Here is a 46,114-nt window from a genome sequence, read left to right on the forward strand (position 1 = left end):
AGCGCGTACGTCGCCAGTAGCCGAGCGCCGTCATGACCTGATACTCACGGCCCACCGGGTCGTAATAATGCGTATCGGCATAGCCCCACTGCCGAGCACTCACAGTGCATAGCGTTGCACTTCTACCGATCTGAAAAAGCTGTTCCCTATGCGTTGTTTATAGAGCATCAACCCGAGAGTAAAAGCAAAGGTCTGAAATCGTAGCTGGATTGGCCCTGCCAAATCGGACACCAATTCCCGTTAAATTGATGCCTTTACAAGCGCCAAAATTCCGTGGTGAAGGGTATTTCAGCGCACTATTCGGATGCTCCTCGTTGTAGTGATCGAAGGCAATATTGCGGTGGGGGCTGCCTGACTTAAGCAAGTTGACTTAGGCAGACGTACATGGACGCCCTCTATTAGCCAAGCTTTCGTTCAGTAACGGTTTGCAGGTAAAGATTGCACCCGCACATCCGGGCTTTCACCACGAGAGATGCTCGCTGTCCGCGATGGGTTCTGCTGGTCAGTGCTTCAATCGCTTATACGCACTCTAAGTGCCTTGTCCACCGAGGTTGTGCTGACCATGGTCTTACCTGTCTTGCCATCACTAAGTAATTGCCGGTGCAATCGGTGGTGTGATCTACGTCGATGAAATTGGCGACTCGTCTACGCAGTCGTCAATGAATGCCGTAATCAGGTTGGTACTCGCTTTTGTGGGTCCGTAAAGCCCAGACGATCCTGGCCGTCTTGTTGGCTAAAGCCACGGCCGCCACATTGATATTGCGCCGTTTGATTAGCTTGGCCAGCCAGCTATCGGGGGCGTTTTTCTGACTGGCGCGATAGATCACTGAGCGGGAGCCATGAATCATCAAGGTTCGCAGATACGCGTCGCCGCGTTTGCTCATGCCTAGTAACGTTGGCTTCAAGAATCCCTGACGCGCTCGATACAAGGTCAATACAGATTACTGTTTAACATTATTGATCGGCACAACGCGCATCGTTGGACGAGTTACAGTCATCGCAGATGGCCACGGCATCTGCTGCATCATTCTTGTTGCTCTTGGCATAGGGCTTGACGAATTGTGGGGCCATGAGTCGCACGGTATGGTTCAGCGCTTCAAACTTACGGGGCCAGTAGTGAGAACTACTACAAACTTCCATGCCGATCAGGCAGGGCGGTAAGTTGGTAAAAAATACCACAATCTGTTCATGCTTTAGCTGCTTGCGCAATAAGGGCATGCCTCGCTCATCCATGCCATGAATCTGGAACAATTTTTTCGCTAAGTCGATACCAGCGGTTTTGATTTCCATCGCGGATTACCCCTTTTCACAAGTGGAAGGCGATAGCACTCACTTTGGCACAGCGATACGATTACGAGCGGGGGCGTCCATTGCTTACCGCTGAATTCAGGATGGCCGCCTTGAAACGGATGCGCGAAGAGCCGCTTTTCCTACCGCCAAATGGCCGCAACGAACTGGATTCCCGAGAAAAATACCGAGGCCGATCTTACCTTACCCACATCTATCACCCGATGATGAGTCTTGTACTCGGGATGAGTTGAATCAACTTCGGATGGAAAATGACTACTAAAAAAACTGGATGCTTTGGTTTCGAAGAAGCGAGCAGTGCAGCCGACCAGTCAGTCCGGATGGGGGGGGTAAACCGGCGGGCCACCTGACAAGCCCATGCTCCTCGACTATTCGACCAGCGGTGCACAGAAAGTGCCTTCGCGCCTGCTGGACAGTTATCGCGGCTACCAGACGAGCAACGGGAACAAGCTTGCCAGCGATGACCGCAGGATCGGCATAACGTTGCCCGAAGGCGTAAAAAATCCGAGGAAGTCGAAGGTGTTCACAAGGCAGAGGGCGGCGTCTGTTGTTGGCTGTCGAGCCAGCGCAGGACTTCGGCGGTGGTCTGAATCAGATCGGCGGGAATGTACTGGTCGACGTGGCTGTCCTGGTACAGTGCTCGCGCCAGCGGCACGCGTTGCAACACGGGAATATTCTCTTCCTCGGCGATGCGCCGCACTTGCAGGGCGAGTGCCTCTGTGTGTTTCAACGTGACGACCGGCAGCGGCGTCTCACCCTTCACGTAACGAATACCAATGGCGATGTGAGTGGGATTGGCGACAATCACCGAGGAGCGTTTGACGTCGGCGCGCAGGTTGCTCGACTGCAGTTCCTGGTGAAACTGACGCCGTTTGCTTTTGATCTCCGGGCTGCCTTCCATCTCTTTGTACTCGCGTTTGATCTCGTCCTTGCTCATGCGCAATTGCTTGTTGTGCTGGTAACGCTCGAAGGCATAGTCGAGCGCCGAGATCAGCACGAACCCTACGCCGCACACCAGCAGTAACTGCTCAAGCAATAGGCCGATTACCGGCGCGATGCAGCCCATGCCGCAGCCGGGTAACCTGATCAGGGAATCGAGGTTGCCGGCCAAGGTTGCCCACACCAGCAACGACAACAGAGCCACTTTAATGATCGACTTGAGAAAGTCCACCAGGCTGCGGATCGAGAAAATTTTCTTGGCGCCTTCCACCGGGTTGATCTTTTTCAGGTCGGGCTTGATCGACTCGCCGCTGAGCAGGAAACCGTACTGGGCCAGGTGCGCGGCGATGACCACCAGTGCCGCGACGGCCAACAGCGGCAGGCAGAGGTAGACCATCTCCTGGAACAAGTTTTCCACCATCAATTGCAAGGCCAGCCCGAAAGGCAGGTTCAGGTACGTCTCGGGCATCCGCATCAGTTGCCCCAGGTGCTCCATGTAGTATTCGGAAAAACTGATGAGCGTGGCGATCAGCGACAGGATCAGTGCGGTGGACACCACTTCCTTGCTTTTGACCACCTGGCCCTTGGTGCGCGCATCGCGAAGTTTCTTCGGCGTGGGTTGTTCGGTTTTTTCGGCGCTCATGGCGTTTCCAGTACTGGGCGCAGCTGTCTCAGCGGGTCGAGTGCAATCAGCAGGCTGTCATAGGCATATTCCATCAACACGTTCAGGTAAATCACCAACAGCAGGCTGGCGACGATGCTCTTGATTGGCATCGCGAGGATGAACACGTTCAGGGACGGGGCGAAGCGGCTGATCAGGGCCAGGCCGAATTCGGCCAGGAACATGGCGATCAACAGGGGCGCCGCCAGCAGCAGGCACAGGCGCAGCAGTTGCCCGAACTGACCGTAGAAAAAGTCCACCCACTGGCTGCCGATGTAGGGAAAGAAGGCTGCGACCGGCCAACTGACGTAGCTCTGGAATAACGCACCGATCAGCGTCAGAAACGCTCCCCCGGAGAAAAATAGGGTGATCAGGGTTTGCGTCAGCAACAGGCCGGTGGGGCTGGTCTGGCTGCCCAGTGTCGGGTTGAGCGTGGAGGCAATGGATGCGCCGCGTTGGTTGTCAATGATGAAACCGGTCGCCTCGATGGCCCAGAACGGGATCGTTGCGACAAAACCGATCAACAGGCCGAGCAACACCTCTTTGCCGATCAGCATGGCCAGGTCTATGCCGTCGAGCGTCATGGACAGCGTGCCGGCGACTGTCGGGTAGGCAAACAGCGCCAGCGAGCAGGCCACGCCGTTACGAACCAGGCCGCCACCGAGCATTTGTTTGCTCAGGATCGGCATCACCACAAAACAGCTGATGATTCTGGGCAGCAGCAGGGTGTACTCCAGCATGAGCTGTTGCAGGTCCTGAATGCTCATCGCACGAGGGGGATCTTGAGCAGGGTCAGTTCTGCAAAGGCGTAGAGTTCGTTACCCATCCAGCCCGCCGTGGCGAACAGGGTGATGACCACGGCAATCAGCTTGGCGACGAAACCCAGGGTCTGTTCCTGGATCTGGGTCAGCGCCTGCACCAGCGACACCAGGGTGCCGACGGCGGCGGCCATGAGCACGGTGGGCATGGACAGGATCAGCACCAGCCACAGGCTCTGGCTAGTGAAGTGGAGGATCTCGGCGTTGTTCACCCTCAACCTCCGTAACTGATGACAAGGCCGTGGGTCAGCCGCGCCCAGCCGTCGAGCAGGACGAACAGCAGCAGTTTGAACGGCAGGGAAATGGTCATCGGCGAGACCATCATCATCCCCATCGCCAGCAGGATATTGGAGATGATCAGGTCGATAGCGATGAAGGGTAGGTAGATCAGAAAGCCGATTTCGAAGGCGCGGGTCAGCTCACTGACCGTGAAGGCCGGCAGCAGGATCAGCAGGCTGTCGGGATCGAGCCGGTCCGCGTACTCGCTCGGCCAGACCTGTCGGGTGCTGTCGACGAAAAACGCGTGTTCGCGGGCGTGGATCTGTTTCTTCAAAAAGGCCCGATACGGCTCCATGCCCTCGTCGAGAAACTGTTCCACCGACTCGGTCTTGCTCAGGCTGACGTCATGGGTGCGTAGGTAGTCGCGGGTGGCGAAGCCGACGGGCGCCATCACGTACAGGCTCAAGATAATCGCCAGCCCATACATCGCCATGTTCGGCGGAATTTGCTGCACGCCTAAGGCGTTGCGCAGCAGCGAAAACACCACGGTCATCTTGATGAATGAGGTGGCCATGACCGCAATGAACGGCAGCAGCGCCAGCAGCGCCAGCCCGAAGATTAGGCTGAGTTCGTCAGGCAGTTGAATCATGCGGGCAGGTCCTGCAATAGGCGGGTGACGCGCACGCCGAGGCGGTCCTGAATACTCACCAGCTCACCCACGCCCAGGCAGCGCTGGTTGACCAGAATCCGCACCTCGCCTTCGAGCGGGGTGGTCAGGTCGATCAACGACCCCGGTTGTAGGGCGGCGAGAGTGTGCAGGTCGAGAGACTGACGTCCCACTTCGAAGCTGACCTGGACCGGGAGCTGATCAAGACTGGTCAGATCGTGGGTGGTTTCGAGGGGGGCATCGTTGTGCATGGCGAGTAGTTCCAGTTGAGAGTCGTGGTGGCGAAATCGTGCCCAGGGGCGGTCTTCGACCACCCCGAGCAAAGGGCTGGCGGCGTCGTGGTGTGCCGGCAGCAGCAGAAGATCCCCCGTGGCCAGTGAGTGCAGCTGCGTGAGGAGCAGACAGACCGGGCCCCATTGCAGCGAAAGCCGCAGCGCAAGCGCTGTCAGCTCTGCCAAGGGGCGAGCGGGCGTGAAAGCGAGCAGCGCACTCGGGTCACCGACGAACCAGATAACCAGACGTTGCGCGCCGCGTGACAGCGTCAGCGCCAGTGTGGGTGTACCGGCGCCAGGCTCGGGGCGGCACGCTTGAATGCTTTTCCAGATGAGCCCCGGCAACACGGCACTTTCCAGCTCCAGCAAGGCCAGTTGCAGCGGCGCCGGCAGGCTGCTGAACGCCGCTTCTTGCAGGTGGGGCTCAAGCCATCCGGCCAGGGTTGTGCTGTGGCACCGCCAGCGCAGTTCCAGGCCTTGCCAGTGAACAGTCAACAGCACGTCCAGCGCGTCGGGTTGCGGCAGGATTGTCAGCCGGGCTTCACCGTCCGCGAGCGGGTAGCGACTGCGGCAATGGCTGATTTTTTGTTGCAGGGCCAGTTCCGACGCCTCGACGAGGGGCAGCATCAGGTCGCTCATGAGTCTTGCTCCCACTCGTCATACACGTGCCGCCGCTGCCGTGAACCCTGGTCGCTCCCGTGTTGTTGCTGGGTAAAGGTCAATTGAATCGGTTGCCCGGGGTTCAGTCGTTGCAGGCGTTCCATCAGTTCGCCACGGGCGAGTTGCAGTTGCAGCAGGCTGCCGGGGCTGGCCTGGATTTCGATGTGCACGTGGCCGCGTGAATGGACGAGCTGGACATCGATCTGGCCCAATTGCGCCAGATTCACCTGAAGTCGCGTGGTGCTGCCATCGCGGGAAACGCCGGCCTGGATGTGCAGTTGCAGGGTCTGCACCAGCTTGCCGAGGTCCTTGCTGAACGACGGTTGCTCGGTGGTGTTCAACAGGCGTGCGAGCAGCTTGTCACCCGGGGTTTGGCCGGTGCTTGCTGACGGCTTCGGGTCTTCGACCAGTGAATCGAAGGGTGGCTGTTCGTCATGCCCGCCGGAAGAACGGTGTTGGTCCGAGGGCGTTTCGGGGACTAAACTGCTGGCAGGCGCGCCCAGCATGATGGGCAGATTCTGTTCCGAGTTCTTCACGGTTGCCGCGCTGCTGTCACGGTGGCTTGTTCCGGGTTTGGGACGGTCGTTCGACGGCAGTGGCGCCGCGACAATGCCTGTATGAGGGTGGGGCGTGGATGGTCGTTCGGGCGTAGGGCGTGCAACGGGCTCATTGGGTTTGCCGGTCTCGGGCTGTTCGCCGGGCTCGTCGTTTGTGGTCTGCTGATCAGGCGTGGCGGTTTCTGGCGCGGTGCCAGGGAGGCGCGGCCTACGGAGGGGTTCGCGGTCTGTGGCCGTGGAGGGTTCAGCCTGCTCGGCGTCATCGTCCAGTGGGCGCGAAGTGTCCCGAGGCGTTTTGCCCGGCTCACGGGTGTCGAACTTGCGCGAAGCGTCGGTGCGGCGTTTCTCGCCCGCATCAGGGTTGCTGTTCAGTGCACGTTCGAACTCAGCCTGGCTGGTTTTGTCGGCGGCCAGGCATGCCGGGGCCGGTGAGGGTGAGGGTGCAAGGACATCTTGTGTGATGTCCGGTGGAGAAATTCTGCTCATGAAACGGCCTCGACACGACGGAACTCTTCGAGTTCCTGCTCTTCTTTGAACTCAAGCAACATCCGCTCCTCGGCAAGGGCGTGACGGTTCAGCTCGTTGAATTTTTCGACCTGCTGCTGAGCCTCCAACAACTGACGCCGGCTCAGGTGAAGGCGTTCGCGCTCCTGGGTCAGGCTCTGGGCATGTTCGGCAATGGTCTGTTCCAGCGCCGCTTCCTTTTCCCGTAGGCGGGCCACCTGTTGCTGCCATTGCTCAAGCTTTTTACGGTTCATGTGCTCAGCCTTGCAGAGGTCGAACAAACGGCTTTCTTCCACCTGGCGCCACTGCCGGTACGCCTGATGCTCAGCGCTCGCGGATTCATGGGTACGGTGTGCCTCGGCGACCCGCAGCTCCTGGCGTTGCAGCGCCTGTTCGGCGCGCTCCACGCGCAGGCTCTTGATGCGCAGCAAGGTGGGTAGGGTCATCGGGTCAGGCTCGCGAGTTGTTCAAGGCAGCGCGGCAGATCGCTGGGCTCATGCGTGCCCTGGCGCAACCAGGCACGGATCGCGTCCATTTTTTCGATGGCGCGGTCGGCCACGGGGTCTTGGCCTTTTTGGTATTCGCCGATCTTGAGCAGCAACTCGACGTCTTCGTACCGGGCTAGCCACTCGCGTAGCTGGCCGGCGGCGTTGCGGTGTTCAGGGGTCACAATCTGGTTCATCACCCGGCTGACCGAACGCAGCACGTCAATGGCCGGGTAATGGTTGGACGCGGCCAGCTTGCGCGACAGGATGATGTGCCCGTCGAGGATCGAACGGGTTTCATCCGCCACCGGCTCGGTCATGTCGTCGCCTTCGACCAGCACCGTGTACAGCGCGGTGATGGAGCCTTTGTCCGATTGGCCGGCGCGCTCCATCAACCGGGGCAGGGCGGCGAATACGGAGGGCGGATAGCCGCGTCGGGTCGGCGGTTCGCCCGCAGCCAGGCCAATCTCGCGCTGGGCCCTGGCAAACCGCGTAACGGAGTCCATCAGCAGCAGGACGCGTTTGCCCTGGTCGCGAAAGTACTCGGCAATCGTGGTGGCGACAAACCCGGCCTTGGCGCGTTCCATAGCCGGGCGGTCCGAAGTGGCGACCACCAGCACCGAGCGTTTGAGGCCTTGCTCCCCGAGGTCGGACTCGATGAACTCGCGGACTTCACGCCCGCGCTCACCCACCAGCGCCAGCACGATGACGTCGACGTCCGCAGAGCGCATCAAGGTCGCAAGCAACGTACTTTTACCGCCGCCGGCCGCCGCGAAAATCCCCATGCGCTGGCCTTCACCGCAGGTCAGCAGACCGTCGATGGTGCGCACGCCGAGGGAAATCGGCCGCTCGATCAGGTTGCGGCTCATGGGGTCGGGTGCGTCGCGGTACACCGGATACCAGGCCGCGGGTTCACCCAGGCTAATGCCGTTGAGCGGCTGGCCGAGGCCGTTAAGTACTTGGCCCAGCAAATGATCGCCCACGCCGACCTGATGCATGGTGCCGGTCGGACTGACTTCAGTGTTTGAGGAAATGCCGAGCATTTCACCCAGCGGGGTCAAGAGCGCCTGGTGCTGCTGAAAGCCAATGACTTCGGCCATCAGCGACAGTGAATGATCCGGGTTGCGCAGTTGGCACAGTTCACCCACACGCGCTCCTGGCACCACCGCTTTGAGCAGTGTGCCGGTGACCTGGGTGACCCGGCCGCGAATTTGGATCAGCCGACATTTATCGATGGCCTGCTGCATCTGGCCGGTGATGTGTTCGAGTGAGAGGTGCATGGTCGGCTTGGGTATGGGACTGGTGGCCACTATAGATAAAGGCCCGCTTGGGTAATTTCAGTCCCGGTCGCAAGTTTTTAGAAATTGGTTGGCGCTAGGCCTAAAAAAATGCGACCGATTTTGGCAGAGCCCCCGGCGGACGAGTTTCTACAATGGCACCCACACCACCGTTGCCTGCAAATGAGTGCCCCTATGGCCAATATTCAGAGTGTCGTCCCTGCGGCGACGTTGCCGGATCGACAGATCGAACCGACCATTGCGCGCGACAGCCGGCTGACCGGCAGTTTCCAGGGTGTACGTGTGCAGTACATTTCCACCAGCCAGTCCATGGCGGACTCCGCTGAGGAACTGACCTTCGTGTTCTCCGAGCGGGTCGAGAAGTCGCTGACCAAGCGCAGTGTCAGCGACGGCCAAACGCGACTGAATGAAATCCTCGAGATGCTGGAGGAGCACCTCAAGAAAGTCCCGGACCTGGAGTCCCAGCAAAAACTCGAAGCCCTGGTTGCGCACCTCGGCAGTGGGCAATTGAACAACCTGGCGCAGCTCAAGGCGTACCTCAAAGGGTTCTCCCGCGAGATCAGCCACCAGTTTGTTGCTCTTTCGCATGCGCGCCAGGAACTGGCTGGCAAGACCGACGCCCGGGCGATGGTCGAGCTGATTGACCAGGCGCTGCTGGAAATGGCCCAGGAGCATGGCCACGCCATTGAACTGGGCTTGCAGATCGGGCCGCTGGCCAAGGAAGCGGCCGAGCAGGGCGTCGGCGACATCCAGTCGTTGCGTGACACCTACCGCGATGCCGTTATGGACTATCGGGGCCTGGCCGCTGCCTGGAACGACATTCATGCGCGCTTCGGCAGTTCGACGCTCGACGGCGTGACGGGATTCCTGATGAAAGCCTTGAGCGCCGACCTGGACAGTCAGCAGACCCGGCTCGACCCGATCAAGCTCGAACGGGTCATGAGCGACATGCACAAGTTGCGGGTGCTGACGGGCATGTCGGATCAGGTCAATGCCCTGTGGCAGGTGCTGGTAACGGGGGAGCGAGGTCATGGCGTACGGGCCTTCTGACTTGATGGGCGGGCTGATCGGCCTGATCGACAAACGCTGGGCGAATGTTCAGGACGTGCAGCGACTGATCGTGCCGCTGGCGATCAAGGATGCTGCGCGTCAGATCCATTTCTTTCGCGAGATCAAGCGTCTGATCCGGCTGATCCCCACGGAAATTTTCACCGATGAGGAGCAGCGTCAGAACCTGCTCAATGCCTGTCAGCTCGCGCTGGACCTGGCCATCGACCAGGAAGAAGACGAATGGCAAGCATAATGAGTAAACGACATGCACTGGATTGACCAAGCACTGGCTCAGTTTTGTCAGGAACTGGGGGTGGCCGTACCGGCTCCGGCGGGGGTGCTGATTCAGCTGGAGTTCGAGGAAACCGGCACGCTGCAACTCGAACAGCATGATCGCAAGCTGACGCTTTGGTTGGCCGTGGACCTGGAATGGCATCAGGTTCACCAAGGCGTGATTCGAGCCCTGGCACTGACGTTTAGCCGCACCGGGCCGGAGTTGCCGTTGCGTTGCGGGTGGGCGGCCGACACGCGACTGTTGCTGTTGATCACCCTGGATGAGCGGCGCGTCACCGCCCCGGTATTGCATCAGGCGTTCCGTACCTTGAGCTCGGCGCGTCACGCGGTGCTTGAGCAGTGAGTCGGATCAGCGCCCCGCACATCGGTATTGAGCACCTGACCGAGGTCGGCGATCAGCATCAGGCATTAGGCTTGCCCGAGCGCTATGTGCTGCCGCCCGACGGCCACTCCATCGAAGCTCACCTCGACAATCTCTACCCAGCGGACCTTGCCGGGCGCCAGCTGCTAGCGTTTGCCTGTCCCCACGAGGGCTTCCACGAGTTGCTCCGGCCACAGGCATTTCGCCAGGCCCTGACAGACCTCAAACAGCAGGTCTCTTCATCCGATGCGCCCGAGTTTCGGGCGGTATCGGCGCTGCTGCAAGCGCGCAGTGAAGATGAGTATCTGCTGCAGATGGCCCTCCATTTGCTGCACAAGGTATGACCCTCATGATGTTGAAACCGGTACAGCAAGACCTGCTGCTACTGCTCGGCTGGCTACAGCTGCAGTGCGGCCAGCCAGGTCGTGCGCGAATATTCCTTGAAGCCCTGCTGATCGTTGAGCCGGCCCATCGCCAGGCGCGACGTGCGCTGGTGGTGGCGTTGTTGCAGCTGGAAGAGGGCGAGCTGGCCGAGGGGCATTGCGACCGGTTGCTGGCTGAAGGCGAGGGCGACCTTGCGCTGTGGGGCTGTGTCAGCCGTGCGTGCCAGTTACAGGGGCGGATCGCCGATGCGCGCGTTGCTCACGAACGATTTTTGAGCCAGCGGGAGTCTCATGAAGGAGCTCTCTGATTTTCTGAGGCGGGTAGGCGAGCGCCAGGACATCATGCTGGCGGTGATGCTGCTGGCCGTTGTGTTCATGATGATCCTGCCGCTGCCGCCGTTCCTGCTGGATATCCTGATTGCGATCAACATCACGGTGTCGGTGGTGTTGATGATGATGTCGGTCTACATCAGCTCGCCGTTGCAGTTTTCGGTATTCCCCGCAGTGTTGTTGATTACCACGTTGTTCCGGCTGGCGTTGTCGGTCAGTACCACGCGGATGATTTTGCTGGAGGCCGACGCCGGCCAGATCGTCTACACGTTCGGAAATTTTGTCGTGGGCGGCAATCTGGTGGTGGGTTGCATCATCTTCCTGATCATCACCATTGTGCAGTTCCTGGTGATCACCAAAGGCGCCGAGCGTGTCGCTGAAGTGAGTGCGCGGTTTTCCCTGGACGCCATGCCTGGCAAGCAGATGAGTATCGATGGCGACATGCGGGCCGGCGTCATCGACGTCAACGAGGCACGCGACCGGCGGGCGGTGATCGAGAAAGAGAGCCAGATGTTCGGCTCGATGGACGGCGCGATGAAGTTCGTCAAAGGCGATGCGATTGCAGGCCTGATCATCATCTTCATCAACATTCTGGCGGGTATCACCATCGGCGTGACCCAGAAGGGCCTGAGCGCCGGCGATGCCTTGCAGCTCTATTCGGTGCTGACCATCGGCGATGGCATGGTCAGCCAGGTGCCGGCCCTGTTGATCGCCATCACGGCCGGGATCATCGTGACCCGGGACTCCTCGGATGGCACCTCGGACCTGGGCAGTGACATCGGCGACCAAGTGGTGGCGCAGCCCAAGGCGTTGCTGATCGGTGGCGTGCTGCTGGTGTTGTTCGGGCTGATTCCGGGGTTTCCGACCGTGACCTTCATCCTGCTGGCGGCGCTGGTGGGCGGGGGGGGGTACTTCATGCTGTTGCGCCAGCGCGGGCTGGCGGCCGAGGACAATCCCAGGGATTTGCCGACCTTGTTGGCACAAGGCGCAGGTGCTGCTTCTTCGGCCAAGCCCAAAGCCAAGTCGTCGGGCAGCAAGCCCAAGGGCACGCGGCTGGGGGACAAGGAAGAGTTCGCCATGACCGTGCCCCTGCTGATCGATGTGGACGCGAGCATGCAGCAGGAACTGGAGGCGTTTGCGCTCAATGATGAGCTGGTGCGGGTGCGGCGTGCCCTTTATCTGGACTTTGGTGTGCCGTTTCCGGGTATTCACCTGCGCTTCAATGAAGGTTTGAAGGGCGGCGAGTACCTGATTCAGTTGCAAGAGGTGCCGGTGGCCCGTGGGCGTCTGCGCAGTGCGCGGTTGCTGGTGCAGGAGCGGGCCAGCCAGCTGGAACTGATAGGTGTGCCATTCGATGAAGGCGAGCCGGTGCTGCCGGGCCAACCGACGTTGTGGGTCGGCGCCGAGCACGAAGGGCGGTTGGAGCGATCCGGTTGTGCGTTCCTGAGCATGGATCAGGTGCTGACTTGGCACCTGTCCCACGTTCTGCGTGAGTACGCCGAGGATTTCATCGGCATCCAGGAAACCCGTTACCTGCTGGAGCAGATGGAACACAGCTACTCGGAACTGGTGAAGGAGGCCCAGCGCATCATTCCGTTGCAGCGCATGACCGAAATCCTCCAGCGTCTGGTGGGTGAGGATATCTCGATCCGCAACCTGCGGGCGATTCTGGAAGCCATGGTGGAGTGGGGTCAGAAAGAGAAGGACGTGGTGCAACTGACCGAGTACATCCGCAGCAGCCTCAAACGCTACATTTGCTACAAATATTCGAGCGGCAACAACATCCTGCCGGCCTATCTGCTGGACCAACTGGTGGAAGAGCAAATCCGTGGCGGCATTCGCCAGACCAGTGCCGGCAGCTATCTGGCGCTGGACCCGGCCGTCACCCAATCCTTTCTTGAGCAAGTCCGGCTGACCGTCGGCGACCTTTCGCAGATGCAGAGCAAGCCGGTGCTGATCGTCTCGATGGACATCCGCCGCTACGTGCGTAAGTTGATCGAAGGCGACTACTACGGTTTGCCGGTGCTTTCGTATCAGGAGCTGACCCAGCAGATCAACATTCAGCCGTTGGGCCGAGTTTCGTTATGACCCGCGACCCGTTGACTGACTGGCTGCAAGCGCGGGGTTATGACATCCATCCGCATTTTCTGCGCCAGAGTGCGTTGCCGCTGGGCTGGAAGTTCGTGCATGGCGGCTGCGAACTGGCCTGGCGCTCTGAGGGCGCGCGGGTCTGGATCGTCATGCTGCGCCGTGCCGACGGGCGTCATGGCCTGGGCAACTCCTTTGCGGCGCTGTATGTGCTGGCCGAGGCGGTCCTCGCAGTGCTGGGGCCACAGGCCTGTTTGTACGGCCAGGTGCAGGCGATGGCGGGGAGCCCGCTGGAGGGCGCACGGATGGAGCGTTTCTATCGCCATTGGACCGGCGCCGCCGAACCGCAGTCCGGCTGGTTCGAGCTGGAGGCCGGGCGGGTGTGCTCGCTGCAGTCCATGAGAAAACGACAAAAAATCGACCGTACCTGACAGGAAGCCAGGCGCCCTGTCCCTACTATAGGAGCCATGGACATGTACGACGAAACCTACGCCAAAACCCTCCAAGCTGCCGAGCAGGCCATTGAAGACAATGAGCATCGCGCGCGCTTGCTCACGGAAATGTGGGAGGGCTTGGGCTTGCCCGATGAGGTCTGTGACCAGGTCTTTCGGTCACGGGATCAGGCGCTGGTCCAGGTAGCGGAACAGGAACTGTTGCAGGAAGTGCAACGGATGCGGATCAACCGTCAACCGGTTGCGGATGAAGGCAAACGACTGCGCCGTCCGGCGTCAATGCGTGGACTTCTGGTGTAAGGAACCCTTATGGACATCAGGCTTTACCGGCAAGACTTGTCGGCTTTTCTGAACGAATTACAGACGCTTCCCGAAGACCAACTGCGCGGCAGCGGGACCCCCGCCCTGGCAGAGCTTCAGGCGTTGATCAAACAGCACAACATCACGTTTACCCAGGGTGCGCAGACCTTGTTGCCCGCCCAGGTCGAAAAGCTGCTGGCTTATTTTCTGCCGCCCACCCCGAACACCGCGGGCGGGTTGTATGAGCTGCAGGTCAAGTCCGGGATCGAGTCAGCCAAACAACTGATCAGCCAGTACGCCGATGCGAAGCCGGGGCAGCCGTGGCCGTTGAAAGAGTTCCTGGCCAAGGCGCATTTCGGGCTGACCGGTGACCGGATCGACGATGACGTCCGGGGCATTTACGAAGAGGTCCTGCTGATACAGGATGGTAAGCGCACGGGGCTGCGCGACGACCTCAAGGCACTGACCGCCGAGCTCAACATCTACAGCAAGATCCAGTCGCAGATCAACGCGAAGCTGGCGGCTAAAGAAGAGATCGAAATCGAGCCGGGGCTCAATCTGTTTGACCGCACCTTGTACGGCTACCCCGACGACAAGAGCTGGCAGGCCAGCGCGGAGTACAAGTTGTTGACCGGGCTCAACACCTACAGTGCGGGCAATCCGCTGAGCATCAAGGCGTTTTTGACGGGAGCTCCCAAGGAAAGCGGTGCGATGAAGGGCAGCGACTTGCTCAACAAGTACGAGTTCAAGGACGAGAACAACCCCATCGCCAACTTCGCCACGACGGTGGGCGACCGTTCCCGCCCGATCAACGACAAAGTCAGTGAAAAAACCACGCTGTTGAACGATGTCAGCTCTCGCTACAACTCGGCCATCGAGGCCTTGAACCGCTTCGTTCAGAAGTACGACAGCATGATGCGCGACATTTTAAATGCCATATAGGAACGGTTGATGAGCCAGCAAGAACATGAGGTGTCTGAGGAATACGAGAAGGAGCTGGAGGCGTTTTTGCGCGACGGCGGCACGCTAGCCATGCTCAAGAACATCTCCAGCGACAGCCTGGAGCAGCTCTATTGTCTGGCATTCAATCAATACCAGGCCGGCAAATGGGATGACGCTCACAAAATTTTTCAATCGCTGTGCATGCTTGATCACTACGACGTTCGGTTCTTCCTGGGGTTGGGGGCGTGCCGGCAGTCTATGGGGCAGCTTGAGCAGGCATTGCAGAGCTTCAGTTATGGCGCGTTGATCGACATCAACGAGCCCAGGTTTCCGTTTCATGCTGGCGAGTGTCACCTGCAACTGGGGGATCTCGACGGGGCCGAGAGTGGCTTCTACTCGGCTCAGGCCTTGGCCGCAGCACAGCCGGCGCACTCGGTTTTGGCCGAACGTGCCGGCGCCATGTTGGAAGCCGTATTAGCGAGAAAGGATCAACACAATGAATCCGATAACGTTTGATCGCGTTGCGCTGACCACAGGGAACGTTCTTGCGAACGACCCGGTGGTTCGCCCACGCAATGACCGGGGGGACGCGCTCACGGTCACCCGGGTCGAGGCGGATGGCCGACCGGCCGCCCCGTCTCAGGGGGGGCAACTGACAGCGCCGCTGGCGGCCAGCCAGCAGCGTCTGGAGGCCACCACTCGGGCGGACATCAACCGCCTGGTGCAGTCCGTGCGTCAGGACAGTGTGCTGGCTCAGCGTTTCATCGCCGAAACCTCAAGACTTGGGGTGGCGCGGCTCAGTTCGGTCGAGGCTTTCGAGATCGAGTTGGCCAAGCTGACCGGCGAACTGGAGTCCACGCAGAAGAAGCTCAAACTCGAAGAAATCACTCGGGCGCGTGAGCAAAATCTGCAAAAGATGGACGAAAACCAGAAGAAGATCAAAGAGTCGACCGAGGCTGCAAAAGAAGCCCAGAAGTCCGGTCTTGTGGGCAAGATTTTTGGTTGGATCAGTGCCATTGCGTCGATCATCGTCGGCGCAATCCTGGTCGCGACGGGCGTGGGTGCGGCCGCGGGTGCATTGATGATCGCCGGTGGTGTCATGGGTATCGTCTCCCAGTCGGTGCAACAAGCGGCGAAGGACGGATTGATCAGCAAAGAAGTCATGGAAAAGCTCGGACCGGCTCTGATGGGGATTGAAATCGCCATCGCCGTGATCGCTGTGGTAGCCAGTTTTGGGGGGGCTGCCGTAGGGGCGGTCGCCAAGTTGGGGGCGAAAATCGGTGGCAAGGCCGCCGAGTTCACCGCCAGTGTCGCCGCCAGAGTGACGGAGTTGGGCGCCAAGTTCGGCAACGCTGCGAGCCAGTCGATTTCCCATGGGGTCAAGCTTGGGGTGCAGATTTCCGACGTGACCCTGGATGTTGCCAGCGGTGCGGCGCAAACCGCCAACTCGGCGCTGCAAGCCAAGGCCGCGGACAAACAGGCCGATGCCCTAGAGGCGCGTTCCGAGCTCACCCAGTTCCAGAATGTCCTGGACAAACTCAAGGAAGAGCTCAGCCGCATGGTCGAGTCGTTTTTGCAGATCATGGAACTGATATTCCAGATGATTAATGCCAAGGGCGACAGTCTGCATAACCTATCCAGCCGCCCTGCGGCGATCTGAGGAATACATCAATGATGATTGAAACACGGTATGGCACTCAGGGCCCGGGCCAGATCGACAACGCCCAGCCGCTGGAAAAAGCCAAAGTGAATGTGCCGGCGGAAACGCCCCACACCTCAGGCCCGATGACGCTCGGCGAACAGAAAAAAAGCTCGGGTGTCGACCTGATTGAACCGCGCCAGCTGTTCAAGCCCGATGGTCTGAGCAAGGTCAGCAGTGAGCTCAATGGCAGCGTGGAACTGATGGTGCTGCTGTTTCGCATCGCGCAGAAGGCTCGCGAGCTGGGGATCATGCAGCGTGACAGCGAGAACACCTCCATCATCAACGCGCAGAAATCACAAGTGGACGAAATGCGCAACGGCTCCAAATTGATGATTGCCATGGCGGTGATCTCCGGGGTGATGGCTGTGACTTCGGCCGTGACCGGTGCCATCGGTGCGATCAAGAATGGCAAGGCGATCAGCCAGGAAAAAGTGCTGGAGAAAAACATCGCCGGGCGCAACGAACTGATCGACGCGAAGATGCAATCGCTGGGCAAAACCTCCGACGCCGATCGCGCCGAAATCGGCAAGATCTGGGCCAAGGACCAGGCTGCGGACGGCAGTGCGTTCAAGTTGGCCGGGCAGGGTGTGGATAACCGCAATGCCAAGCTGCAAAGCATCAACGGTGTGAGTCAGGCGCTTGGGCAACTGGTTAACACCTCGGTGCAAGTCAAGCAAACGGCGATCCAGGCCGATGCCAAGGAATATGAAGTCAACGCGTCGGTTGCCCAGAGCGAAAAGCAAAAGGTCGAAGATCAGTTGAGCTACAATGCCAACTTCATGAAAGAGCTGCTGCAGTTGCTCCAGCAGTACACCCAGAACCACAACCAGGCGTGGCGTGCTGCCGCCGGCGTCGTCTGATATGATTGGGTTTGTCGAGTTCTGAACTAGGTTTACACTTGTTTCACCCCAACGCCCGATGCACCGCATTGGGCGTTTTGTATGTGCGCCAGGCATGGCGCGTTGCGCGTAAGCGCAACCAGCTTGGCTGTGGTGGCCATGCTGGTGACTTGGAGATGAAAGTCCTCTAATGGGCTTTCCCCATCTCGGACTACTACGAGAGCTCCGCCAGTCAATGCGTCATCGGCGCCATGCCCCCTTAGCATCCGTCATTGACCTTCCTCGGTTCACCTATCTGGACGCAAGCATGTTGAGGAGGCTGCCCATCACACTCTTTACCCTTGCTTGCCGCAAGTTGAGAGAAAGCAGCAGTCCGACCTGTGATGGATTCTGCTGTCCCGGAATTCAGCTTACCTATCAGAACGCCTTCGATCAGCAGCACATCGTTATCACTGCCTGTTCTTTCTGTACGGCTTAACAGATCACGTAAGCTGTGGTGACATTTCAACCCTCGGAGACGGATTAATGGATTCATGTTCTTCAGCCTTTCAACACTCGGTCTTGAGGATCATCTTGGTTTAGTGATCTCGCCTCAATCCCCGTTGTCAGCGGGTTACATCACCCTGCAGGCATGCCACAGGTCCACTGCCGCTCAGACTCACCACCGTCACAGTCGGTGGGATGTTTGGGTTCTCATCATGAGTTCCCTGTTCAACATTCCAGATAGACGCGTGGTTCATTTGAGCATCCATGCTCGCCCTGAACTCCGGGCACACTGTAGGTGATGTCGCCGCACCACACCTGGTTGGGTGCTGGAACATCGAACGCCCGACTCAAGATGTTCGGGATGTCCAACCGTTCAGCCGTCGCTCGTTTATAGACATGTGATCCGGGCTGTTTACTGACGAGCTCAAGCTCGCGCATCAGACTGCGCACTTTGAATCGACCGAGCTGCTCACCGTCGTCACGCATCAGCGACAGGATGCTGCGGCTGCCCGCAGCACTGCGACTTTGCGAGAACAGCTCGCTCACCCGGTTGTGCAACCGAAGCCGTTCGACATCAGGCGTTCGGCGCCTAAGGCGCTGGGCGTAGTAGCACGAACGGGGGCTTCAAACACCTTGCACAGCCAATCAATCGGCTCATGGACTCTCAACTGATTGATCAGCGCGTACGCTCGTTATCTTCCGACATCAAGAGAACCATAGATTTTTAAATATCGTTTTTTCCCGTTCAATGCGGGCGATCCGGGCTTCCAGTGCCTGGGTTTTTTGCTGTTCCGGGGGGCAGCGCTTTGCTCTGCGGAGTGACGCCTTGGCGCTCCTGCTGAACCTGATCAACCCCGCGGTGCAGGACCGACTCGCCGACGCCGAGTGAACGGCTGGCTTCGATGTAGCTGTAGTTTTGCTTGAGCACGAGGTCGGCAGCCTCGCGTTTGAATTCAGCAGAAAAGAAACGGCGCTGGTTGGTCATCTGACACCTCGATCTGGCGAGCATTCCCACCTAAATGGGTGTCCGATTTCATTAGATCACCACATTTAACTGTATATATACAGTTAAATAACAACTCACTTACGACATACGAAGAAGCTAGAAATGTCAGATCTACACACGCAACCGCAGGATCAATCGAAGCTGGTGATCGCCCGTTTCGATGATCTTTTTACCGAACACGGCATCGCCATCACCGGGGACAACGATCACCTGGTGCTGCACATTGCCGAGCAGCACAGTCATGCGCAGCCACCGACTTCGCCTCCGCTAGCCTTAATAAGCGAAGCGCCGGTGAATTTCGAGGCCGCTGAACACGTCGCGATTGGCGACCAAACCCTGCTGCGCTTCGTCGAACACGCCGACGAGCCGATCCTCGCCCGCAATGCGCCGTTGCGCCTGCCCAACGGCTTAGCGCTGACTTACGGCCAAGTGCTGGCACTGGGCGGTGATTTCTATGGCATCGCGGATCAGCCGATCAGCGACGGCGCCACCCCATCGGATCGCCTTAACCGTTTTGCCAGCGCGTTCTCCACCTTGGCAGTGTGGCCCACCTCAAAAGCCGAGGCCGTGCAAATCCTCGCCGTGATGCAAAGAGAAATCGACGCCGTGAACCAGGCGATCAGGGACGGTCGAGACCCCCACGAAGCCTACGACGCCCTCGGTGATACATTGTCGGCAGAGTGGAACAAGATCACCGGCGGTGGCAGTTTTATCTCGGACCTGCTCCCGCTTGGGCGTTACCTGAAACTGGCGGCGAACAACTCCGACCACTTTGGCGAATGGGCGCTGAATGCTTATATCGCCGGCCACACCGCCGCGCTTCAGCACGCTGCGAGGGCCCACGCGGCCCAGGATAAAAAACAACTGGAAGTCGCCTATGCGGCGAACGCCTTTGCCGATCACTTCCTCACCGACCTGTTTTCCGCTGGCCACCTGCGAGTGCCACGCAAGGCGATGGCAGAGAAGGTGACACCGAGTGATTTGGGCTCGCTGATTACCCGCTTCATGCACGACGAAGACAGCAAGTTCGGCCTCAATGTGCGCAACGGCAACAACGAGCAATGGCGTACGTATGGGGACAAGCGCTACATCTACGCCATCGACAGCGCCAACCGCATTCACGCCAACGAAGCGGTTCAACTGTCTGCGGACGAAGTGTACGCGGCGTACCTCACCGGCAACTATCCGATCCCCAGCAGCTATGCGGCGCTGAAAAAGCTGCCGGACCTTCAAGCGGTGCTGAACCTGGAGACCAACTTCTCGCCACTGTTCCGGCTCGAAGACGGCAAATTACTGCGACGCAAGAACGTGAACAACCTCAACGACACCGAGACTGTCGACAAGTGGTGGGGCTGGAGCACTTATGCGGTGCTCAAGAAATACCAACCAACTGGCAACGTTGCCTGATAAGGAAATTAACAAAATGACGATCAAATTGAAACTGGAACTGGCTTCGGGACAGTCGCTGGAGGGGGCGCCGCTGGAGTTGTTGTCCAAGGGTGTGCCGATTGCGCGGGCGGTGGTGGATGCTCTGGGATTGGTGGTTTTTGACGCCAAGCCTGGGACGGCTGAATTGGCAGTGCGGGTGGATAGCGAGATTTGAAGGCTGGCTGAAGTTACTTCGCCAAAGCTGCCGACGCCATCACGAGCAGGCTCGCTCCCACATTTGAGAGCGGGTGTTCACAACTCATGTGTTCACCGCAGATCAGTGTGGGAGCGAGCCAGAACTGGTCAAGTAGTCTTGGACACCCGTTAAGGTTTACGCCGCCATTCGTTCCCTCATGAATGGCGACCGATAACCGTTGTAGCTGTGAGGCCTGATGGTGTTGTAACGCGATATATAGCGCTGCACATCCGTTCGGGTCTCAAGCTCTTTTATTCTCTGCTTGGGAGTTAATGGCAACGTAGGCTCGTCCATCGCTCGGACCCTCTGGGAGCGAATGGAAGCGGCTTGGCTCCAATCCTGCCGACCATGCTTGCGTAACCAAACTAACACCGTCGACCGCCCCTGAATTCCGTAGCGCCGTTGAGCCTCTTTATAACTCAACTCGCCTTTTTCGACTCGGTCAACGACCGACAATTTAAAAGTCAGCGTGTAATCGCGCTGACTGCGTTTTGCGCCCGTACCCATTGCACCTACCTGATGAGAAGTCAGAAGGTATAAACCTTATTCAGGACGAAACAGTTGTAGGTAAAAAAGCCGCAGTGATCAGGCTGTGTGAAAACAGCAATCTGCTGGCCGGTTGAAGAAAATGCCCGTATCGCAAGATACGGGCATTTTTCTTATGCGCTATATCCAAGGTGAAAACCGCTCCCAGAGCGCGCTGTTTCCACTCTCGCTAGACGAACTCATTCCCGATGACCATCTGGTTCGGGTGATCGAGGCCTATGTTTCGCTTCTGGACTTTGAGCTGCTGGGCTTCGACAAAGCCAGGCCCAAGGCCACGGGACGCCCTTCGTATGATCCCGCCGACCTGCTCAAACTCTACCTCTACGGCTATTTTCAGCGCATCCGCTCGTCGCGGCGGCTCGAGGCCGAGTGTCAGCGCAACGTTGAAGTCATGTGGCTGCTTGGCCGGCTGGCCCCTGACTTCAAAACCATCGCTGATTTTCGGCGCGATAACAGCGCTGCGTTCACCGCAACCTGTCGCGCCTTTGTTCGGTTTTGCCGAAATGCCGGTCTGATTGCCGGCGAGTTGGTGGCAATCGATGGCAGCAAGTTTCAGGCGGTTGCCTCAAGTCGCAAACACCTGACACCGAAAAAACTCAAGCAGCGAGAAGCGGTGCTCGATAAGCGAATTGCGCGTTATCTGGCACAACTTGATGAAGCAGATCGTGGCGAGGATGGGGAATCGATTGATCGTTCAGCGGTGCAAGCCGCGCTTCAAGAGTTGCAGGTAAAAAAGGCCAATAACCAGACCTGTCAGGTGCTGATGGAGGCTCAAGGTCTGGCTCAACACGTCGTGGGCGAGCCCGAGGCCCAGAAGATGCGAACGGCGTCCGGCCCGCTCGTGGCCTACAACATTCAAAGTGCTGTAGATGCCAAACATTGTCTGATTTTGCACCACGAAGTCACTCAAGAAGGCACCGACAATCGCCAGCTCGATCCGATGGCCAAAGCGGCCAAAGAGGAGCTGCACCAATCAGAACTCTGCGTCACGGCGGATGCGGGCTACTCCAATGGCGCCCAGTTTCAGAGCTGTGAAGATGCCGGCATCACGGCGTTTGTGCCCCCGAATCGGTCCATCAACACCACCGGTGGCGACGAACAGTACTTTGATCGAACCGAATTCATTTATGACACGGACAACGATCAATATCAGTGCCCCGCCGGCAACCAACTGACACTCAAACAACTGAGCAAGGGCGACCGGATCTATCAGGCGGCTATCAGCGACTGCTGAAGTTGTCCGCTCAAAAGCCGCTGCACCAAGGCCGAACGCCGGTATCTGACGCGCCATGCCCACGAAGCGGCATTTGAGCGAATGGAGCGGCGGATGAAGGCCCATCCCGAAATGATGGTCAATCGCCGATCCATCGTCGAGCATCCCTTCGGCAACCTGAAGCAATGGATCTTCGGCAATGGCCGGTTTTTGCTGCGCCAGTTACAGGGTACTCGCGCAGAAATGGCGCTTGCGGTACAGGCCTACAACTTGAAAAGGGCTATCCAGGTGTTGGGAGCGCAAAAGCTGATGGCGCTGATGGGCTGAGAGGCCCTTTATTTTTCAGATCGCAGAAAAGCAAATGCCCCGACAAGTCGGGACATTTGCTTTTAACCGGGACAGATTGTGTTTTCACACAGCCTGGTGATGTGGCTTTTTTCTTAAAAGAAAAGCCCGTCAGTGACAACCCCCCAGCATGGCGGGTGCTAGCATTCGCCATGCTCGAGGAGACATGCATGGATTTGAGTATCAGGGTCAATCGGTTGCTTGCCGAATTTGCCAATCGCAGTGGCCTTCCCGCTTTGTCGCTGGATGAGGAGGGGGTAGCAAGCCTGCTGTTTGATGATCAGTTGGGCGTGACGCTGGTATTGCTGGCCGGACGTGAGCGGCTGGTCATGGAAGCGGATGTAGCGGGAATCGAAACCTTCGGTGACGGAATTTTCCGGCAGCTGGCGAGTTTCAATCGACGCTGGTATCGCTTCGACCTGCATTTTGGTTTTGACGAGGAGTCGGGCCTGGTGCAGTTGTACGCTCAGATTCCAGCGGCCGAGTTGACCCTGGAAAGCTTTGAAACCACCTTGGCCAACTTGCTCGATCACGCAGAGTTCTGGCAGCAATTGCTGCCCAAACATGACAGTGCCGCCCAAGCGACATCCAAACCCGCCGGTATGAGGGTTTAAGTAAAGCCATGAAGATAGACAGCGCTGGCATTTCACCAGCAGCCACGATCGACAGTGCGCAAGTGCCGGGAAGCTTTGCCGGCCGCTCGTTCAGTCAGGTGCCCAGTCGTCACGAAGGGGTCGCCAGTGTCGCTGAGCTGGGTCGCTGGTTGGCGACGCAGATCGGTGCGAATCAACAGAGTGAGCGACAGTTACAGCGCTTGGTCGATGACGGCAGCGCGCCTCTTTATGAGCGTCAGGTTCGTCGACCATGATGAGGGCGTTACTGTGCAGCGTTTTTTTGGCCGTGGGCGGCTGTGTCAGTGTGCTGCCAGCGCCTGTAAACAAGATCGATGTCAGGGGGCAGGTGCGTACGTCGTCGCCGGTCACGCGCCCTGCCTTTGTCAGTGTGCGGCTCTATGCCTTGATCGGGGGGCAGCCGCGGCTGGTCGCCCAGGTCCGCTATCGGGTGACGGCGCTGCCGTTGCACTTTGCTTTTCGTTTGACGCCGGTGCAGGTGGCTGGTGAGGGGCTGCTGCTGCGTAGCGAATTGGCCTGGTCCGACAACGGTCCTGTCCAGGCTCTCAGTTGGCAACCTGCGGTACCCGGTAACGATATGACTGTGCGTCTGGGGCAGTTGCCCTGTTATCCAAACTGCACTGTTCCGGCGACGCCGAAAAATCTCTGAAATACTTGGTATCAATATTAGGCTTATTGAATTCGGTGAATGCTCCGATACTTCGGCGGCCATATAAGAGTGTCGAGAGTTTCATTGGGGAGTAATTAAATCTAATTTAAGGTCAATCATTCTCGTTCATGATGACTGTCGTTTAATTAATCATCGTTCATAGCGTCACGCAGTAGTACGTAGAGGGTGCGTTTTTTGTACGACGCCTGCTTGGGCAGCGTACAGGCGGTATGTGCAGGTTCGGGGTCACTATAATATGCAAGGTGCCAGCACACTTGGCTGGAAACAGATAAAGCTGTGCCGATGGTCTATCCCAACGTTTGAATTTGTATCGAACTGCGAGGAAGGGATCTATATCCTTATTGAGGGACAGCTCACGGTTCAGGATTGTAGTGCGACACTTTGTCTCATGCCGGGTGAGCTAATGTTTGCTCGCAGAGGTAACTATGTCGTGAGTACGGGCGAGCATGATTGTCGTTTGCTTTGGATCTCATTGTCAGTTGGCTTTTTACAGAACTTTATTCAGCGTTTCGGTGCGCTATTGAGCGAGGTAGAGCGTTGGGAGGAGCCTGGGGTCAGCCTCATCGCATTTGCCAGTACGCCGTTGTTGGCCAATTGCGTCAAAGGGCTCGAAGGGTTGCTGATGCATGAGCACCCACCCATGCTGGCGTTGTTGCGGGTCGAAGAGTTGTTGATGTTGTTTGCCTTCAGCCCCCAGGGCCCGGCGCTGATGTCGGTGTTGCGCCAGCAGGGCAGCCGGCATGTCGAGCGCTTGCAGGTGTTCATGGAGCAACACTATCTCAAGGAGTGGCGACTCAGCGAGTTTTCTCGGGACTTCGGCATGGGATTGACGACGTTCAAAGAGCTGTTTGGCTCGGTCTACGGCGTTTCTCCTCGTGCGTGGATCAGCGAGCGGCGTGTCCTGTACGCCCACCAGTTACTGCTTAACAGTGAGATGAGCATCGTGGACATCGCGATGGAAAGCGGTTTCTCCAGTCAGTCCTACTTTACCCAGAGCTATCGTCGCCGTTTCGGGTGTACGCCCAGCCGTTCCAGACAAGGGAAAGAATAGCGTCGGACTAAAAAAAAATGACGTTTTTTGAAAGTTTGGTCCGTTGCCCCTCAGTAAGATTGGTCGCAGAAAGACGCTGATGGGTGTGCTACTAAACGAGATAGTCAAGGCAGAGAATGAGCGAGGAAGACCATAAACACCCCCCTCAAGCAGGCATTTTTGCTGGTCGTCGGGTATCCGTAGTGGGTCAGGACGCCCGCTCTTGGGGCAGAGTCGCAGGGTGTATATCAGGCGGTTTGTATCGTGAGTCGGGAATCATCCGCGCGCGACAGTTGACCTTGTTACAGCGCCTGCTGCCGCGTATGCAGCTGGAACAGCTGTTCCAATCCAGCTGGCTGCAACAGCGCCTGGCTCGCGGGATGGCGCTTGAGCGCGGGGATCTTCAGTTGGTGCTGCGCCAGGCCTCTGCCCAGGGTAGCGACTGGTGCAACTGGCTGGGCGACAGAATCAACCTGGCCTCGCCCCAGGCCATGATCGACTGGGTCCTGCTGCCCGTTTACAGCTGGTGGGAAAGCCTGTTCGACGAAGCGATCCCCAATTGGCGCTCTGCGCTGATCGAGTACGAAACCCAGGCCCGCCAATTGCGGATCAAGACCGAGTTCTGGCGCCAGGTGGGCGAAGCCGATTCGCAACTGGTGCAGCAGGAGTTGGCCAACATCGTCCGCTGTCAGGCAAAGACTGAAGCGGACACCGCGCACATGGTCCGCAAACTGAGCGCCATCTCCGAGCAGGCCAGAGAAGCCTGGCCCAATTGGCATCAGGGCATGGCCGTGTTGCTGGCCGACGGCAAGCTCGACGGCTTTGCGCCCGTGCCGGTGGTGCTGGCTTCCCTGTGGGAGCCGCTGGCCAAACTTGACGAGGACGCGCACGCCGCGCACGCCGTACAGCACTGGTTGCATGAGCACAGTCTGTGCCAGGCCCACGACCACTTTTATTGGCAGAGCCCCTGACTGCCGGATACGCCGAGGAATCATGGAACATTTACTGACTGGATTGGCCGCACGAACGGGCCAAGTGCCTTTTGTGGCCGATCAAACAGGTCGCTATCACCTGCGGATCGACGGCCATAGCCTGCTTTTACAGCGCCAGGGTACTGACCTTGTGCTGTCCAGCCCGCTGAACTGGCAGGTTCAGGGCCAATCCCCAACGGATCGCGAAGTGTTGCTGAACCTGCTGGGCCAGGTCACCAGTTGGAGTCGGCGTCATCCCCAGGCGTTGGCGACGGATGAACAGTCAAACCTGGTACTTGAGGCGCGCCTGGAACTGGGCGCCCTTGAACTCGACGAACTTGAGCGGGCGCTGGCGGCTCAGGTCGGAATTCTGGAAACGATCAAGCCAGGGCTGCTGCGTGCAGGCCAGGAACCGCAGTGGAAACAAACTTTATGGCGGCCCTGAGTGTTTCGCGGTGCTTGAGCCTGGTCTTTGCGTTGACGCTGACCGGGACCGCTCAAGGCCAGGATCTGGACTGGCCGACCATCCCCTACAACTACGTCGCCCAAGGTGAGAGCTTGCGTGATGTGCTGGCCAATTTCGGTGCCAACTACGACGGCTCGGTGATTGTCAGTGACAAGGTCAATGACCAGGTCAGCGGGCGTTTCGACCTCAAGGACCCCCAGTCCTTTGTGCAACTGATGGCCTCGCTCTACAACCTCATCTGGTACTACGACGGTGCGGTTCTCTATGTGTTCAAGTCCACCGAGATGCAGTCGCGGCTGGTCAAGCTGGAGCAGGTCAGAGAAACCGAGTTGAGGCAGGCGCTGGAAGCGGCGGGTGTCTGGGAGCCGCGTTTTGGCTGGCGGCCGGACATGTCCGGACGGCTGGTGTATGTCTCCGGCCCTTCGCGTTACCTCGACCTGGTGGAGCAAACCGCCATGGCCCTCGAGCAGCAGCACGCACTGCGCAGTGAGAAGACCGGCGATCTGGCGGTAGAAATCTTTCCGCTCAAATACGCGGTCGCCGAAGATCGGCGGATCAAGTACCGAGAAGACGATATCGATGCACCGGGTGTGGCGACCATCCTCTCTCGAGTGCTGGGTGACGCCAACGTGGTGTCGGTCGACGGTGGCCAAGACAGCCCGCGATTGCCAGCGCAGTCCGGGCGTGCGGTGGTTCAGGCCGAGCCCTCGCTCAATGCCATCATCGTGCGCGATACCAAGGACCGCATGCCGATGTATCGACGCTTGATCACGGCGTTGGATCGGCCTTCGGCGCGCATCGAAGTCGGGTTGTCGATTGTCGACATTAACGCGGAAAACCTCGCCGAACTGGGCGTGGACTGGCGCGTCGGCATCGGCGTCGGCCCAAACAAGCTGATCGACATTCGCACCACCAGCCAGAACATCGGCGACCAGGGCAACGCCACGCGCGAAGCCGGTGCCAGCCTGGTGGACAGTCGTGGCCTGGATTATCTGTTGGCGCGCATTACCTTGCTACAGAGCCAGGGGCGCGCCCAGATTGGCTCGCGGCCCACCGTGCTGACCCAGGAAAACACCTTGGCGGTGATCGACCACAGCGAAACCTATTACGTCAGTCTCGTTGGTGAGCGGGTGGCTGAACTCAAGGCGATCACCTACGGCACCATGCTGAAACTGACGCCGCGGGTGATTCAGTTGGGTGACAAGCCGGAAATCAGTCTCAGCCTGCACATCGAGGACGGTAATCAGAAACCAAACAGTTCAGGGGCGGGCGGGCTTCCCACCATCGCTCGCACCGTAGTCGATACTGTGGCGCGCGTGGGGCACGGGCAGAGCCTGTTGGTCGGCGGTATCTACCGCGACGAGCTCAGCGAGTCCGTGCGCAAGGTACCGCTGCTCGGCGACATTCCGTACATGGGCGCGTTGTTCCGGTTCAAGTCCAGCTTTACCCGCCGTTCGGTGCGGCTGTTTCTGATCGAGCCGCGACTGATCGACAACGGTGTCGGCCATTTCGTGGCGTTGGGTAGCAAGCGTGGCTACCTAGATGGATTGCTCCAGGTGGATGAACTGTCGAACCAGAGCCTTTCGTTGCAGAAGTTACTCGGTACTTCGCAGTGCCAGGTGCTGGGCCAGGCCCGCGAGCTCCAGCAAATACTGGCGCAAGCCGGCAAGGACTCTTCGCTGACCCTGTGCAGTCTGGGCAATGAAATCACCGGCTGGCGTATTTCCGAAGGTGCCTGCGTCGAAGGCGTTGATCAGTGCGTTCGCGCGCCAAAGAAGCCCTGATATGAGCTGGAAAATCCGCTTTTACAGTGGTCTTAATCAAGGGGTTGAAGTGCCGCTGGCCGAAGGGCGAGTGGTCATCGGTTGCGACCCGTTGCAAGCCGATCTGGTGCTGGTCGATGAAGGTATTATGCCGGTTCACCTGGTGCTGGAGGTCGGTCCGCAAGGTGTGCGCCTGCTGGAGTGGGCCGAGGGGCATCAGCCGCTTCAGGAGGGTAAGCCGTTGGTCGGTGGCACCGCATTGCAGGCACTGGTCCGGCAGGCCTGCGGGCCGTTGCTGTGGACCTATTGTGCTCAGGAGCGACAGTTTTCCGAACAATTGCCTCTGGCCGCCAGCCCTCAGGAGCGTCGTGCGGTGGTGCCCCGAGTCCATTGGGGTGGGCGACTGATGCTCGGAGTCAGCGTACTGTTGCTGGTCGGTGTCGTCGGTTTGCTCGGCGCCCCGTGGTTGGGTGCCAGTGGTGGCATGACCGGCGAAGACCCGCTCGTGGCCTTGCGCAATTTTCTGCGTGATCGCCAGTTGCAGTACGTGCAGGTCGGTGAGCGTCAGGCCAACGGCAATGTTCCGCTCACCGGTTACCTGGAAGACAACCACACGCGGCTGGCGTTGCAGCAGTACCTGGAGCGCAGCGGCCTGACGTATCGACTCGACGTCCGCAGTATGGAAGAGATTCGTCAGGGGGTGGAATTTATCCTGCAGAAATTTGGTTATCGCCAGGTGCGCACCGCCACTGCGGATCAACCCGGCTGGATTCGTCTCACGGGCGAACTGGCGCTTGAGGATGAACGCTGGTTACAGATCGAAAGCCTGCTCAAGGCCGATGTGCCGGGGTTGCTGGGTCTGGAAAACCGCGTTCGGCTGGCCGGCTCGCACCTCAAGCGGCTCGACCATATACTCATCGATTTCGGGCTTGACGCCGTTCTGACCTACCAGGACAAAGGCGAGCGCATCGAGTTGCGCGGGCAACTGGATGAGGCTCAGCTCAACGAGTTCTACAAGTTGCAGCGCGAATTCCGCCAGGAGTTCGGCACTCGCCCGGCGCTGGATCTGGTGAGCCGCAACAAGCGCGACAGCACCGATGACCTGGAGTTCATGGTGCGTTCGGTGTCTTTCGGCAAGGTGCCTTATGTGGTGCTGGGTGACGGTCAGAAGTACCCGGTCGACGCCTCGACCCCGCAAGGCGTGAGGGTGCAGGCCATCAATGCCGACGCCGTGATCGTCAGCCGCGGCAAACAACAATTCATCATCAATCTCAAGGGAGAGTCACTCAATGATGACGGCTTTGGAGGAGCGTCTGTGCGCCGCTGACGTTGACTTTGAACGGCAGCTGCGCGCGCAACTGGAGCAGGCCCAGGCCAGCGGTAAACGCCGTTTGATGGGCGGCGCTGATCCGCAACATTACCGGCAATGGCAGATGGAGGCCCAGGCAGTCGAGGCCGCCATCAGCATTCTCAATACCCTCAAGGGAGCTTCGTGATGGCATCGATTTTTACCAATGACAGCAGCGTCAATACCCTCGACAAAGTCGCGGAAAACCTCAAGGACCAAGCCAACAACGCCAACAAGGACGTCGGCGACGCCATCGCGGCTCTCAAGGACTCCGCAGACAACCCGGCACTGCTGGCCGAACTGCAACACAAGCTCAACAAGTGGTCGGTGATCTACAACATCAACTCGACTGTCACCCGTTCGATGAGAGACCTGATGCAGGGCATCCTGCAGAAAATCTGATGATGGACAGTTCATTGAAAGGGCTGATGGCAGAACTAGCCCTGGCCGGTAGCGGCCATCACTGCCACGAAGAAGCCCAGCAGATTGCGAACTGGCTCGAACAGGTCGAGGGTCAGGAGGAAGCCGCGTGCCTGATCCGGCTCTCCAGCCTGATGAACCAGGGGCATTACCAACAGGCGTTGGTGTTGGGTGAAGGCCAACCGTGGCCGGCACTTGCACCCTGGCTGGCGTTATGTGAATGGCGGCTGGGACTCGGTACGGCGCTGGATCGGCGCCTGGCCGAACTGGCCGCCAGCGGGGACCCTCGGCTGGTGCAGTTTGCCCACGGCATGCGTGACCCGGAGGGGCCATGAACCGGATCGACTCGTCACCTTCGCAGCTGCCGCTCCATCATGGACTGGACGCACGGCCTGTAGCGCCGGTCGAGCCCGGCCAGGGGCAAGCCTTCGACGCGGCGATGAAAAGCCCTCCGGTGTCGTCCAAATCGGCACCGACTGACGCACCGTTACAGCTCTGGTTGCAAGGTGCGGACCTAACAACGGTTCTGGCGGGCATGGACCCGCGCCAACAGCGTGAAACCGTCTGGAAGTGGTATCGCCAGGACTTGCCGGATTCGGCCGAAGGGCGTCATGACGAGTTGCGCAACTGGCTGATGCAAGGCCTGTCGGACCGCTTGCTGGTGCGCTTCCCGGAGCAACAACTGGGGCTTGAGCCGGATCGTCTGGCGCTCAAGGACCTGCTCAGCGAACCGGCACCGTTTGGCAAGCAACAGGAAACACTGCTGCTCAACGTGCTGGGCGAGATCAAGGGGGTTGAGGGCAGTGATTACCTGGCGAGCATCGTGCGCCGCGAGTTGCAGATCCTGATCCCCACGAACGCCATGATCGAAAACTTGATGCGCTTCACCCACTCACCCGATTTGGAGTCGTGATGGACGTTAGTCAGATAAGTCAGGCCGCTGTCACCAGTCTCGATGAGCTCAAGGCACCCCAGGCCAGTGCAGGGCAAATCGCCGATTTCGAGCAGGCGATGGGCAAGGGGGCCGAGAGCCTTGGGGGCAACCTGCTCAATGAAATCGGACAGATCAAAGAGCGTTTTTCCCAGGCCAAGCATGACCTTGAGGTAGAGCTTTCGACCCCCGGCGATGACCCCGGCAGCCTGATGCAGATGCAGTGGTCGCTGATGCGCATCAGCATGCAGGAGGAACTGATAGCCAAGACGGTCGGGCGCATGAGTCAGAACGTCGAAACGCTGATGAAAACCCAATAAGGTGCTGCGTGAAGAGACTCAATCGAATCCTGATGTTGTTGACCGTGCTGCTGCTCGCCGGTTGCAAGGTCGAACTCTATGCCGGCATCAGCCAGAAAGAAGGCAACGAAATGCTCGCGTTGTTGCGCACCGAAGGGATCTGGGCGGCCAAGCAACCTGACAAAGACGGCAAGATCAAATTGCTGGTCGAGGAATCCGATATCGCCGGGGCCATTGATGCGCTTAAGCGCAAGGGCTATCCGCGTGAAAGTTTTTCCACGCTCAAGGATGTGTTCCCCAAAGAAGGGTTGATCTCCTCGCCAGTGGAGGAGCGAGCCAGGCTCAATTACGCCAAGGCCCAGGAAATCTCCCGGACCCTGTCGGAAATCGACGGCGTGCTGGTGGCGCGCGTTCATGTGGTGTTGCCCGAAGACCGCGACGGTTTGGGCAAGAAGTCTTCGCCGGCCTCGGCGTCGGTGTTTATCAAGCACGCGGCAGACATTCAGCTCGACGCTTATATTGCGCAAATCAAGCAACTGGTGAACAACGGCATCGAAGGCCTGAGTTACGACCGCATCAGTGTGGTGCTGGTGCCTTCGGCCGATGTCCGGCAGGTCCCACTGGCCTCGCGTTATGACACGGTGTTCTCGATTCAGGTGGCCGAAGAATCCCGTGGCCGGCTGCTGGGGTTGTTCGGGTTGCTGTTCGCGCTGCTGTTGGTCAGTAACCTCGGCCAGTACTTGTGGCAGCGCAGCAGGCTTTCGTGATGACATTGTTGGTGACGCCGTACCAATTGAGGTTTTGCCCGGCCCGTTACATTCACCCTACGCACGTCCCGCCCTCGCTGACGGGGCTGGCCGACACGTTGGGTCATTGGCGTCGGCACAGCGGGATCAATGCCTGGCTGTTGGGTGAGTGCAAGCTGGACATCGAGTATGAGTTGCCGCCGATACTCGGTGGCCTGGCGTTCTTTGAGCAGGACGCGCTGCAGAAAACACTCGGTTATCTGGGCGCGTTGCTGCATGGCCACGCCATTCGCCAGGTGCTGGATGCGACAAACCTGCGACGGGTTCACGCCGCGGTTGGCGAGGCCGGGCATCGCTACTGCCTGGAGCAACTGGAGCTGATCATCGGCGCTTGGCCGGACGGCTGGCAGCAGCCGTTGCCTAAGGGGGAACTCGTTGATTGCTTGCGTCAACGTGCACTGGCGTTCTGGCTGCTGGCCTGCGCTGACGCGCCACCGGGATTTGCCCGTCGCCTCGCCTTGCGCCTGGCGCTGTCCGAACCCCGGCTATCCCAGCCCCCGGCGCAGTGGACGGTCAGTAGCAGTCAGCGCCCATTGGCCCAGGCGTTATGCCTGAAAATCGCCCGACAAGTGAGCCCGCAATGTTTCCATTTATTGAAATAAAAGCCTCCGACGTCCGACTAGCGCCAGATCAGGTCCTGCTACGCAGTGCCGACTATCAGGACTATCTGAAGGCGGGCGAATTGGTTGAAGTCGCCCGCAAGCGTGCCGAGGACATCGAGCAGGCCGCCCACGATGTCTATGAGCAACAGAAGGCGTTGGGCTGGCAGGCCGGCATGGAGGATGCGTGCAAGCGCCAAGCCACGTTGATTCAGGAAACGCTGTTGCAGTGTCATCAGTATTACCGCAACGTCGAGCAGCAGATGAGCGACGTGGTGCTGCAAGCGGTGCGCAAAATCCTCCAGCACTACGACAACATTGAGCTGACTTTACAAGTGACGCAACAGGCGCTGTCGTTGGTCAGCAATCAGAAGCAGGTGATCCTGCACGTGCAGCCGGATCAGGTGCTTGAGGTGCGCGAGCAGATTTCACGGGTGCTCAAGGACTTCCCGGAAGTAGGTTATGTCGAGGTCATCGCCGATGCCCGGCTGGACCAGGGCGGCTGCATCCTGGAAACCGAGATCGGCATCATCGACGCGAGTGTCGACGGCCAGTTGGGCGCCCTGGAAGAGGCCCTTAAGCAAACGTGGATGCAGGGTGGCCGAGTCTCTGCGCCATTGATTGGCAGCGCAATCGAGGAGCAATCGCTTGAAGTTTTAAATTGATAAAAATGCGCCCGATACTGGAAAAGCCAAAAAACCGATTCCCTTAGTATTTGCTCCAGAAAAGAGCCTACGTTCTACAGGAGCCTTTTATGCACATTCAGTCGTCAGTCAACGCGCTTGCCGATGCCAGCCTGCCGCTACTAATCACTCCGCCGAAGGGCCAGCAACCGGCCAAGGGCACGTTGTCCACGGACCCTGTGGGTCAGGGTTTGATGGCGGCGCTCAAGAGCACGATCGGCATCGCGGTCAGCGCGTAACTACCGGACATCGGCCGTGCACGTGGTCAAACCACATCCCGAAGGGGCGGCGCAATTGATTGCCGAGGGGGCGGGGCAGCGGCAGGTTACGCTGCGCAGTTTCGAGAACGGTGTCACCGAAGTGCAGCTGGCCCGGCTACCGCAGACCAGCCTCGTCCTAAACGGCGGGGGCGCTGGAAGGCATCAAGAACATTTCCGGTTTGCGGCCGGGGCCATCCCGAATCCAGGCTTTCCGTTTTGACAATATTTGCGCGTTGCTTGAAAGACATGGCCATTGGGCGTTGTTTAGGCTGAAGCAGCCTCACCAGCGGTGTTCTCCACGGAGCTGAGCCATGCTCATAAAAAACCCTAATAGTTTGAGCTTGCAAATATGCAGTGAGCCAGTGCTTCACTTCAAGGAGGACGTGCAGACTCCGGATCACGCTGCCACGCTGCACAATGTTTTCATGCAGAAAACAATAAGCAAGGCGTGTTCATACATCCTCGCAGCGAGTCACGACCAATGCGCAGGAAAACTTGCCCCGGCCAATTCTATATCAGCGTAAAAAAGAACATCGCAAACGCATGTTAGGCTCCGGGGACTTCCGGACTTTTTAGAGAGGAGCACCACAATGCTTATCGGACATAACTTGCATCATATGCAACTCGCTGTGATGGGCTCTGCCACTACAGAGCAGACCCCGGCCGCAACCGGCCAGGCTATCAGTAATACGAATACGCCGTTGGATCCGCATCGAGTACGCGAACTAACGTTTATAGGGGTGGGCAGTAGTGTGGCCTATCTGCTTAATGAACTTAATGGTCGCTTTGCCGAAGGCGGAGTAACTTTGCCATTTTCAGGAAAGGTCAGTATTGTCGGTAAGGAGGACTCTTGGGGGGCGAATGTTCGTGGCCAAGGGTATCTCAATCAACCAACCGAACTCGTCAGTCATTGGGGGCAGCAGGTGCCGGCATATGACCCTGGTTATGCTGATCGCGGCGAATTTTCTGCGGGTAATCAACAACAGTTGACCCAAGCAGTGGGGTTGGGTGCAGAGCATCTGGAGGCGCTGGTAACGCATATTAAGCAGCTGGATGATGGTTGCTTCCGAATCCGCTTGGACAGTGGTCAGGTTCTGGACAGTCGGCAGGTTGTATTGGGAGCTGGTGCCGGACCTCATACCAGTATCTGGAACAGCTCTACGCCACACACTCAGGCAGAAAAACGACTGGATAACATCAAGCTGCATGAGCAGGAAGCTTTGCGCGACAAGGTGTTGGGCCTCGATGAGTTTATGCGGGCGAGTGATACCGCACCCCAGAAATTTTCCGGAAAAACAGTGGTTGTACATGGACCAAATGCAGGCATTGATGCAGTTGAACGCGCAGGAGAACTAGGAGCAAATGTGGTTTGGTTTACCCGCAGTACCAGTCCGCTGTTATTGGATGGCAACCATCTGAAGTTTGCACCTGCGCTGGCTCAAAGTGCTTTGCGCAAAGTAGATTCACTTGATATCTATCCAACAAAACAAGAGTACGGCTCGGCATTACGACTGGACTACACTTCGCCAGAACACGGTATCAAAGACGCGCGCACTTCCTTGGAAGCGGACTACTACGTTTACGCCTTAGGGCAGGACATCCACAAACCAGGGAGTGCTGGCGCGTTACTGGGTGAGCTACGTGACCACCTAGAGCCGGTATATGACTACGACCAGGTCTATAGCGACCAGCCTTACAAGACGGTAATAGGCTTGCAAAATCGCGGTTCAAATAGCGATAACGGTTTGATTATTGTTGGGGCGGCAGTTGCTCAGTTGGCTGCCAATGTTCAGCATAGTTATATGGATCACGCTGTAGATCGAATTTTTGAGGAAATGACAAGATTTCCCGGCAAGCAGGCTGAAGAAATGTCGCAAATGTTATTAGAAGGTGCGACATCGGAACAGTTCCAGGCACATCCGAAAACCTGGCTAGTGGAGGGCGTTCAATCGTCAGATATACAGGTATTGCAGAATCTAGTAGAGGATTATTTGGCGGCGCGCGACTACTTCCAGCAACAAGTTAACAGTAAAACAGGCAACCTACGCGGGGTCGCCGCAGAGGTGGAAAACCAAACCTTGACCGAGGTGGCATCTGTCATCGTGTCGCCACAATTAGGTCCGGTCAAGGCTTCCGCAGCAGCATTATCTGGACTGATGCCAGCTTATGTGGCCAATGGCGAAAATAACTTTACCACCGACAATCGCACCATGCTCCGCGCCGGCATTGCAGATAGATACCCGAATATAGGTAACGCTGAGGCCAGTGGGTTTATCGATGACGTAGTTGGATTGCGCCGCCTTGATCGTCAGCGTTTTATTGATAAAGTAACAGCCGAAATGATAGACAAAGGAGTCCAACCGTTGGTGTCGTTGCAGCCCCCGGTGCTAGGGGTCCCAGAGTCGGTCAGGATTGCTTATGAGGCGCGCTTGCAAGTATTGAATTCTGGAACGCGCGATGATACGCCGTTAAGTCAGAGCTGGTTGCCCGAAAAATAGTTCCAGAGGTGAATTGCGAATATTGGGCCTTGTTCGGATGCCTGTTTTTTCGATGTGCGTTTTTTGATCCTTCACCGCACAACCGCCGACTTCACACTTCCTCCGCACACTCGTTTGTCCTCATGCAGTTACGCTTCATTTCATTCTCTGTGGTCAGCTCACGGCGGGATTTTCACCCACAAGCATGCACCCATGCTGGGCGCACCAATCGTATGCGAAAGAGCGCACACCTTGCTGAGCGGCTTCCTGCTATGTGAATACCAATACCGTGCGAGTAACAACACTGCCCAAAGAGTTCTGGCGAGCTTATTAGCCACAGCGGGTTCGCCATATCGGACCGAATTTTTTACAGTATCGCCCACGAGGCATTGAAAGCAGTAATCAATAGACTTCACAAGGAGCGCAGGCGGCAAACAAGTGATGGCGAAATAGGCCATTCCGTGGCGAGGTAAACCTGGTAGGGATGGTGAGTACGGGCATTGCCCGTAGCTCGATCTTCAGATGAGGGCTTCGTCAGCGGATTCCATCAGGGCCAGCAGGTTTTCCGGCCTGCACAACAGGCCGGATATAAGACTGCTCCTACCTATGCGCCAGCATGGCTACCTATTGAGCTCTGGGAGGCGTCCATATAAGACCATCCCTAACCCGGAAGGGCGTTTGATCTGTGATTATCCTACGGGCTGAAAGACACTATTGCTGATGGCGTTTGCCGATCTCCTCGCATCATTCTGCTTGATAGCCAGATGTTGAGTCTCACGGAAGGCGTTGCCAGCATCAATACCATCAAACTGTTTCCAAGCATTGCGCGGCGTCTCCGTGAATCTCCATACGAGGACCTACTTGTCATGAAGCAGCGATCAATCAGTTGCTCGACTTGGGGAGAAAAAACTGGATGAAGTGCAAAACTTGAAGCCAGATGCAGCCGGTCTCGTAAGGGCTACGAGCATTCAGCATGCTCACCATGTCGCTTTGGCATTGGAGAGCAAGGGGGCGTCTCGGCGCTGGGGTTCAATCTGCTGATTCAGCATGAAGTCTTCAAGCTGTTGGGCGAGTCTCGATAGAAGGCGCTCAACGTCTGGAACTGGAAACATGACAGGCTTTGAGGTGAGCCAGTACTCATAATGCCAAGACTAGGTCAATGGACATTTGTACGTCCAATTAGGGAGTGGTCCGCAATAGTTGATGTTGTCCTGTGATTTGCGCCCGAACTCTGCTAATCCGTATTTTCTGCGGACCGGTTAATCAGTTCGTGCTACGGCATAACAGCCATCGACTGGAGTCATATGAATCTGCTTTGGCATGCGGCGCAGATATGCCCCGTCCCTTGGTAGGAGTTGGCACTTGTTTTTTCAAAAATGTCGAGTGGCAAACATCTGGCAGCGAGCTTGATTTAGCACGTTGGGTCGTTCGTCACCTCACGAATAATACGCGAAACTTTAATCGTAAATGCTCTCTTGTGCCTATACCCGAGTCTCGCCTGACATCGCCAAGAGGCCGCAGATTCGATTATTTTAAAGCGCTTAGGCGCGCTTGCGCCCCCTCTCCCAAAAAATAAGTCATCGTCACTACCATCGAGACACAGAATAAAGCCTTGCTTTTTGCATTCGTACCAAGGTGCAGTTTGAGTTTAACAGCTCTCCTGGCTTGCATCTGCCGAATTTATGTTTTCAGACAGTCTTGATGAAGCCAGTACGCATTGGTCGTGTGTCGCTCTCTCTGTAGTTAGCTGGTTTGCCAAAGTCTTTTATAGGCTGAAATAATTAGGGGTGTCATCATAAAAAAGAGCACAGTCGTAGGCCCAACACTACGGTTCAAAATAACATCGGCGCAGTAAGCGAGTGCTTGATACTCAACGTTTCTGGGACTGTCCTCCCGCGTGCGATTGAAATGTATGCCCGAGCTTTCTGAACTTTTTCGGCTGTTCATCAGCGTTCGCAAGTTGACGCCGTCGCGTCAAATAACGCGTACGGCACATGACTATTAGGTCTGCCTGTCGGGGCGCCAACCGTAGCGATTGTGGTTGAAGTCTGATTTCATAGATTCATTGACGATCTGGGCTCTATAAAACATCATGATTGAGTATGTAAATATACAGGAAGCACGAACTGTAGTTACTTTGTGTATTTTCTTTCCGTTCACGCAGAGCCTCGACGCTCGCGACTTTTTGGCAGCTACTTATTTGTTTGAGTGGTTTGGCTGCACAGATTTATACCTGGCACTGCCATCTTGTTCGTGTGTATGTTGGTTTTTAGTGAGCGGTATTTAACCCTGTTGAATCGCCGCTTATGGGCACGCTTATGGCTGCCACTAGCGCTCACGTATTGCAGTTCGCAAAGAACCAATACACCTTTACTCAAGAGAAATACGATGCCTAACAACAGCTATCAATCGCTGCTTATTTTTGCACAAGAAACATTTAAAGAGATTAGCCGCCGTCCCGCCGCACAGGCGCTGATCCATGATATTAAAAAGATTTACCGTGAGAACGGTAAAAAGTGGACCGCTGAGACGCTTGACCGGCAGAAGAAGTTGGAAAAAATGCTGGAACATGACGCTTATCAGCGTTACAGCAACGATAAACCTATGGGTGTCAGCGGTCTTGATGAGAATCAACAACTGAAGTTTGTTGACTATGTCAAGGCGCTGGCGGTCAGCGCCAAGGACGTCGACATTCTGGTGCAAGGCGGTGAACAAGTGGCCTTGTCGTCGCAACCCGATAGCGTTCTGGCGAAAGCCGATGCCTTTCGGGTATTGCCCAAGGACTTCACGCAGCGCCACGCTGCACGCGCCAAGGTTGGCGCGCGGCTGACCATCAATGTCGAGAAGGCGTACTTCAATCCGCTGGCCAAGGCGCTGACCCGATTGTTCAGTGACGACAATCGAGGCTGGCTGCATCAGGCCAAGATCATGGGCCCGAGAAACCTAGGCAGTCGTACTGACCAAGCGGTGATCTATCTTTCCAGTGCCGGGGTGGAGCATGCCCAGGCGATCAATAAAAAGCTTGGCGAGCTGTTGTCGCCAACGGCCTTTGTTGAGCATACCCCTGTTGGTATGTACCGAGTGGGCAAAGGTGTTGCCTACTCCGAGACTGCCGAGGGTGAGTCGAGCAGTCACGGCCAGTCTCGAGCAAAACTGATTGCGGCCGCAGGCGCCCAGTCCTTGCTCACTGAGACCCCTATTGAGCGGACCTTGCCAAGACTCTTGCAGACGCGCGGGTATGATGTAAACAATCCGGCCCTGCTCGCACAAGCAGTGCTAGACCGCAAACTCAAGGGTGGGCTGCCCCTGCTCGGTGGCGCTGAGGCCCGCGAAGGTAGCGCGGACATCCAGCAGTTTATTACTGATCCAGTGCTGTTCGCCAAATCCCATGTGATCAGTCTTGAAGCAATGACCAAGAGAGGGCGCCTGCCGGCAGAGGGGCATGCCCAACTGGTGAACGTCACCCCAGGCATATACGAGGTCGAATACACTGAGCGTTCTGGTTCCGGTGTCAGCGTGCCGGCGTATTTCCTTGGCTACAATGGTGCCAACCAAGCAAACGCGTCACCCGCCTATGTGGATATTCCCAAACAGGCGGCCACCGGCTCCTTCCTGTTCACGGGAACGTTGTCGGGGTGCTCCGTGGTCGTGACCACGCTCGATGCCAATACCTTGCGGGTGTACCACGATGGTCGAGTGAACAGCTCATTGCTTTACGACGATGTGGCAATGGCCGTTGACTTTAAGGATTATCAAGTCCCCGGCACGGCTGAAGGCCTCGCGGCGGCCTACATGCAGTACATCAATGGCGAATGGCAATTGGTATTTCAAAAGCAGGATTACCAGCGTGAAGGCATGCTGGTATGGCCAAAGCTGCGAAATGGTGAGCAGCCACTCACGATCAAAGTTGCTGATCATCAAGGGACGGGGAAAACCCCAACCGAATTTGCCGCCTACCGCGAGCAGGTTCACCAGCAACTGAAGAAGGTGGCGGTACAGTTCCGCGTACCCGTCGACGAGGACATTGACGGTGTCTACACAGACGGGGAGTTTTCGCCTAATCACCCAGCAATTGCCAAGTGGAACAAGCTGCGTGCAGACGTTCAAGCGAAGATCAACGCCGACATTGAGCCGTTGCGAGAGCAACGCTACCAGTTGCAAGAGAAACTCCGTACCTCAACCCAAACCACTTTGATCGAGCAACAGATCAAACAGATCAACCTCACGCTGGAGTTCTATAAGGCGCAATACGCCCCGCTATTGAGTGACGCCCGCCTGGCGGAAACGACTTGGCTTTGGCAACAGATCAAGGACAAAAAAGGCACCGCTGCCGTGGTGCGCACTGACGATATCTCCATTCAGGGCGGGGGCGAGGAGCGCCATAGCCGCTTGGCCGAACGTTACGCGATCTCTGAAGCTTACCAACAAGGGGCTCAACACCCAGCATTTATGGACGGTTTGCGCAACTTTCATGAGATCACTATCCCCGGAGTGAGTGACACGATGTCGGCTCTAGAGATGAAACGTTTGTTTCTTGACGGTCACCTTACCCCCGTGCAGCGAGGGGCATTGAGTGGGCGTATCACCGAAGCTAGCCAAGCGGAGTACATCGACAAAGTATTGAGGCTGGCGGCCGCGTACAGCGAAGATTTGCGTAGTAACGGCAGCACCTTCGACCGTCTGGTTCCGCAGGACTTTTATCTGACGCTGGTGGGCGATAAATCCGGTGGCCGTTGTTACCCCTTGGTTCGGGCCATGGCGGTGGCACTGGCCAGTGGTGGCGAGGAGGGTGTTAATAGTTTGGTTGAAAAACTGTTCGTGGCCGCTGCTGATCCAAAGTCTGGGAGCTCCACGCTGCTTCAAAACAGCCTGATCAAATTGCACTCCAACGTTGAGGCCGTTCAAGCGTCAACGCAGCAGGGCGAGGTCAAACTGCGCGAGGTGATGTCTCGATTGGATGCCACCACCCATACGTCGATGTTTGCGCTCAATACTCCGGGGCACTCGATGTTGGTGGGAAGCACCGTCAACGCCGAAGGCCGTAGTTACTATTTTTATGACCCGAATGTGGGAATTTTTGCCTTCGAAGATACTGCTAGTCTGTCCAAGGCGATGACGCAGCACTTGGTAGAAAACAAACTGGCTGCGCATTACGGTTCTTTGGGCAGCCAGTCGTCACCAATCTTCAATCTAGTCGAAATCGATACCGCCAAAATGGCCGCAGTTCCCTTGAACTACGGCCTTAATGTGGCCGACCTGAGCCGTGCCGGCGAACTGGTCAATGTGCTCGAAACACAACGTCAGGTTGAGCGTACGGTCAATGCGCAAGAGCGGGTGGTCGAAGACACCCAGTTACGTACCTCTTTGGCATCTTTTGATGCCGAGCAGTGGGGCGCCAAATATCACGAAGCCAGTACCCGACTTGCTCTGGAGGCAGGTCTTGATCACCGCTGGATGCCAGTGATTGCTAATACCCAAGAGCAAGCGGAGGGGGAAGGCTATCGGGTACAGTTCATCAACCGTGAGCAACCCGAGGAAACGCGCTGGTTGACCACCCACGATGCCACCTTTGTCGAGTTCCGTGACTTCGTCGATGAGCATACCTCGACATTGGGCGAGCATTTTACCGTCGAACACGGTCAGATGCGGCCTAAAGCGGGCGCAGGCGAGGCATCGCCGGTTGACGGTTTGAACTCGGGGTTTACGGTGCAAGCGCTGATCCGTTGGTTTACCGAAAAGAGCCGTCAAGACACGGCAAGCGGTATTACGTCACCTGAGCTGGCGACCGCCTTGAAGATCCACAGCTATCTCAATCTCATCCAGATGGGTCATGGTGTAGTACAGGGCGCGGCCAAGGTCATCGAGCTGGTGCGTACCGCGTTACGCGGCGAAGTGGTGGCGGCCGAAACCTCGCTCAAGGATTTTGCCTCATCCCTGGGCCACACCGTCAACGAAGGTGTCGGCGTGGTGTTCGGCGGTGCCTTCGTCGTACTGGACGCCTACGAGCTGGCACATGCTGAGAATGAAGGACAGAAAGCGATCTACGGTACCCAGTTGGCGTTCGACTCGGCCAGTTTCGTCTCGAGTGCGGCGGGGATTGGTGCCGGGCTGCTTGGTGCCTCGACGGTCGGCGCAGTGCTGGGCGGGGCTGGGGTAGTCCTGGGCGGGCTCGCGGTGGGCTTTACTGGCTTGGCGCAGGCCTTTGCACCGGTGGCCGAGGATATCAAGGCGGTGGGTCGTTACTTTGAGGCAGTCGATACTGCGTACAAGGGCAATGGCTACCGTTATGACGATAAAGAGCAGGTATTGGTGCCCCTCAGTGGGGCGGTGATCAAGACCCTTAACTTGCGCCAGGGCCTGGTCGAATTTGACAGCCAATACCTCTATCGCACACACCACGGTAGAACCGGTTCGGGGGAAATCAACTACTTCTTCTGGGGCGGTGACTTTCCGACCATGGTGAACGACCGCAACCAGGCGATCGAGGTGCGCAGTGGTATTGGTTACGCGAGCCTGCATGGGCTCGCTCACAGCGACAGCAAGGTGGTTATTCTGCCTGGCACGGTCAAATCCTATATCAGCTACGGGTACATTCATTTTCCAGGTGCAACCACTCGCCACGATCCTGGCTTCGATGTGCTGCGCAAGCTTGAGCAGGACTACCGATTCGACTACGACTTCTACATTTTCCCATCTGAATATACGGTCAGCAGGATTCATCAAGAGTACGTCGCGACCCCGATTGAAGTGTTGCTCGATCAGCATGGTCGTCACCTGTTGGTGCCCGAACTGCCCCAGGAACTGCACGGTTACCTGCACTATGAGGTCCAGGGAAATGGTGGGGAGTATCTGATCGGCCTCAACGAAGGTGCCACGGTCAAATTGACTGGCGCTCACGGCGGTGCGCCGTCAAGCTGGATCATTGATAGCAGTCAGCTCTCCAGTGACAGCATCAGCGTCTCGACGAATCGCCTGACGGTTGGCGGGGTCGTTGTTGACGTTGATCTGCAACAGACCGTCCGTGTAATGGTGATTAGCCACAAGGGTGAAGTAAGTGAAGTCGATTTTGCCGGTCTGACCACTCTGATCGTGCGCGAAGACGCCAACCAATGGAAGGTGCCCGGTCAGTCCATTGAGCAACATCTGCATGACCTTGCCCAGAAACATCAACTGCAGGGGCAGTACGTGGTGGTTGAGAACTACACCCATGGTGAGCGCAATGTGGGCCGAGGCTTCTACGACGTCGCCAAGGACCGGATGCTGTTTACCGACACCACCCAAGAAGAGGTCAAGCAAGGTAGCCTGGGCGCGGTGATTGGAGATCATGCCTATTTTTATGACGCCGAGAACGCGGTCGTGTGGCGGGTCACGATTGCCAACGGACAGGTCGATGCGCAGTTCGATCCATGGTTCAACCACAGTGCGGGCAAGATCAGCCGCCTATGGCAGGAGGGTGATGCGATTCACTTGGTTCGTACCCATCTACTCAAGGATGGTAGTGAGGCCGAGCTGGGTTATCGGATCTCGGGCACTCAAATGGAATTGGTCAGTGCGGTGGGTGATGATGAACTGTTGAAGCTTTCGGCGCACACCGGTCAGCACAGCGATGCGGTCAACGACTTGCTTACCGGCTACGAGAGCAATAGCACGCCGCGTACGACTCCGGGCTATCTGCTCGAAGGTGCGCCTCTAATTAAGCCGATCAATGCGGCGCTGGTGACAGTATTCGGCACCGATGTGGCCGGTGTCGCGCACCGCTACTGGATTCGCACCCACGATGGCATGGTGATCAAACCGAATCTGGAGCCACCGAAGGACCACGCACTGCGTTTCCAAACGCCAGATCAGGTTCATAGCGCCTGGCCGATTCCGGCGGATCTGCTGTTGGCGGGCAGCCTGCCTCGCAGCCATGCCAAGGAAGTGTTCTTTTTCTACAGCAAAGAGCAAGACGTCCTGTTTCGTCAGGAAGGGCCGGGGCAAGCGATACTCGACGCCAGCCAGCCCACTGCTTTGCGGGTAACCGCTCCGTCTCTGGCCAGTGTGGTGGATGTCAACGGCAACCTGCTCGCCATCACCGAAGATGGGCGTGTGGCTCAGCTGGATGTGCTGGGGCGGCTCAACTATGAAGCCGTCAACGAGCATTGGCTCAAGGGCCGCACTACGTGGTGGAAAGATCTAGAGTCTGTGAATGGCAAAGGCGCCACCCTGGCCGTGTTCGGGATCAAAGGCACTGACGGTAAAAGTGTGCTGCCCGTGTGGTACCACAACGGTCAAGTGGTGGTCGCTTCGGCGGCGCTGCAGAACAAGTCGCTGCAATTTCTGGGATTTGAAGCGGATGGTTCCGCCGCACGGCTCTTCGAGCCCGAGAGCGGTCATCTGTATCACCAGCCCGCCATGACTGCGCAAGCGCTGAGCGCCGCGTTTGACGCTGAGCAGGTGCTGAGCGCGTCGGCCCAGGTTCCTGTGGCCAGTACCTTGGCGCCGGAACTTCACCTCGTGGCGGCGGAGCAAGTTGATACCGGAATGCGTCTGACCACTGTCCAGGGTGAGATTTTGCTGCGTGCCGACAGCGGTGAACTTCAACTGATCGCCGTCACCAAAAACTGGCAGAAGGATAACTTCGACAAGCTGTCACAAGCACTGGTCGACGTAACCAGTCAATGGCAAGCCCAAGGCGTGCTGACCTTGCAGGGCAAACTCCACCAAGGCTGGTTCGATATCGCCAGTGGTCAGGTGTTCTGGAGCCATGGGATGGCTGCTACGGACAATCTGCGTTTCTTGGGGATCGCTCCTGAAGAACAGGCCGCCTACATCTATAACCCAACGACTCAAACGTTGTATCGGATCAAGGACAGCAGCAGCGAAAGCCTCAACCGGTTTACCAATGCTGAGCGCTTTGGCACATCTCTCCAGCTTCAAGGCGAGGGAGGTAGCGACGACGATTTGGCCGCACCGATCATTGTCGGTGTCGACAAAGTGGTAGTGCAGGGTGGGGGGGCGTCTGATACCTACCGTATCAGCCAGGCAATGTGGCAGCATTATCCAACCATCGTCATTGATAACGATGATCCTGATAAAGCTTTGGATCGCCTGATCATGGCGGTGACCGACTTGGAGCAAATCCTCGTCAGTCGCCATGATGACGACCTGTTGCTGACCGATTACGAGATTGAAACGGTCTTGGTGGTGCGCGGGGTCTTCGGTAAACACGCCGCGACGCACCGGCATCTGCAAATCGAGCTGGAGGGCACTTCAGTGGTGATCAGCGTTGAGCAGTTAGTCGCGGTTTTTGCGACCGTGGGGATCGACAAGGAGGTGTTGTTTACCCTGTCATCTGTCATTGAACCGCCGATCTCGGCGACATCCGTCTAGGACGCCTGCCTGACGGAGTTGAGGGTTGCGCGTGCCCTGGCCGCACAGCCATCGATCCGCCCAGGCAGCGTAGGTGCCTAGCGCTAATGACATCGCAGGAAACAATCAGCAGGAGGGGCGCAATGCCTCTCCTGCTTTTTTATGGGCTTTCGGTTGGTTTTGTGAATGTTGCCCAGCGCATTGGTGAGGCGACCGGTCAGGCTTTATTGAAGGGCGGATGCTGGAGCTGAGTGCAACACGGTTATTGAATTGAAGTTGGGGCATCATGTCGCATAGCCATGGCCTCTTGCATCACTTGGCCCATCATTTCGATGGGGCATTTGAAATCGAAACGCTTACGTGGGCGCATGTTCAAGTGCCGGGCTATGGCATCCAGTTCTTCCTGGCTGTGTTTCAACAAGTGTGTGCCCTTGGGTAGATACTGGCGGATCAAACCATTGATGTTCTCGTTGCTGCCGCGCTGCCAAGGGCTGTGCGGGTCGCAAAAATAGATGGCGACGTCAGTCTTCTGGGTAATTTCCGCATGCCGTGCCATCTCCCGCCCCTGCTCGTAGGTCATGCTCTTACGCATCGCCACGGCATACGATTGAGCGCTGCGCTGAAGCCCTCCACCGCAGAGGTCGCCGTCGCGTCGTGCATCTTCACCAGCATCAGGTAACCACTGGTGCGCTCCACCAACGTGCCGACGGACGAGGCGTTGGCCTTACCCTTGATCAGGTCTCCCTCCCAATGACCGGGCATCAGACGGTCTTCAATCTCCGGCGGGCGCACGTGGATACTGACCATATCAGGAAGTTGGCCGCGCCGATCTACCCCTGCGGCACGAGGGCGGCGCGTGCTTTTGCCCTGACGCAGGCAGATGATTAGCTTTTTGCGTAACTCACCAACGGGCAGGGCATAGACCGCGCTATAGATCGTCTCTCGGCAAACATAGGGTAAGCGTTCCATAAACCCCACATTTTAAAGGTGGGAATCTATGGCTATCTTGGAATTTGCGGCGTGCAGTTCCACGGCAGTAAGGCTTCGAAGTCTTCTACT

42 protein-coding genes and 5 pseudogenes are annotated in these 46,114 nt (G+C 57.6%); 35 read left to right on the top strand and 12 right to left on the bottom strand.

All coding sequences use genetic code 11. The annotated features are described in order from the left end of the window. Positions 1-656: 656 nt before the first annotated feature. From ACIOZM_RS23235 to sctN, 9 genes and pseudogenes are all read right to left on the bottom strand, one after another. A pseudogene (locus tag ACIOZM_RS23235) lies at positions 657-1,290 on the bottom strand (transposase). Between the two features lie 541 nt (positions 1,291-1,831). Next, positions 1,832-2,890 (bottom strand): type III secretion system export apparatus subunit SctU, encoded by a 1,059-nt coding sequence (sctU, locus tag ACIOZM_RS23240; RefSeq protein ID WP_401217749.1) that lies wholly within the window; start codon positions 2,888-2,890, stop codon positions 1,832-1,834. Continuing rightward, complete coding sequence (gene sctT, locus ACIOZM_RS23245) at positions 2,887-3,675, bottom strand: type III secretion system export apparatus subunit SctT (protein ID WP_401217752.1); 789 nt, start codon at positions 3,673-3,675, stop codon at positions 2,887-2,889. Before sctT ends, sctU begins: the two co-directional genes overlap by 4 nt. Continuing rightward, positions 3,672-3,938, bottom strand: coding sequence for a type III secretion system export apparatus subunit SctS (sctS, locus tag ACIOZM_RS23250; RefSeq protein ID WP_076963264.1), 267 nt, complete (start codon positions 3,936-3,938; stop codon positions 3,672-3,674). The genes sctT and sctS overlap by 4 nt, the downstream gene beginning before the upstream one ends. A 2-nt stretch (positions 3,939-3,940) precedes the next feature. After that, a complete protein-coding gene (gene sctR / locus ACIOZM_RS23255) occupies positions 3,941-4,594 on the bottom strand; it encodes a type III secretion system export apparatus subunit SctR (protein ID WP_401217755.1) in 654 nt (217 codons plus the stop codon). Next, the gene (sctQ, locus tag ACIOZM_RS23260) at positions 4,591-5,523 is read right to left on the bottom strand and encodes a type III secretion system cytoplasmic ring protein SctQ (RefSeq protein ID WP_401217758.1); all 933 of its coding nucleotides are present in this window, start codon (positions 5,521-5,523) and stop codon (positions 4,591-4,593) included. The genes sctR and sctQ overlap by 4 nt, the downstream gene beginning before the upstream one ends. Further along, entirely contained in the window at positions 5,520-6,587 is a 1,068-nt protein-coding gene (locus tag ACIOZM_RS23265) for a type III secretion system needle length determinant (protein ID WP_401217761.1), read from the bottom strand. Before ACIOZM_RS23265 ends, sctQ begins: the two co-directional genes overlap by 4 nt. Continuing rightward, complete coding sequence (locus ACIOZM_RS23270) at positions 6,584-7,051, bottom strand: type III secretion protein (RefSeq protein WP_401217764.1); 468 nt, start codon at positions 7,049-7,051, stop codon at positions 6,584-6,586. Before ACIOZM_RS23270 ends, ACIOZM_RS23265 begins: the two co-directional genes overlap by 4 nt. Beyond that, positions 7,048-8,370 (bottom strand): type III secretion system ATPase SctN, encoded by a 1,323-nt coding sequence (sctN, locus tag ACIOZM_RS23275; protein ID WP_401217767.1) that lies wholly within the window; start codon positions 8,368-8,370, stop codon positions 7,048-7,050. The genes ACIOZM_RS23270 and sctN overlap by 4 nt, the downstream gene beginning before the upstream one ends. A gap of 192 nt (positions 8,371-8,562) precedes the next feature. Here sctN and sctW point away from each other — a divergent pair, with 192 nt between their 5' ends. The 12 genes from sctW to ACIOZM_RS23335 are packed head-to-tail and all read left to right on the top strand — an operon-like array spanning position 8,563 to position 17,150. After that, positions 8,563-9,438: a type III secretion system gatekeeper subunit SctW gene (gene sctW / locus ACIOZM_RS23280; protein ID WP_401217770.1), complete on the top strand. Its 876-nt coding sequence runs from the start codon at positions 8,563-8,565 to the stop codon at positions 9,436-9,438. Further along, positions 9,419-9,691, top strand: a complete 273-nt coding sequence (locus ACIOZM_RS23285) for a TyeA family type III secretion system gatekeeper subunit (protein WP_401217772.1) — start codon at positions 9,419-9,421, stop codon at positions 9,689-9,691. The genes sctW and ACIOZM_RS23285 overlap by 20 nt, the downstream gene beginning before the upstream one ends. Positions 9,692-9,703: 12 nt before the next feature. Beyond that, the gene (sycN, locus tag ACIOZM_RS23290; protein WP_401217775.1) at positions 9,704-10,075 is read left to right on the top strand and encodes a type III secretion chaperone SycN; all 372 of its coding nucleotides are present in this window, start codon (positions 9,704-9,706) and stop codon (positions 10,073-10,075) included. Continuing rightward, entirely contained in the window at positions 10,072-10,437 is a 366-nt protein-coding gene (locus ACIOZM_RS23295; protein ID WP_401217778.1) for a YscX family type III secretion protein, read from the top strand. Before sycN ends, ACIOZM_RS23295 begins: the two co-directional genes overlap by 4 nt. Before the next feature lie 5 nt (positions 10,438-10,442). Further along, positions 10,443-10,784, top strand: a complete 342-nt coding sequence (locus tag ACIOZM_RS23300; protein ID WP_401217780.1) for a type III secretion protein — start codon at positions 10,443-10,445, stop codon at positions 10,782-10,784. Beyond that, positions 10,768-12,894, top strand: coding sequence for a type III secretion system export apparatus subunit SctV (gene sctV / locus ACIOZM_RS23305; protein WP_401217783.1), 2,127 nt, complete (start codon positions 10,768-10,770; stop codon positions 12,892-12,894). The genes ACIOZM_RS23300 and sctV overlap by 17 nt, the downstream gene beginning before the upstream one ends. Continuing rightward, positions 12,891-13,325, top strand: a complete 435-nt coding sequence (locus ACIOZM_RS23310; RefSeq protein ID WP_401217786.1) for an LcrR family type III secretion system chaperone — start codon at positions 12,891-12,893, stop codon at positions 13,323-13,325. The genes sctV and ACIOZM_RS23310 overlap by 4 nt, the downstream gene beginning before the upstream one ends. Positions 13,326-13,367: 42 nt before the next feature. Next, positions 13,368-13,646: an LcrG family type III secretion system chaperone gene (locus ACIOZM_RS23315; RefSeq protein ID WP_401217789.1), complete on the top strand. Its 279-nt coding sequence runs from the start codon at positions 13,368-13,370 to the stop codon at positions 13,644-13,646. 9 nt (positions 13,647-13,655) lie between these two features. Beyond that, positions 13,656-14,588: a virulence-associated V antigen gene (locus ACIOZM_RS23320; protein WP_401217792.1), complete on the top strand. Its 933-nt coding sequence runs from the start codon at positions 13,656-13,658 to the stop codon at positions 14,586-14,588. Positions 14,589-14,597: 9 nt separating this feature from the next. After that, on the top strand, positions 14,598-15,104 hold the full coding sequence (locus tag ACIOZM_RS23325) for a SycD/LcrH family type III secretion system chaperone (protein WP_401217795.1): 507 nt from the start codon (positions 14,598-14,600) through the stop codon (positions 15,102-15,104). After that, positions 15,085-16,248 (top strand): type III secretion system translocon subunit SctE, encoded by a 1,164-nt coding sequence (sctE, locus tag ACIOZM_RS23330; protein ID WP_401217798.1) that lies wholly within the window; start codon positions 15,085-15,087, stop codon positions 16,246-16,248. The genes ACIOZM_RS23325 and sctE overlap by 20 nt, the downstream gene beginning before the upstream one ends. Positions 16,249-16,259: 11 nt before the next feature. Further along, complete coding sequence (locus ACIOZM_RS23335) at positions 16,260-17,150, top strand: YopD family type III secretion system translocon subunit (RefSeq protein ID WP_401217801.1); 891 nt, start codon at positions 16,260-16,262, stop codon at positions 17,148-17,150. Positions 17,151-17,906: 756 nt separating this feature from the next. Here the strand turns inward: ACIOZM_RS23335 and ACIOZM_RS23340 are convergent. After that, positions 17,907-18,600, bottom strand: a pseudogene (locus ACIOZM_RS23340) (transposase); the annotation flags it as partial. A gap of 123 nt (positions 18,601-18,723) precedes the next feature. Here ACIOZM_RS23340 and ACIOZM_RS23345 point away from each other — a divergent pair. Together ACIOZM_RS23345 and ACIOZM_RS23350 are read left to right on the top strand one after the other, a co-directional pair. Then, positions 18,724-20,028 carry a phospholipase gene (locus ACIOZM_RS23345; RefSeq protein WP_401217804.1) on the top strand — a complete coding sequence of 435 codons (1,305 nt, stop codon included), beginning with the start codon at positions 18,724-18,726 and terminating at the stop codon, positions 20,026-20,028. 16 nt (positions 20,029-20,044) lie between these two features. Further along, a complete protein-coding gene (locus ACIOZM_RS23350; RefSeq protein ID WP_401217807.1) occupies positions 20,045-20,224 on the top strand; it encodes a hypothetical protein in 180 nt (59 codons plus the stop codon). A 255-nt stretch (positions 20,225-20,479) separates the two neighbouring features. Here the strand turns inward: ACIOZM_RS23350 and ACIOZM_RS23355 are convergent. After that, positions 20,480-20,752: pseudogene (locus ACIOZM_RS23355) on the bottom strand (IS3 family transposase); the annotation flags it as partial. A 154-nt stretch (positions 20,753-20,906) separates the two neighbouring features. On the opposite strand from ACIOZM_RS23355, the pseudogene ACIOZM_RS23360 reads away from it, so the two are divergent. From ACIOZM_RS23360 to ACIOZM_RS23460, 21 genes and pseudogenes are all read left to right on the top strand, one after another. Beyond that, a pseudogene (locus ACIOZM_RS23360) lies at positions 20,907-22,331 on the top strand (IS1182 family transposase). A 188-nt stretch (positions 22,332-22,519) separates the two neighbouring features. Beyond that, entirely contained in the window at positions 22,520-22,963 is a 444-nt protein-coding gene (locus ACIOZM_RS23365; protein WP_401217854.1) for a type III secretion system chaperone, read from the top strand. 8 nt (positions 22,964-22,971) lie between these two features. Then, complete coding sequence (locus ACIOZM_RS23370) at positions 22,972-23,217, top strand: T3SS regulon translocated regulator ExsE family protein (RefSeq protein ID WP_401217810.1); 246 nt, start codon at positions 22,972-22,974, stop codon at positions 23,215-23,217. Further along, positions 23,214-23,630, top strand: coding sequence for a YscW family type III secretion system pilotin (locus ACIOZM_RS23375; RefSeq protein WP_401217812.1), 417 nt, complete (start codon positions 23,214-23,216; stop codon positions 23,628-23,630). Before ACIOZM_RS23370 ends, ACIOZM_RS23375 begins: the two co-directional genes overlap by 4 nt. A 256-nt stretch (positions 23,631-23,886) precedes the next feature. Beyond that, entirely contained in the window at positions 23,887-24,702 is an 816-nt protein-coding gene (locus tag ACIOZM_RS23380; RefSeq protein WP_401217815.1) for a helix-turn-helix transcriptional regulator, read from the top strand. Positions 24,703-24,818: 116 nt separating this feature from the next. Continuing rightward, positions 24,819-25,652 carry a T3SS regulon anti-activator ExsD domain-containing protein gene (locus ACIOZM_RS23385; RefSeq protein WP_401217818.1) on the top strand — a complete coding sequence of 278 codons (834 nt, stop codon included), beginning with the start codon at positions 24,819-24,821 and terminating at the stop codon, positions 25,650-25,652. A gap of 22 nt (positions 25,653-25,674) precedes the next feature. Then, a complete protein-coding gene (locus ACIOZM_RS23390) occupies positions 25,675-26,097 on the top strand; it encodes a YscB family type III secretion system chaperone (protein WP_401217821.1) in 423 nt (140 codons plus the stop codon). Continuing rightward, the gene (sctC, locus tag ACIOZM_RS23395; RefSeq protein WP_401217856.1) at positions 26,085-27,902 is read left to right on the top strand and encodes a type III secretion system outer membrane ring subunit SctC; all 1,818 of its coding nucleotides are present in this window, start codon (positions 26,085-26,087) and stop codon (positions 27,900-27,902) included. Before ACIOZM_RS23390 ends, sctC begins: the two co-directional genes overlap by 13 nt. 1 nt (position 27,903) lies before the next feature. After that, positions 27,904-29,208, top strand: coding sequence for a type III secretion system inner membrane ring subunit SctD (gene sctD / locus ACIOZM_RS23400; RefSeq protein ID WP_401217824.1), 1,305 nt, complete (start codon positions 27,904-27,906; stop codon positions 29,206-29,208). Next, the gene (locus ACIOZM_RS23405; RefSeq protein ID WP_401217827.1) at positions 29,171-29,377 is read left to right on the top strand and encodes an EscE/YscE/SsaE family type III secretion system needle protein co-chaperone; all 207 of its coding nucleotides are present in this window, start codon (positions 29,171-29,173) and stop codon (positions 29,375-29,377) included. Before sctD ends, ACIOZM_RS23405 begins: the two co-directional genes overlap by 38 nt. Further along, positions 29,377-29,631 (top strand): type III secretion system needle filament subunit SctF, encoded by a 255-nt coding sequence (sctF, locus tag ACIOZM_RS23410; protein ID WP_401217830.1) that lies wholly within the window; start codon positions 29,377-29,379, stop codon positions 29,629-29,631. The genes ACIOZM_RS23405 and sctF overlap by 1 nt, the downstream gene beginning before the upstream one ends. A 2-nt stretch (positions 29,632-29,633) precedes the next feature. Beyond that, positions 29,634-29,984, top strand: coding sequence for a YscG family type III secretion system chaperone (locus ACIOZM_RS23415; protein ID WP_401217832.1), 351 nt, complete (start codon positions 29,634-29,636; stop codon positions 29,982-29,984). After that, positions 29,981-30,562, top strand: coding sequence for a YopR/YscH family type III secretion effector (locus ACIOZM_RS23420; protein WP_401217835.1), 582 nt, complete (start codon positions 29,981-29,983; stop codon positions 30,560-30,562). The genes ACIOZM_RS23415 and ACIOZM_RS23420 overlap by 4 nt, the downstream gene beginning before the upstream one ends. After that, positions 30,562-30,900, top strand: coding sequence for a type III secretion system inner rod subunit SctI (gene sctI / locus ACIOZM_RS23425; RefSeq protein ID WP_401217838.1), 339 nt, complete (start codon positions 30,562-30,564; stop codon positions 30,898-30,900). The genes ACIOZM_RS23420 and sctI overlap by 1 nt, the downstream gene beginning before the upstream one ends. Then, on the top strand, positions 30,897-31,646 hold the full coding sequence (sctJ, locus tag ACIOZM_RS23430) for a type III secretion system inner membrane ring lipoprotein SctJ (protein ID WP_401217859.1): 750 nt from the start codon (positions 30,897-30,899) through the stop codon (positions 31,644-31,646). The genes sctI and sctJ overlap by 4 nt, the downstream gene beginning before the upstream one ends. Then, positions 31,646-32,287 (top strand): Yop proteins translocation protein K, encoded by a 642-nt coding sequence (locus ACIOZM_RS23435; RefSeq protein ID WP_401217862.1) that lies wholly within the window; start codon positions 31,646-31,648, stop codon positions 32,285-32,287. Before sctJ ends, ACIOZM_RS23435 begins: the two co-directional genes overlap by 1 nt. After that, positions 32,266-32,949 carry an HrpE/YscL family type III secretion apparatus protein gene (locus ACIOZM_RS23440; protein ID WP_401217840.1) on the top strand — a complete coding sequence of 228 codons (684 nt, stop codon included), beginning with the start codon at positions 32,266-32,268 and terminating at the stop codon, positions 32,947-32,949. The genes ACIOZM_RS23435 and ACIOZM_RS23440 overlap by 22 nt, the downstream gene beginning before the upstream one ends. A gap of 89 nt (positions 32,950-33,038) precedes the next feature. Continuing rightward, positions 33,039-33,206 carry a hypothetical protein gene (locus ACIOZM_RS23445; RefSeq protein ID WP_401217843.1) on the top strand — a complete coding sequence of 56 codons (168 nt, stop codon included), beginning with the start codon at positions 33,039-33,041 and terminating at the stop codon, positions 33,204-33,206. Positions 33,207-33,222: 16 nt separating this feature from the next. Further along, positions 33,223-33,447, top strand: a complete 225-nt coding sequence (locus tag ACIOZM_RS23450; protein WP_401217845.1) for a hypothetical protein — start codon at positions 33,223-33,225, stop codon at positions 33,445-33,447. Between the two features lie 370 nt (positions 33,448-33,817). Further along, positions 33,818-35,725, top strand: coding sequence for a restriction endonuclease (locus ACIOZM_RS23455; RefSeq protein WP_401217848.1), 1,908 nt, complete (start codon positions 33,818-33,820; stop codon positions 35,723-35,725). 2,367 nt (positions 35,726-38,092) lie between these two features. Beyond that, complete coding sequence (locus tag ACIOZM_RS23460; protein ID WP_401217851.1) at positions 38,093-45,076, top strand: TcdA/TcdB pore-forming domain-containing protein; 6,984 nt, start codon at positions 38,093-38,095, stop codon at positions 45,074-45,076. Between the two features lie 241 nt (positions 45,077-45,317). On the opposite strand, the pseudogene ACIOZM_RS23465 reads toward ACIOZM_RS23460, so the two are convergent. After that, positions 45,318-46,009 (bottom strand): annotated as a pseudogene (locus tag ACIOZM_RS23465) (IS30 family transposase); the annotation flags it as partial. Positions 46,010-46,114 lie beyond the last annotated feature (105 nt).

The sequence above is a fragment of the Pseudomonas sp. NPDC087346 genome (genome assembly GCF_044744235.1).
GTDB lineage: Bacteria > Pseudomonadota > Gammaproteobacteria > Pseudomonadales > Pseudomonadaceae > Aquipseudomonas.

Bases quoted from the DNA above. Each gene is read 5' to 3' on its own strand.
- sctC (WP_401217856.1), top strand. From the start codon at position 26,085: ATGGCGGCCCTGAGTGTTTCGCGGTGCTTGAGCCTGGTCTTTGCGTTG.
- ACIOZM_RS23460 (WP_401217851.1), top strand. From the start codon at position 38,093: ATGCCTAACAACAGCTATCAATCGCTGCTTATTTTTGCACAAGAAACA.
- ACIOZM_RS23315 (WP_401217789.1), top strand. From the start codon at position 13,368: ATGTACGACGAAACCTACGCCAAAACCCTCCAAGCTGCCGAGCAGGCC.
- sctV (WP_401217783.1), top strand. From the start codon at position 10,768: ATGAAGGAGCTCTCTGATTTTCTGAGGCGGGTAGGCGAGCGCCAGGAC.
- ACIOZM_RS23350 (WP_401217807.1), top strand. From the start codon at position 20,045: ATGACGATCAAATTGAAACTGGAACTGGCTTCGGGACAGTCGCTGGAG.
- ACIOZM_RS23300 (WP_401217780.1), top strand. From the start codon at position 10,443: ATGATGTTGAAACCGGTACAGCAAGACCTGCTGCTACTGCTCGGCTGG.
- sctT (WP_401217752.1), bottom strand. From the start codon at position 3,675: ATGAGCATTCAGGACCTGCAACAGCTCATGCTGGAGTACACCCTGCTG.
- sycN (WP_401217775.1), top strand. From the start codon at position 9,704: ATGCACTGGATTGACCAAGCACTGGCTCAGTTTTGTCAGGAACTGGGG.
- sctD (WP_401217824.1), top strand. From the start codon at position 27,904: ATGAGCTGGAAAATCCGCTTTTACAGTGGTCTTAATCAAGGGGTTGAA.
- ACIOZM_RS23285 (WP_401217772.1), top strand. From the start codon at position 9,419: ATGGCGTACGGGCCTTCTGACTTGATGGGCGGGCTGATCGGCCTGATC.
- ACIOZM_RS23445 (WP_401217843.1), top strand. From the start codon at position 33,039: ATGCACATTCAGTCGTCAGTCAACGCGCTTGCCGATGCCAGCCTGCCG.
- ACIOZM_RS23320 (WP_401217792.1), top strand. From the start codon at position 13,656: ATGGACATCAGGCTTTACCGGCAAGACTTGTCGGCTTTTCTGAACGAA.
- sctR (WP_401217755.1), bottom strand. From the start codon at position 4,594: ATGATTCAACTGCCTGACGAACTCAGCCTAATCTTCGGGCTGGCGCTG.
- sctW (WP_401217770.1), top strand. From the start codon at position 8,563: ATGGCCAATATTCAGAGTGTCGTCCCTGCGGCGACGTTGCCGGATCGA.
- sctE (WP_401217798.1), top strand. From the start codon at position 15,085: ATGAATCCGATAACGTTTGATCGCGTTGCGCTGACCACAGGGAACGTT.
- ACIOZM_RS23380 (WP_401217815.1), top strand. From the start codon at position 23,887: ATGCAAGGTGCCAGCACACTTGGCTGGAAACAGATAAAGCTGTGCCGA.
- ACIOZM_RS23405 (WP_401217827.1), top strand. From the start codon at position 29,171: ATGATGACGGCTTTGGAGGAGCGTCTGTGCGCCGCTGACGTTGACTTT.
- ACIOZM_RS23390 (WP_401217821.1), top strand. From the start codon at position 25,675: ATGGAACATTTACTGACTGGATTGGCCGCACGAACGGGCCAAGTGCCT.
- ACIOZM_RS23415 (WP_401217832.1), top strand. From the start codon at position 29,634: ATGGACAGTTCATTGAAAGGGCTGATGGCAGAACTAGCCCTGGCCGGT.
- ACIOZM_RS23385 (WP_401217818.1), top strand. From the start codon at position 24,819: ATGAGCGAGGAAGACCATAAACACCCCCCTCAAGCAGGCATTTTTGCT.
- ACIOZM_RS23335 (WP_401217801.1), top strand. From the start codon at position 16,260: ATGATGATTGAAACACGGTATGGCACTCAGGGCCCGGGCCAGATCGAC.
- ACIOZM_RS23435 (WP_401217862.1), top strand. From the start codon at position 31,646: ATGACATTGTTGGTGACGCCGTACCAATTGAGGTTTTGCCCGGCCCGT.
- ACIOZM_RS23440 (WP_401217840.1), top strand. From the start codon at position 32,266: ATGTTTCCATTTATTGAAATAAAAGCCTCCGACGTCCGACTAGCGCCA.
- ACIOZM_RS23420 (WP_401217835.1), top strand. From the start codon at position 29,981: ATGAACCGGATCGACTCGTCACCTTCGCAGCTGCCGCTCCATCATGGA.
- sctN (WP_401217767.1), bottom strand. From the start codon at position 8,370: ATGCACCTCTCACTCGAACACATCACCGGCCAGATGCAGCAGGCCATC.
- sctI (WP_401217838.1), top strand. From the start codon at position 30,562: ATGGACGTTAGTCAGATAAGTCAGGCCGCTGTCACCAGTCTCGATGAG.
- sctQ (WP_401217758.1), bottom strand. From the start codon at position 5,523: ATGAGCGACCTGATGCTGCCCCTCGTCGAGGCGTCGGAACTGGCCCTG.
- ACIOZM_RS23265 (WP_401217761.1), bottom strand. From the start codon at position 6,587: ATGAGCAGAATTTCTCCACCGGACATCACACAAGATGTCCTTGCACCC.
- sctU (WP_401217749.1), bottom strand. From the start codon at position 2,890: ATGAGCGCCGAAAAAACCGAACAACCCACGCCGAAGAAACTTCGCGAT.
- ACIOZM_RS23375 (WP_401217812.1), top strand. From the start codon at position 23,214: ATGATGAGGGCGTTACTGTGCAGCGTTTTTTTGGCCGTGGGCGGCTGT.
- sctF (WP_401217830.1), top strand. From the start codon at position 29,377: ATGGCATCGATTTTTACCAATGACAGCAGCGTCAATACCCTCGACAAA.
- ACIOZM_RS23370 (WP_401217810.1), top strand. From the start codon at position 22,972: ATGAAGATAGACAGCGCTGGCATTTCACCAGCAGCCACGATCGACAGT.
- ACIOZM_RS23455 (WP_401217848.1), top strand. From the start codon at position 33,818: ATGCTTATCGGACATAACTTGCATCATATGCAACTCGCTGTGATGGGC.
- ACIOZM_RS23345 (WP_401217804.1), top strand. From the start codon at position 18,724: ATGTCAGATCTACACACGCAACCGCAGGATCAATCGAAGCTGGTGATC.
- ACIOZM_RS23310 (WP_401217786.1), top strand. From the start codon at position 12,891: ATGACCCGCGACCCGTTGACTGACTGGCTGCAAGCGCGGGGTTATGAC.
- ACIOZM_RS23270 (WP_401217764.1), bottom strand. From the start codon at position 7,051: ATGACCCTACCCACCTTGCTGCGCATCAAGAGCCTGCGCGTGGAGCGC.
- ACIOZM_RS23365 (WP_401217854.1), top strand. From the start codon at position 22,520: ATGGATTTGAGTATCAGGGTCAATCGGTTGCTTGCCGAATTTGCCAAT.
- ACIOZM_RS23325 (WP_401217795.1), top strand. From the start codon at position 14,598: ATGAGCCAGCAAGAACATGAGGTGTCTGAGGAATACGAGAAGGAGCTG.